General features: G+C 70.8%; 68 protein-coding genes and 4 pseudogenes (1 of these 72 only partly in view). 6 read left to right on the top strand and 66 right to left on the bottom strand.

What is annotated here, in order from left to right:
- The 35 genes from CP973_RS00335 to CP973_RS00170 form a co-directional block, all read right to left on the bottom strand.
- Positions 1-695: the 5' portion of a hypothetical protein gene (locus tag CP973_RS00335; RefSeq protein ID WP_150242905.1), read on the bottom strand. It extends 394 nt beyond the left edge of the window; 695 of the gene's 1089 nt are visible here — the first part of the coding sequence; it begins with the start codon at positions 693-695; its stop codon lies off the left edge, out of view.
- A gap of 33 nt (positions 696-728) precedes the next feature.
- On the bottom strand, positions 729-1730 hold the full coding sequence (locus CP973_RS00330; RefSeq protein ID WP_150236474.1) for a hypothetical protein: 1002 nt from the start codon (positions 1728-1730) through the stop codon (positions 729-731).
- Positions 1731-1743: 13 nt separating this feature from the next.
- Positions 1744-2664 carry a phage distal tail protein gene (locus CP973_RS00325; RefSeq protein ID WP_150236472.1) on the bottom strand — a complete coding sequence of 307 codons (921 nt, stop codon included), beginning with the start codon at positions 2662-2664 and terminating at the stop codon, positions 1744-1746.
- A 1-nt stretch (position 2665) separates the two neighbouring features.
- Positions 2666-5071 (bottom strand): phage tail tape measure protein, encoded by a 2406-nt coding sequence (locus CP973_RS00320; RefSeq protein WP_244409667.1) that lies wholly within the window; start codon positions 5069-5071, stop codon positions 2666-2668.
- 233 nt (positions 5072-5304) lie between these two features.
- Complete coding sequence (locus CP973_RS00310) at positions 5305-5790, bottom strand: DUF7426 family protein (protein ID WP_150236468.1); 486 nt, start codon at positions 5788-5790, stop codon at positions 5305-5307.
- Positions 5790-6314: a phage tail tube protein gene (locus tag CP973_RS00305; protein ID WP_150236466.1), complete on the bottom strand. Its 525-nt coding sequence runs from the start codon at positions 6312-6314 to the stop codon at positions 5790-5792. Before CP973_RS00305 ends, CP973_RS00310 begins: the two co-directional genes overlap by 1 nt.
- A 9-nt stretch (positions 6315-6323) precedes the next feature.
- Complete coding sequence (locus CP973_RS00300; protein ID WP_150236546.1) at positions 6324-6755, bottom strand: minor capsid protein; 432 nt, start codon at positions 6753-6755, stop codon at positions 6324-6326.
- A complete protein-coding gene (locus CP973_RS00295; RefSeq protein WP_150236464.1) occupies positions 6755-7108 on the bottom strand; it encodes a hypothetical protein in 354 nt (117 codons plus the stop codon). Before CP973_RS00295 ends, CP973_RS00300 begins: the two co-directional genes overlap by 1 nt.
- The gene (locus tag CP973_RS00290; RefSeq protein WP_341874779.1) at positions 7105-7416 is read right to left on the bottom strand and encodes a hypothetical protein; all 312 of its coding nucleotides are present in this window, start codon (positions 7414-7416) and stop codon (positions 7105-7107) included. The genes CP973_RS00295 and CP973_RS00290 overlap by 4 nt, the downstream gene beginning before the upstream one ends.
- A 5-nt stretch (positions 7417-7421) precedes the next feature.
- Complete coding sequence (locus CP973_RS00285; RefSeq protein ID WP_150236544.1) at positions 7422-7817, bottom strand: head-tail connector protein; 396 nt, start codon at positions 7815-7817, stop codon at positions 7422-7424.
- A 5-nt stretch (positions 7818-7822) separates the two neighbouring features.
- Entirely contained in the window at positions 7823-8803 is a 981-nt protein-coding gene (locus CP973_RS00280; RefSeq protein WP_150236542.1) for a major capsid protein, read from the bottom strand.
- Positions 8804-8823: 20 nt separating this feature from the next.
- Positions 8824-9435 (bottom strand): hypothetical protein, encoded by a 612-nt coding sequence (locus CP973_RS00275; protein ID WP_150236541.1) that lies wholly within the window; start codon positions 9433-9435, stop codon positions 8824-8826.
- Positions 9436-9533: 98 nt separating this feature from the next.
- Positions 9534-9707, bottom strand: coding sequence for an Rmf/CrpP fold protein (locus tag CP973_RS39790; RefSeq protein ID WP_167538243.1), 174 nt, complete (start codon positions 9705-9707; stop codon positions 9534-9536).
- A 2-nt stretch (positions 9708-9709) separates the two neighbouring features.
- Complete coding sequence (locus CP973_RS00270) at positions 9710-11671, bottom strand: phage minor capsid protein (RefSeq protein WP_150236539.1); 1962 nt, start codon at positions 11669-11671, stop codon at positions 9710-9712.
- Positions 11672-11683: 12 nt separating this feature from the next.
- Positions 11684-13165 carry a phage portal protein gene (locus tag CP973_RS00265; protein ID WP_150236537.1) on the bottom strand — a complete coding sequence of 494 codons (1482 nt, stop codon included), beginning with the start codon at positions 13163-13165 and terminating at the stop codon, positions 11684-11686.
- Positions 13152-13325, bottom strand: coding sequence for a hypothetical protein (locus CP973_RS39785; protein WP_167538244.1), 174 nt, complete (start codon positions 13323-13325; stop codon positions 13152-13154). Before CP973_RS39785 ends, CP973_RS00265 begins: the two co-directional genes overlap by 14 nt.
- Positions 13325-14611, bottom strand: coding sequence for a PBSX family phage terminase large subunit (locus CP973_RS00260; protein WP_150236535.1), 1287 nt, complete (start codon positions 14609-14611; stop codon positions 13325-13327). The genes CP973_RS39785 and CP973_RS00260 overlap by 1 nt, the downstream gene beginning before the upstream one ends.
- A gap of 3 nt (positions 14612-14614) precedes the next feature.
- Positions 14615-15139, bottom strand: a complete 525-nt coding sequence (locus CP973_RS00255; protein WP_150236533.1) for a helix-turn-helix domain-containing protein — start codon at positions 15137-15139, stop codon at positions 14615-14617.
- Between the two features lie 300 nt (positions 15140-15439).
- Positions 15440-16132 (bottom strand): hypothetical protein, encoded by a 693-nt coding sequence (locus tag CP973_RS00250; protein WP_150236531.1) that lies wholly within the window; start codon positions 16130-16132, stop codon positions 15440-15442.
- Positions 16133-16191: 59 nt separating this feature from the next.
- Positions 16192-17583, bottom strand: a complete 1392-nt coding sequence (locus CP973_RS00245) for a hypothetical protein (protein WP_150236529.1) — start codon at positions 17581-17583, stop codon at positions 16192-16194.
- 178 nt (positions 17584-17761) lie between these two features.
- A complete protein-coding gene (locus CP973_RS00240; protein ID WP_150236527.1) occupies positions 17762-18607 on the bottom strand; it encodes a hypothetical protein in 846 nt (281 codons plus the stop codon).
- Positions 18608-18624: 17 nt separating this feature from the next.
- Complete coding sequence (locus CP973_RS00235) at positions 18625-19092, bottom strand: hypothetical protein (protein WP_150236525.1); 468 nt, start codon at positions 19090-19092, stop codon at positions 18625-18627.
- A complete protein-coding gene (locus CP973_RS00230; RefSeq protein ID WP_244409209.1) occupies positions 19089-19424 on the bottom strand; it encodes a hypothetical protein in 336 nt (111 codons plus the stop codon). Before CP973_RS00230 ends, CP973_RS00235 begins: the two co-directional genes overlap by 4 nt.
- A 125-nt stretch (positions 19425-19549) precedes the next feature.
- Positions 19550-20023: a single-stranded DNA-binding protein gene (locus tag CP973_RS00225; RefSeq protein WP_150236522.1), complete on the bottom strand. Its 474-nt coding sequence runs from the start codon at positions 20021-20023 to the stop codon at positions 19550-19552.
- A 2-nt stretch (positions 20024-20025) separates the two neighbouring features.
- Positions 20026-20538: an HNH endonuclease signature motif containing protein gene (locus CP973_RS00220; protein WP_150236520.1), complete on the bottom strand. Its 513-nt coding sequence runs from the start codon at positions 20536-20538 to the stop codon at positions 20026-20028.
- Positions 20539-20665: 127 nt separating this feature from the next.
- Positions 20666-20836, bottom strand: a complete 171-nt coding sequence (locus CP973_RS00215; protein ID WP_150236518.1) for a CinA family protein — start codon at positions 20834-20836, stop codon at positions 20666-20668.
- Complete coding sequence (locus CP973_RS00210; RefSeq protein WP_150236516.1) at positions 20833-21312, bottom strand: hypothetical protein; 480 nt, start codon at positions 21310-21312, stop codon at positions 20833-20835. The genes CP973_RS00215 and CP973_RS00210 overlap by 4 nt, the downstream gene beginning before the upstream one ends.
- Positions 21309-22001, bottom strand: a complete 693-nt coding sequence (locus tag CP973_RS00205) for a zinc finger domain-containing protein (RefSeq protein ID WP_150236514.1) — start codon at positions 21999-22001, stop codon at positions 21309-21311. Before CP973_RS00205 ends, CP973_RS00210 begins: the two co-directional genes overlap by 4 nt.
- Positions 21998-22954: a mucin-2 gene (locus CP973_RS00200; RefSeq protein WP_150236512.1), complete on the bottom strand. Its 957-nt coding sequence runs from the start codon at positions 22952-22954 to the stop codon at positions 21998-22000. The genes CP973_RS00205 and CP973_RS00200 overlap by 4 nt, the downstream gene beginning before the upstream one ends.
- A gap of 68 nt (positions 22955-23022) precedes the next feature.
- On the bottom strand, positions 23023-23640 hold the full coding sequence (locus tag CP973_RS00195) for a hypothetical protein (RefSeq protein WP_244409208.1): 618 nt from the start codon (positions 23638-23640) through the stop codon (positions 23023-23025).
- Positions 23637-24206 carry a hypothetical protein gene (locus tag CP973_RS00190; RefSeq protein ID WP_150236508.1) on the bottom strand — a complete coding sequence of 190 codons (570 nt, stop codon included), beginning with the start codon at positions 24204-24206 and terminating at the stop codon, positions 23637-23639. Before CP973_RS00190 ends, CP973_RS00195 begins: the two co-directional genes overlap by 4 nt.
- Positions 24203-25324, bottom strand: a complete 1122-nt coding sequence (locus tag CP973_RS00185; protein WP_244409207.1) for an ERF family protein — start codon at positions 25322-25324, stop codon at positions 24203-24205. The genes CP973_RS00190 and CP973_RS00185 overlap by 4 nt, the downstream gene beginning before the upstream one ends.
- Positions 25321-25698, bottom strand: coding sequence for a hypothetical protein (locus CP973_RS00180; RefSeq protein ID WP_150236506.1), 378 nt, complete (start codon positions 25696-25698; stop codon positions 25321-25323). The genes CP973_RS00185 and CP973_RS00180 overlap by 4 nt, the downstream gene beginning before the upstream one ends.
- Positions 25695-26096, bottom strand: coding sequence for a hypothetical protein (locus CP973_RS00175; RefSeq protein ID WP_244409206.1), 402 nt, complete (start codon positions 26094-26096; stop codon positions 25695-25697). The genes CP973_RS00180 and CP973_RS00175 overlap by 4 nt, the downstream gene beginning before the upstream one ends.
- 69 nt (positions 26097-26165) lie before the next feature.
- On the bottom strand, positions 26166-26354 hold the full coding sequence (locus CP973_RS00170) for a hypothetical protein (RefSeq protein WP_150236504.1): 189 nt from the start codon (positions 26352-26354) through the stop codon (positions 26166-26168).
- Between the two features lie 427 nt (positions 26355-26781).
- Here CP973_RS00170 and CP973_RS00165 point away from each other — a divergent pair, with 427 nt between their 5' ends.
- The 4 genes and pseudogenes from CP973_RS00165 to CP973_RS00150 form a co-directional block, all read left to right on the top strand.
- Positions 26782-27267 (top strand): helix-turn-helix domain-containing protein, encoded by a 486-nt coding sequence (locus tag CP973_RS00165; RefSeq protein WP_244409205.1) that lies wholly within the window; start codon positions 26782-26784, stop codon positions 27265-27267.
- Positions 27268-27330: 63 nt separating this feature from the next.
- Entirely contained in the window at positions 27331-27660 is a 330-nt protein-coding gene (locus tag CP973_RS00160) for a hypothetical protein (RefSeq protein WP_244409204.1), read from the top strand.
- Positions 27657-29399: a recombinase family protein gene (locus tag CP973_RS00155; RefSeq protein ID WP_150236502.1), complete on the top strand. Its 1743-nt coding sequence runs from the start codon at positions 27657-27659 to the stop codon at positions 29397-29399. The genes CP973_RS00160 and CP973_RS00155 overlap by 4 nt, the downstream gene beginning before the upstream one ends.
- Before the next feature lie 74 nt (positions 29400-29473).
- Positions 29474-30181, top strand: a pseudogene (locus tag CP973_RS00150) (AMP-binding protein); the annotation flags it as partial.
- Between the two features lie 93 nt (positions 30182-30274).
- Here CP973_RS00150 and CP973_RS40600 read toward each other — a convergent pair.
- The 5 genes from CP973_RS40600 to CP973_RS00130 all read right to left on the bottom strand — a co-directional run bounded on the left by CP973_RS40600 (position 30275) and on the right by CP973_RS00130 (position 33273).
- Complete coding sequence (locus tag CP973_RS40600; protein ID WP_244409917.1) at positions 30275-30676, bottom strand: hypothetical protein; 402 nt, start codon at positions 30674-30676, stop codon at positions 30275-30277.
- A gap of 22 nt (positions 30677-30698) precedes the next feature.
- On the bottom strand, positions 30699-31595 hold the full coding sequence (locus CP973_RS00145; protein ID WP_150236498.1) for a JmjC domain-containing protein: 897 nt from the start codon (positions 31593-31595) through the stop codon (positions 30699-30701).
- A gap of 85 nt (positions 31596-31680) precedes the next feature.
- Complete coding sequence (locus CP973_RS00140; RefSeq protein ID WP_150236496.1) at positions 31681-31908, bottom strand: DUF397 domain-containing protein; 228 nt, start codon at positions 31906-31908, stop codon at positions 31681-31683.
- 298 nt (positions 31909-32206) lie between these two features.
- A complete protein-coding gene (locus CP973_RS00135) occupies positions 32207-32407 on the bottom strand; it encodes a DUF397 domain-containing protein (RefSeq protein WP_150236494.1) in 201 nt (66 codons plus the stop codon).
- An 11-nt stretch (positions 32408-32418) separates the two neighbouring features.
- The gene (locus tag CP973_RS00130; protein WP_150236492.1) at positions 32419-33273 is read right to left on the bottom strand and encodes a helix-turn-helix domain-containing protein; all 855 of its coding nucleotides are present in this window, start codon (positions 33271-33273) and stop codon (positions 32419-32421) included.
- Between the two features lie 240 nt (positions 33274-33513).
- On the opposite strand from CP973_RS00130, the gene CP973_RS00125 reads away from it, so the two are divergent.
- Positions 33514-33960 (top strand): ATP-binding protein, encoded by a 447-nt coding sequence (locus CP973_RS00125; protein ID WP_150236490.1) that lies wholly within the window; start codon positions 33514-33516, stop codon positions 33958-33960.
- Entirely contained in the window at positions 33957-34166 is a 210-nt protein-coding gene (locus CP973_RS00120; protein ID WP_150236488.1) for a hypothetical protein, read from the top strand. The genes CP973_RS00125 and CP973_RS00120 overlap by 4 nt, the downstream gene beginning before the upstream one ends.
- A 460-nt stretch (positions 34167-34626) precedes the next feature.
- Here CP973_RS00120 and CP973_RS00115 read toward each other — a convergent pair whose 3' ends face one another.
- From CP973_RS00115 to CP973_RS40560, 26 genes and pseudogenes are all read right to left on the bottom strand, one after another.
- Positions 34627-34758, bottom strand: a complete 132-nt coding sequence (locus tag CP973_RS00115) for a lasso RiPP family leader peptide-containing protein (RefSeq protein ID WP_244409672.1) — start codon at positions 34756-34758, stop codon at positions 34627-34629.
- A gap of 164 nt (positions 34759-34922) precedes the next feature.
- Positions 34923-35180, bottom strand: coding sequence for a hypothetical protein (locus CP973_RS00110; RefSeq protein ID WP_150236484.1), 258 nt, complete (start codon positions 35178-35180; stop codon positions 34923-34925).
- A complete protein-coding gene (locus tag CP973_RS00105; RefSeq protein ID WP_150236482.1) occupies positions 35177-35428 on the bottom strand; it encodes a hypothetical protein in 252 nt (83 codons plus the stop codon). Before CP973_RS00105 ends, CP973_RS00110 begins: the two co-directional genes overlap by 4 nt.
- A gap of 68 nt (positions 35429-35496) precedes the next feature.
- The gene (locus CP973_RS40595; RefSeq protein ID WP_150236480.1) at positions 35497-36321 is read right to left on the bottom strand and encodes a peptidoglycan-binding protein; all 825 of its coding nucleotides are present in this window, start codon (positions 36319-36321) and stop codon (positions 35497-35499) included.
- Positions 36322-36399: 78 nt separating this feature from the next.
- A complete protein-coding gene (locus CP973_RS40590; protein ID WP_150236478.1) occupies positions 36400-37851 on the bottom strand; it encodes a collagen-like triple helix repeat-containing protein in 1452 nt (483 codons plus the stop codon).
- Positions 37852-37864: 13 nt separating this feature from the next.
- On the bottom strand, positions 37865-38608 hold the full coding sequence (locus tag CP973_RS00090; RefSeq protein WP_150236476.1) for a hypothetical protein: 744 nt from the start codon (positions 38606-38608) through the stop codon (positions 37865-37867).
- Entirely contained in the window at positions 38608-39696 is a 1089-nt protein-coding gene (locus CP973_RS00085) for a hypothetical protein (protein WP_150242905.1), read from the bottom strand. Before CP973_RS00085 ends, CP973_RS00090 begins: the two co-directional genes overlap by 1 nt.
- A gap of 33 nt (positions 39697-39729) precedes the next feature.
- Positions 39730-40731: a hypothetical protein gene (locus CP973_RS00080; protein ID WP_150236474.1), complete on the bottom strand. Its 1002-nt coding sequence runs from the start codon at positions 40729-40731 to the stop codon at positions 39730-39732.
- 13 nt (positions 40732-40744) lie between these two features.
- Positions 40745-41665 (bottom strand): phage distal tail protein, encoded by a 921-nt coding sequence (locus tag CP973_RS00075; protein ID WP_150236472.1) that lies wholly within the window; start codon positions 41663-41665, stop codon positions 40745-40747.
- Between the two features lies 1 nt (position 41666).
- Positions 41667-44072 carry a phage tail tape measure protein gene (locus tag CP973_RS00070; protein ID WP_244409667.1) on the bottom strand — a complete coding sequence of 802 codons (2406 nt, stop codon included), beginning with the start codon at positions 44070-44072 and terminating at the stop codon, positions 41667-41669.
- Positions 44073-44305: 233 nt separating this feature from the next.
- Positions 44306-44791, bottom strand: a complete 486-nt coding sequence (locus CP973_RS00060; RefSeq protein WP_150236468.1) for a DUF7426 family protein — start codon at positions 44789-44791, stop codon at positions 44306-44308.
- Positions 44791-45315: a phage tail tube protein gene (locus tag CP973_RS00055; RefSeq protein WP_150236466.1), complete on the bottom strand. Its 525-nt coding sequence runs from the start codon at positions 45313-45315 to the stop codon at positions 44791-44793. Before CP973_RS00055 ends, CP973_RS00060 begins: the two co-directional genes overlap by 1 nt.
- The gene (locus CP973_RS00050; RefSeq protein ID WP_244409203.1) at positions 45312-45755 is read right to left on the bottom strand and encodes a minor capsid protein; all 444 of its coding nucleotides are present in this window, start codon (positions 45753-45755) and stop codon (positions 45312-45314) included. The genes CP973_RS00055 and CP973_RS00050 overlap by 4 nt, the downstream gene beginning before the upstream one ends.
- A complete protein-coding gene (locus tag CP973_RS00045) occupies positions 45755-46108 on the bottom strand; it encodes a hypothetical protein (protein WP_150236464.1) in 354 nt (117 codons plus the stop codon). Before CP973_RS00045 ends, CP973_RS00050 begins: the two co-directional genes overlap by 1 nt.
- Entirely contained in the window at positions 46105-46416 is a 312-nt protein-coding gene (locus tag CP973_RS00040) for a hypothetical protein (protein WP_341874779.1), read from the bottom strand. The genes CP973_RS00045 and CP973_RS00040 overlap by 4 nt, the downstream gene beginning before the upstream one ends.
- 16 nt (positions 46417-46432) lie before the next feature.
- A complete protein-coding gene (locus tag CP973_RS00035; protein ID WP_244409202.1) occupies positions 46433-46693 on the bottom strand; it encodes a hypothetical protein in 261 nt (86 codons plus the stop codon).
- A 127-nt stretch (positions 46694-46820) separates the two neighbouring features.
- Positions 46821-47746: pseudogene (locus tag CP973_RS00030) on the bottom strand (major capsid protein).
- Entirely contained in the window at positions 47736-48428 is a 693-nt protein-coding gene (locus CP973_RS00025; RefSeq protein WP_150236462.1) for a hypothetical protein, read from the bottom strand. Before CP973_RS00025 ends, CP973_RS00030 begins: the two are co-directional and overlap by 11 nt.
- A 97-nt stretch (positions 48429-48525) precedes the next feature.
- On the bottom strand, positions 48526-48699 hold the full coding sequence (locus tag CP973_RS39780) for an Rmf/CrpP fold protein (RefSeq protein ID WP_167538243.1): 174 nt from the start codon (positions 48697-48699) through the stop codon (positions 48526-48528).
- A gap of 2 nt (positions 48700-48701) precedes the next feature.
- The gene (locus CP973_RS40580; protein WP_244409199.1) at positions 48702-48965 is read right to left on the bottom strand and encodes a hypothetical protein; all 264 of its coding nucleotides are present in this window, start codon (positions 48963-48965) and stop codon (positions 48702-48704) included.
- 216 nt (positions 48966-49181) lie between these two features.
- Positions 49182-49616: a hypothetical protein gene (locus CP973_RS41715; RefSeq protein WP_244409916.1), complete on the bottom strand. Its 435-nt coding sequence runs from the start codon at positions 49614-49616 to the stop codon at positions 49182-49184.
- Positions 49617-49658: 42 nt separating this feature from the next.
- Positions 49659-49874: pseudogene (locus CP973_RS41710) on the bottom strand (phage minor capsid protein); the annotation flags it as partial.
- Positions 49771-50208: a phage minor capsid protein gene (locus CP973_RS41325; protein WP_280119011.1), complete on the bottom strand. Its 438-nt coding sequence runs from the start codon at positions 50206-50208 to the stop codon at positions 49771-49773. The pseudogene CP973_RS41710 and the gene CP973_RS41325, both read right to left, overlap by 104 nt.
- The gene (locus CP973_RS41320) at positions 50100-50618 is read right to left on the bottom strand and encodes a phage minor capsid protein (RefSeq protein ID WP_280118993.1); all 519 of its coding nucleotides are present in this window, start codon (positions 50616-50618) and stop codon (positions 50100-50102) included. The genes CP973_RS41325 and CP973_RS41320 overlap by 109 nt, the downstream gene beginning before the upstream one ends.
- Positions 50619-50760: 142 nt before the next feature.
- Positions 50761-51348 (bottom strand): annotated as a pseudogene (locus CP973_RS41915) (phage capsid protein); the annotation flags it as partial.
- 238 nt (positions 51349-51586) lie between these two features.
- Positions 51587-53143, bottom strand: a complete 1557-nt coding sequence (locus tag CP973_RS40560; protein ID WP_244409198.1) for a hypothetical protein — start codon at positions 53141-53143, stop codon at positions 51587-51589.
- Positions 53144-54126: the final 983 nt, after the last annotated feature.

Here is a 54126-nt window from a genome sequence, read left to right as displayed (position 1 = left end):
CAGACGTTCGCCTGCCCGGTCGCGTCCACCGGCCACGAGTAGGTCAGAACCGGGCCCGGGTGGTCGAGGACGATGTCGGCCGTACCACTGCGCAGCGTCGGGGCCCCCAACCGCAGGCGCTTGACGCGCCGGCCGGACTCCGGATCGCGGTACGACGCGATGCGCCACTCAAACCCACCCTCGACCGCGCCCAGCTTGGCGAGCAGATCGCGGATCGTGGGCAGGTCGTACCGGCTGTACGTGCGGTCGCGCAGCATCCCGGAGGTGTGCGTGTCGTACTCAATGCCGATGTCTCCGCCGGCGGCCTGCTGCGCGTAGTCGACCAGCTGCCGCGCGATGTCGAACTGATCGACCCCGGCCGCGGTCATCGTGTCGTACAGCAGCCGGTGATCGAGGTACGAATCCCACGTGGCGGCCTGAATCTGCATGGACAGAAACCCGCGGTTGCTGCTGGACACGTTGGCGGTCCACAGGATGCCGCCCCACCAGATCTCGCGGCCCCGCTCGACCCACACGGCCGTACGGCCGGGCGTCACCGCGCGCCGCACACGGCCCGCAAGAGCGGCGTTAGGTATGGGGATGGTGGCGCCGAGCGACCCGCTCTTGCCGATCCAGTCATCAAGGGACACGCCCTGTATGGGCAGGGCGTCGATGATCTGGTCGGTGCGCAGGTCGCAGAACAGGGCCCGATACATGGGGGCGGACACGGCCACCCCCTGTCACATGGGTCAGTCGGTCCACCAGGAGCAGCCGAACGCCAGCCAAGAACTGGTTGCACGCTGGAAAGCGGCGGTGATCTTGCCTCGGCCGCTGATCTCGCCGCGGACGGTGCCGGCCGGAGAGGTCGCACTGACCTCGCATCCGAACGACACCTCGGCGTACGAGGTGGGGGACTGCGTGGGCCAGTACGTCTGGGGCAGGGTCAGGCCCGGTAGGGGTTGCCCGTCGGCGGGGATGAGTCCGGCGGTGCGTAGGATGCGCCCGCGGAGGTGGACCTGCGTGCCGCACTTCCTGATCTGGAAGGGGTACGCATTGCTGGAGAACCGCTGATAGCCGGTGGGCAGCGGGAGATCGATCCAGCCGGTATCAGCCGGGTACGGCTGCCACGCGGACGCCGCGGCGGACCAGCGTTCCAGTCCGGTGCCCGTGTCACGGTACTGCCCGTCGTAGGCCCCGGGGTAGGACGCGGGCCCGCCGCGGGGGATGATCCCGCCGTACGCCGCGGTGTAGCGGCGCCGGTCGGTCAGCGCAGACGCCCAGTTGATCCCGCCGACGCCGGCGGACGTTCCCGCCGGAACCGTGATGTCCCACAAGGCGAGGCAGGCGGGCGGCAGGGTCGGCGGCGTGGGGGTGTCGGAGCGGTCGCCCTGGATGATCTCGACCGTGGCGAGGGTCTGCTCGCTGGTGTCGTACAGCCCGTCGAGGATGCGGAGCACGACGGTGTCGATACGGCCGTACTGCGCGTCGCCGTCCGCGACCGTCAGCGTCTCCGGGGCCGTCACGGCGACCGGATAGGCGCCCTGCGCGGCGGTGCCCTGCACCACGGCGCGGCCGACACCGATCTGCACCTGCATGGCGCTCACACCGACGGCGGCGAACGGCTGCCCTCCGGCGATCACACCGGCGCGCGAGGTCATTTCGTCCTCCGGCGCCATGGTCCCCACGGGCGCGGTGCGGGTGTCCTGTCGGGTCTGCCCAAGGGGCAGCAGCCAGGCGGCGCGCACGGTCACGGGCGGTTTCTCCTTACCAGTAGGCCGAGCGGTAGCGCACGGTGACGCTCGCGCGGGGGTCGGATGATCCGGGCGCGGCCCGGAACGCAAGCTGTGCGACACCGGGGGCGAGGGTGAATGCCTGCTCCGGGACCGAGCGGGCGGTCGCGGTGTGCAGGCGCGAGGCGCCGCCGTTGAGGGTGACGGTGCCGGCGTTGGTGTCGACGTGCAGCACGTCGTCGGGGGCGAGGTCGATGTCGTACTCGACCGCCTCGCCCGTGCGCAGATTCGTCAGGCTCGGCCGGGCGACCGGGCCCCGGAAGACGATCACGGGGTGTGTGTCGGTGTCCCCCTCGTTGACGGCGATCAGGGCACCGGTCGAGCCCGGGGCGCCGAAGTCGACGCCCTCGGGGCTGGGAACCGTGTTCCAGTCGAGGTGTTCGGGGCCCGGGTCGAGGTGCCAGTCGAGACCGGGTTCGGGGGCGGGCAGGCGGGTCTCGATGCGCTGCTCGGTGAGGGAGTAGAGGCGCGGGTCGGTGGCCTCGAACTGGATCGCGCCGCCGATGCTCGCGCCGATGCGGTACCCGGTGTCGACGGGGATGGAGCGGCGCAGGCACCGGGCCCAGCACATCAGCGGCGGAGCGTCGTCGAGGCGGATCACGAGCGGCAGTTCGTCGTCGCGGAGTGCGAGGTGTGCGGACAGGGTCCGTACGGCGGCCGACATTGCGCCAGGCGCCGTACGGATCACCAGCCCATCCACCGTGATTGTGCGCGGCTGTGCATACAGCGGCCCCGGATAGGCGCCGTGCCCGTCCGAGCGGGCAACGGTGCCCGAATCGAGGCCGGGCGTATCGATCCAGCCTGTGAGGGACTTCCAGCGCACGGCGGTGCCGGGGCCGAGCAACAGGTCGCCGTACTGGATGTGGCCAGGCAGGGTGACCAGGTCGCCGGCCATGTCACCCCCTGCCCTTGGCGTGCCAGGCCAGCGCCGCGGCCGTCTGATCAGCGGACGCCGATCCGGCGTGCCAGTTCTCGATGTGCACCGCGGGCGCCATGCCCCCGCCGAAACCCGGGCCGTACGACGGTCCGCCGGCGGCGGCGAACTGCGGCGCGGGCGGAACACTCACGAGATTGCGCATGGTGCGGTCGATGGCGGGGGCGCCTGCCTTGATGCCCTCGACGACACCGGCCGGAATGAACTTGCCGATCTTGTCGCGCATCAGGCGCGAGGGCGAGTGGATGCCCAGCGCGCGGGCGATCGGCCCGGGGATCATGTCCTTGGCCCAGCTCGTCAGTTTGCGTGCCAGCCACGGGCCCATGTTGCGAATGCCGTTCCACAGGCCGCGGATCAGGTCGAGGCCCTTGTCGTAGAGCATCGATCCGAAGTCGCCGAAGAACCCGACGATCCGGCCCGGCAGTCCGCGTACGAAATCGAGCATTTCCCCGGCCTTGCGCTTCGTGCCCTCCTTGATGGAACTCCAGTGCTTAATGATCAGCCCAACGAGAGTCCAGTTCAGGAAGAAATCGACGATGCGGCCCGGCAGGGCCTTGACCCAATCGACGATGGCCGTCCACACGCGCTGAGTTCCGGCCTTGATGGAATCCCAGTGCTTGATGATGATGCCGACGAGGGTGAAGTTCAGGAACAGGTCGATCAGGAATTGACCAACGGCCTTGATCTTCTCCCAAATCCAGTCCCAGACGGCAGCCGTCTTCGCCTTGATGGAATCCCAGTTGGAGACGATCAGCGCGACCAGGCCGACAACTGCCGCGATGATCAGCGGTATCGGGCCCATGGCCAGCAGCCACGCCGCGGCCATCCGGGCGCCCTGGATCATGGACTGCGCGCCCATGAGCACCCAACCGGCCACCACGCGCGCGGCGTTGACCGTGGCGGCGGCACCCTGCGCCGCCCACCCGGCCAACGTCATAGCGTTCGAGGCGACGAACCGCGCCGCGCCGGTTACCGCGGCGGCGCTCTGCGTGGCCCAGCTCGCGACCACGGCCGCGCCGGTCGTGGTGGCCTGTACGCCGAGGCTGACCAGGGTGGGCAGCATCAGGAGCGTAATCACGCTCGCCGCGATCGTCAGGGCGGTTGAGTTGCGGGATACGAAACCCGTGACGGTGTCCCACTTGGAGCCGAGCGAGAGCACCCACTGACCCAACTTGATCAACGCCGGGACCACGTACGTGCCGATCACCTCGACGGCACCCTGCGTCAACGACCGCTTGAACTTCTCAATCTTGGTGGCGGCGTTGTCGCGCATCGCGTTGCCGGCCGCGTCGGTGGCGCCCTTGACCTTGCCGAGGGCCTGCACCGCGTGCGCAGGATCGAGGGCGTAAATCGCCTGCTGCATGTCCTCGAACTTCGTACCGAACAGTCCGAGGGCGATCTCGCTTTTCTTCGCTGGGTCTTTGACGGCCCGCAGTTTCGTGATGACCTGCTCGAAGGCTTTCCCGGCGGCCGGTCCGCCCTTCTGGAAAACAGCCTGCATCTTCTCGCCGGACAGGCCAAGATCCGCATACGCCTTTTTCGTGGCGTCGTTCATCCCCTGCGCTTGCAGAGTGAACTCTTTCAGCGCGTCGGCGACTACGTCGGCATCGCGCGCGCCGCCCTTGAGTCCCTGCTGAAGCAGGCCCATGGACGTTTTCGCGTCGAGGCCAAGCTGCCGGAATTCGGTTGGATACTCACTGAATGTGTCGAGCAGATCCTCGGCGGTATCGATGCCGTTCTGGGCGCCCTTGACAAGAACGTCCATGGCCTCATCCGCCGATTTGGCGAGGCCGTTTTTCATCATCGTGCCGACGGCACGAGAGACCTTGGAAACGTCCTCGCCCATGACGGCGGCGGTGTCCGCCACCCGTCGGCCCATCGTCTGGACCTGTGCCTGTGTCGCCTCCGGCGGCAGCAGGCCATTCCTGGCGATGCCCTTGATGATCTCGGCGCCGTCCTGCACTGAGTCGACGACCGCGCCCGCGTACAGATCGCCGGCGACCTTGCCGTACTTGGCGGCCACGGGCCCGGTGGTGCCGAGCTGCGCCTGAAGCTGACCAGGGATCTTGCCCTGTTCGAGGGCCGAGCCGATACCCGCGATCAGCGCGCCACCGATGGTGGCGCCGATCGCCGCGGCGGCGATCCCCTTCTTCAGGGCCTCGCCGACCTTGCTTGCCGCGCGGCCTCCGCCGCGCTCGGCCCCGTCGGCGACGCCGTCGCCGAGCTGGCGGCCGGCCTGCTGCCCGCTGCTGCCCGCGTCGGCGGCCATGCGGTCGCCGCCGGCGCGCATGGCGGCCTCGGCGCGGCGGATACCCGCACGGGCCCCGCTGTCATCGACCCGGATGGTTGCGGCGAGTTCGCCGACCATGAGAGCCACGGGCGCTCACCTCCGGGGGGTCGTGCCTCCCGGTGCGGGAGCGTCTTGCGAGGGGGCGAGCGTTCGGGCCAGCCGCGATTCAGCGGAGAGCAGGCCGAGGATGCGCAGGCGCAGCCAGCGCCAGGAACGGGCCCGCAGGATGCCGGGGGCGCCCAGGTCGATGCCGTAGACCTCGTGCAGGTCCGCCTCGACGAGCGGCCACTCGTCGAGGATGCGGCGCCACGTCAGCGCGGCGCGCGGCCCTTGCCCGCGGGGCGGGGCCTGGCCTTCGGGCCACTCGTACCACTCGTAGAGCCCCGATTCGGGGTCGACTTCGCCGCGCCCGACCGGGCCCGACGCTCCGCCCGATTCGGGGCCAAGCGGTTTGGGTCGCCGCCGGAGTTCCAGAACGCTTCGGCGGCGGCCTTGTCCTGCGCGATCCACACCATGGCCGTGATCGCCGAGTGTTTGAGGGCGGGCCACGGCACGCCGTCGGCCACCATCTGACCGTGCGCGGTGCCGAGCACGTCGCGGAACAGGTCGCGCTCGGCCGCGTCGCCGAGTACCTGCTCGTCGACGCGTCCGCCGTCGGCGGCGACCGCCGCCGCGTTGATGATCGCCTGCACCCGCAGGCCGACCTCGGCGGACGGGGCGGGCACGGTGTAGACGGTGCCTGCGACGGGGAGTTGCAGGGTCTCGTCGAGGAGTTCGCCGAGTTCCTTGAACGCCATTACGCGGCCCCCTTCTCAGGGGTCAGCGTCTTGCCGGTTCCAGCGGCGGGGTTGGTGATCTCGGTCAGCGGGCCCGACCCGGTGAGTGTGATCTTGACGGTGTCGAGTTCGTCGGCGCCGCCGCCGTCCGGCTCCCAGGTGACCAGGGCCGTGCCCTGGTAGGCGTCCGGGGCGCCGTTGCGGTCGTAGTACCGCACCCGCACATACGAGCCAGCACCGAACGCCATCGATGCCTTGCGCAAACGTTCCTGCACGGCGTTGAAAACGCCGGTGGTCGGGTGGGCGCGGTGCGCGATGGTCGTCTCGATCGACCAGGCGAGCATGGTCACGGTCTGCTCGACCCACCCCTCGGCGTCGTACGTCGTCGACTCCTGCTGTGTGGGTTCGATCTTCGGCGCGAACTCGGTGATGCCGGGTAGCAGCGTCCAAGCGGGGGTGGTGCCGTCCGTGCTCATGTCGATCTCGCACCGGTACCGGCGCGCAAGCGCGGTGATCGTCTCGGCCGGCGGCGTCGGGGTGCTCACTGGCGCCTCCTATTCCAGATGTCGGGCCGCGCGGTGGGCGCGGGCGTAGTAGTTGCTGCTGCGCTCCGCGCGCCCGGAGCCGTCGGCGCCGATCGGGGCGGCCGAGTTGCGGTAGATGAGCTGCACCCATGCCGCGCCCCAGTGGTGGGGGCCGGAGCCGTGCAGCACGTCGAGCACCTGGTCGTCGAGGGCGTCGACTTCGCGCGGGTCCGGCCCGGCGCGGGTGCGCACCTGTATGCCGGTGGTGGTGTCGGTCAGGGCCGCGGACTCCTCGACCGGGTACGCGGACAGGCAGATGACCCGGTCGGGCACGGGAGGAGTGGCGGCAATGGTGATGGCGGTCTCGCCGGCCGCGTACACGCCGTCGGGCCGGTAGGTGCCGACGCCTGCGGTGTCGAGCAGGCGGGCGAGACCGTCGAGCAGGTCGACGGTGTAGGACATCAGCGCAGCGCCCGCCGGACCTGTGCGGCGATCAACGCCTGCACGGTGTCGGTCGAGCCCGGCAGGACGCGTTCGAGGTACTTGGCGGTGCGGCCGGGGTCGTGCCGGGCGGTCATGTCCTCGTGCACGCGGCGGGCGTACGGGGTGTCGTACGACACCGCGGCCGTACGGCGGCGCGCGTCCACACTGGTCGCGCCGCTTCGTTCGAGGGTGCCCTCCTCGATCGGCACCAGCTGGCGGCTGAGCTGGAGGACGTGTTCGGCGCCGAGCAGGGCGCCGCGGGTGGCGGCCTGCCGCAGTGCCTCGCTGACGGCGGCCCCGTTCCAGTTCAGTTCGGCGCGCGGTCCGCTCATTCGCAGGTCACCTCCGTGCAGGCGGGCACCGGCAGACCGGGCGCGGTGTGGTGGGCGGTGGTGATCGCGGTGGTGGTGCGCCCGTCGGGGAGCGTGATGCGGCTGCCGGGCGGGCAGTCGAGCAGGGGGCCGGCGACGATCGTTGCCGAGGCGGTGACCTGCCGACCGTCCGGGGCTCGCACCATGCGGGCCGTCTCGTCGATCATCGCGGGCACGTTCGGGATGGCGTGGCGGTACTGGGGCCCGTAGGCGCTCTCCCCCGCGTACGGCTCGACCGTGATGCGGTGGCGCAGCAGTACCTCGGGCACGCGGGTCACCACGCGATCACCCGGCCCGGGGTCAGTCCGGCGCGGCGCAGGATGCGGTCGGCGCGCGGCGCCAACTCCACCCCGGTCGCGGCCGGCGGGCGCGCGGTGCGCCCCGACAGGCTGACGGGCCCGATCGATACGGAGTCCCAGTGATCGCCTGCGCCGGTGCCGTCGGTGCCAGCGGAGGCCCAGTATTCGACCTGTGCGCAGGTGGCGCGGGCGAGGACTTCGGCGGTCGTCGGGTCGGTGGGGTCGCCGTCCGCGTCGACCGGATACACGGCGGTCAGCAGGGCCGAATCGATGTCCTCGGACGCGCGGGCGAGCAGCCGCTCGGCGTCGTCCGGTGCAGCGGTCCCGGTCCACGCGGCGAGCTGTTCGGGCGTGGCGTAGGGGCGGCGCATGAACGTTACGCCCCGCCGGTGCCGGTGCCCTGGTTGACCTTGATGCCGCGCCACACAGCGGCGGCCTTCGTCGCCTTGAGCGCGACGGCAACCGGACCGAGTTCCACCTCGCCCTTCTTGACGGCGCCGGCGGTGGCGAAGTCCGGGAGCCACTGCCGTACCAGGTTGCTGCCGACGGTCGAGACACCGTGGAAACCGTCGAGGCCGAGGCGGACGGCGTACAGGTCGGTGGTGCCGGTCTTGGCGTCGATGCCGATCACGGGGTCGGCGCTGCCAGCCTTGGCGCCCAGGTCCACAAACGGGATGCCGTTGTACGCCTCGACGGTCTGCCCGAACGCGTTCTCGCTGCGGGTGTAGTAGCCGGCCCGGCGGGCGAGGCTGCGTACGCGGGCGATGGTCTTCTTGTTGCCGAGCAGCGCGCTCGGGGTGTCGTCCAGCAGGCCGAGGAATTCGTCGAGGGAGTCGAGGGCGTTGTGTGCGGCGGCCTGGTCGGCGGGGGTCGACCAGTCGGCGGCCGGCTTGTATTCGGTGGCGGACCCGGTGAGGATCTTGGAAAGGCCCTCGAATCCTGTGGCGGTCGCTGTGTTGCGGGTGCCGTTGATGACCTGGTCGGAGAAGAACGCCCGCGCGCTCTTGATCGTCTGGTTCATCTGGAAGGTGGTTTCCGCGGTGGCGGCGGGGCCGAGGTTGGACAGGACGCGGTCGATCTCGAACGCGCCGCCAAGTACCGCAAGGTCGACGCTCGCGCGGGTCCGCTTGGCCTGCTCGGTGCTGTACTCCGAGTTCAGCGGGCGGAAGGCGGCGCCGCGCTCAGTGACGAGTCGGGTGTATCCGTAGGTGAGCGTCGCGCCGCCCCCGGCGGGGTTCACGACATCATCGAAGGTCAGGTTGTCGAGCAGCCAACTCGACTTGCGGAACTCATCAATCACCATGAGGTCGATGTCGTCCTGCGTGTTCAGCTTGGCGTCGGCGAGGGTGATAGCCATGGGCGGGTGTCTCCAGTGGTTCAGCCGCCGAGGCGGGCGGCGATGGCGTCATGCAGGGTGGCGGGCCGACGCTCGGGCGTGGTGCCGGTGAAGTCGGCGCCGCCCTTGGCCGGACCGGGAGCGGCGGCGCGCAGGTGCGGGGCGGCTTCAACGGCGGTCTTGATCACCTCGGCGAGCTTGTCGCCGAAAGCCTTGTCGTCGGGGTCGAGGTCGGCGAGCTGCTGCGCGACGGTGCGGGAGTCGAGCAGGCGGGCGGGGTCGGCGCCGGCGGTGTGCGCGGCCTGGTGCGCGGCCAGCTCGACACGGAGCTGCCGCGCCTCGGCGCGGGCCTGGTCGCGCTCGGCGGCGGCCTGCTCGGCCAGACGTGCCGGGTCGGCTTCGCCGTCGGCGCCCTCCGGGTCGAGGACCTTGCGCAGAGCGGCGAGCAGGTCGTCGCGCTCGGTGGCGGCCTGCTGGGCTGCCTGCTCGGCGGCGCTCACGCGCTGCTCGGCGGCCGGGTCGGCGGCCGGGGCCGTGGGGGCGTTGTCGGCCGGCGCGGTCGGAGGGCTGTTCGGCGGTGCCGCGGGCGGGGTGCCCCCGGCGTCGGCGCTGGGCGCGCCCTGCTGTCCGCTGGCGGTGCCGGTCTCGCTCATGCGTGGTGCTCCTGGTGCTGGGCCCGCGCCGGGCGGGCGTGCGGGCATACGAAAGGGGCCCGCGCCTGGCGGGCCCCGGGGTGTGTCGGTGGGTGGTGCTACTGGTCGTCTTCGCGGCCGGGCGCGGGTGGCGCGGCGCGGGTGTATCCGCGAATCCACGCGGAGCGCAGCAGGGAGTCACGCGGGTACGGGCAGGTGGACGGCCGGTCGCCGCGGCGTCGGGCCTCGGCCCCGGCGGTGACGGCCCGGATGACCTGCTCGCGCGTTCCCATGCTCACCTCTTGTTTTGGTGGTCCGACTCGTTCTTACGGGCGCCCTCGGCCCATCGCTGCCGTTCACCGGTCACGGACTCGATGAACTCAGCTTGTGTCAGCCGGCCGTGCTCCGCCCACCATGCCCGCAGCTCGTCGGAGGCGCGGGCGTGCGCGATGCGCGCGGGCCCGGAGAACAGCGACACGGGATCGTGGCCGGCCTGCTCAGCCTGCTTGTTGAGCAGTACGCCGCGTAGGTCTTCCTCGGCCGCGAGGTACTGGCGCATTACGTACTCGTCGTACATCTGCCGTGCGACCCGGCGCGTGACGCGCGGGACCTGCTCCGGCTCGTCCGTCGGAGCGTGGCGTGCCGCGCGCGTGGTCCGCTGGGCGGCGCGCTCCTGCTCGACCAGTGCGGCCCAGGTGTCGTCATCGGCGAGGGCCGCCCACCCGTCCGGATCGGGGGCGGGGGCGAGCAGGTCGTCGAGGGCGGCGCGGTCGGCGATCAGGTCCTCGACGGCGTCGCCGCTGCGCGCGGGCGCGGGCAGGGGCTCGGGCGGGTACCGCCGGTCGAATTCGGCGGCGATCCGGGCGAGGTCGCCGGCCCTCCCGTGGCGCATCGCTTCGGCGAGGTCGTCGTCGGCAACCGCCGACAGATCGCCGGTCCGTACGCGGTCGAGCAGGGCCTCGCGGTCGCGGCGGTCCGCCTCCGTGGCGATTCGGTCGCGGGCGCGGTCGTCGAGCACGCCGGGCCGCATGGCGGCGCCGAGCTGGTCGTCGGACATCTCCCGCAGCGTGCCGTCGTCACCGGCGCGCACGCGGGCGGCCTGCATGAAGTCGTCCGGCGCGGTCTTGGTCCTGGCGGGCAGGTTCGAGGCGCCGGGCTGTTCCCGGTGGCGCAGACGGCGGAGGTCCGGGTGTGCGGCGAGGTGGTCGCGCATGGCGCCTTGCCACTGCCTGACTTTGGCCTCGGCGGCGCGTTTGGCCTCGGGCGTGGTCGCGGCGGCGGCGCGGTTCTTGTGCCGGCGGATGTGCCGCTCGATTGCCCGCTGCCGCTGTCCAGCCTCATACCCGGCCGGGTCCGGCTCCGGCTCCTCAACGCGCGTCAGACCAGGGGTGTAAGAGGAGACGCTGTGGCGGCAGTTGGGGTGCTGAAGTCCGGCGCGGCGGGCCTCGTCGAGCGACCCGGCCACGTCCACACGGATCATGCGGCCGTCGTCGAGGGCGTGCTCGACCTCGACCGTACGGGCCCCGTCCGGCCCGCCAATGGACAGGATGCGGCGCTCCCACGGGCGGCACAGCGGACACTCACGCGGCGAGTTGGAGACGATCACCAGGTCTATGCCCGCGTCGGCGAGGGTGGTCATGTGCGCCTCGGTCGCGGCCCGCGCAACGCTGGTGCGCACCGCCATTTCGGCGTACGCGGTCAGTGACCAGCGGCGCCCGGCCCGGTCCCGGAACGAGGAGATCCCCCGGTCGGCGAACCGCTGCATGGCCTGCTGCGTGGCCTGGCGGCGCGTCTCGGTGCCGAGCAGGGGCGCCGCGGTGACCTCGGCAACAACCTGCCGATACCCATCCTCGACGGCCCGCAGAATGCCGCGGTGGGTCGAGGTGACGGTGTCGATGGTCTCGGCGGCGAGGCGGTCGACGGCCCGCGCGTGCGGGGTCCGCTCGGCCACCGTCCGCCGATCCTCATCCGGCAAGGCGTCGAGTTCTTCGAGGGCGGAGGCGCGGCCGGCGTCGTACGCCTCAGCCACGGCGTGCCGTACCTCGGTGTCGACGGTCCCGGCGAGGGCGCCAAGCAGCACGTCGGCCGCGCGCCGCAAGGGCGACAGGGCGGCGAGTTTGGCGACGGCCCACCCGGGCGCGTCCAGCCCTGCGGCGAGCTGCCGCGCACACAGTTCGAGCAGCTGCCGCTCGACACCGGCGTACAGGTCCGCGGTCACCGCGGCGAGGTATTCGACCTGGTCGGGGGACACGGGCATGTGCACCCCCGATCAGGCGGCGAGCGGAAACGCTCCGACAGGGTCGGGGGCGGCCTGCCCGGTCTCCGCATGGATGCGGGCAACCTCTTCGGCAACGGCGGTGTCGTCCCAGTCCGGATGCAGCGCGCGTACCTTGGTGTCGGTGCTGACGGCCTGCGCCTGCTGGAGCAGGGAGAGCGTCTGTGCGACCGATTGCGGGTCCTCGCTGACAGCGTCCCCGAACACGATGCGGGGCCGGTCGACCACGAGACTCGGAGTGAACAGCGCACGGTCGAGGCGCAGCATGACGAACAGGATGTGCGCGAGCGCGGGGCGCCAGTAGCGCGACTTCTTGTCACGCGTGATCATCGACCGTCGCTCGCGGGCGTTGACCTCGGTCGCGGTGACGGCGCCGCCCTGGTCGCCGAGCCCGAACGACTGGGCGGAGTACCCGGCGGACCGTACGGCCTGCTGCACGAGCGAGTCGGCCGTCGACTGGTGTTCGGTGACCCTGATCGCGAACTGCGACAAGGTGATCCCCGACCCGCCCTCGGTCGGCGGGATCGACAGGGCTTGCCAGATTTCCCGGTCGTCGTCGAAGCTCGCGCCGCGCCCGGGGCCGTGGTCGCGCAGGTATCCGTCGGGGACGATCAGCCGCGCGCGGGCGAGCCGGATGTCGCGCAGCCAGCTCGACCACGTCTCGTCAAGCGCGTCCATGAGGTCATGAAGCGGGGCGGCGTAGTCGGAGCGGCCGAACGGGCTCCTGCGGTGGCGCCGGTTGGGCTTGATGTTGGGGACGTAGGCGGCGGTGAGTTCGTCGATGCCGGTCTCGATCGTGTCGCCCTCGGGGCCGAGAGAGTCGGCGAGGGCGGCGACCTCGGGGTGCTCGGTGAGCGGCACGCGGCGGCCGAGGCGGTCGGCGGTGCCCTCGTACAGGCCGTGCAGAATGCGGCCGGGCTCATGCCGTTCGAGGTGGCGCCACACGGTCGCCTCGGTCGAAGCGAGTTCGCGCCAGAAGGTGACGCCGGTCAGTTGCCCCCAGCGGAATTCGGGCGCGGCCTGGTCGGCGTGCACGACAGTCAGCAGCGGCCGGGGCGCCAGGGAGGCATCCCAGGTGACGCGCAGGTACACGCCGCCGAGGGCGGCGGCGACCTCGGCCGCCTCAAGCAGGGTGTTCTCGATGCCTCCAGCCTCGACAAGGTCCGCAAGCCGATCCTGCGTGCCAGCGTCGTCGACAGTGAACGTGGGCGGTTCGGAGAACAGGAGATCGGCGGACGTGGTGGCGATGTCGCCGGCGAGCGGGATATGCAGGCGGGTATCGCGCTGCCCGGGCTGCTGCTGGCGGTGGCGGGCCCACAGCCGGCGCCGCCCGTCCTCGCGCCTCTGCTGGTGCTGGTAGATGTCGGCGAGGCGCTTGCGGTCCCCGGAGTACCACGCGTCATCGACGCGCATCTCGCGGTACAGCGGGGCGAGCTGCGGCGGCGGCCACGCTGCGCCGTTCTCAGGAAGCGTCATCGTCGCTGCTCCCGTCTCCGGCGAGGTCGAATGCCTCAGCGGCGGCCCGCAGCATGTCGGCGATACAGACACCGATGTTGTCGCGGGGCGTGAGGCTCAGAGTGCCGAGGTTGCCGGTGTGGTCGCCGACGGTGAGCGACACGGGCATGTGGACAGTCATCACGCGGCGGCAGCCTCCTTCGGTGGTGCGGTGAGAAGGTGGCGCCACTCGTGAGCGGTCGAGTGGATGACGTACCGCAACGCGTCGCACGAGTGGTCGTCGACCTTCAAGGGGGCGTCCTCACCACGCGCGGTGGCCTTCGGATCCCAGCTGTAGCCAGGCAGTTCGTCGAGCAGGCCCTCGCACGACTCGTGTACGAGCAGGCGGCCGGCGGCGAGCAGGCTCGACACAGAGCGAATGCCGGATGCGACCTCGTTCGAGGCACGGGCGATGCCGGGGTAGCCGTCCTGCCACAACTGGGTGAGAAACGATTTTGCGGAAGGGTCGATGAACGTCCACTCCGGCGTCACGCCCTGGTCGTCCGGGCCGGCGGACGGGTGGGACCACTCGGCCAGCCATTCCCGTACGGCGGCGCTGTACTGCGCGTCGGTCATGCTGCGGTGCGTGGCGCGGGAGTCATGGCGCCACTCGGCGGCCACGTACAGCCGGCCGTCGACTCCCTCGCCCAACAGGACGGCGGCGAACGGGTTCGTCGTGCCGTAGTCGATGCCGACGTGATACCGGCGCATGTCCGGCAGGTCCGTGACGACGTGGCGCGCCTGGTCCCACATGTCGTAGATGGCGCCCTCAGCGACGCACCACGCCCCGTCGATCATCCGCCGTCGCCACAGACCGACGTATTCGGCGGCGAGGTCGGCGACGTACTCGGCCGACAACGACGGGTTGTCGGACAGGCGGAAGTGCCACGCGCGCAGGTTCAGCTCGCCGACGCGGTCGAGATACTGCGTCTTGAGCCAGTGCCGCGGCGAGTCCGGGTTCGTCGTCGCGTACAGGCGCGCGCCCGGCACGGACAGACGTGCGAGGAGCTGCGTCCAAAAACCCTCGGGGACCAGGGTGGCCTCATCGACGTAGGCGAGCTGCGCGGTCAGGCCGCGGAGCCTGCCCTCGGCGCGGGCGTCGGCGGCACCGATCAGGTGGACGGTGCGCCCGAGAATCGTTGCGGTGGTGGCGCCGCGGGTGTGGACGATGTGCCGGGCGAGGGGCCCGAACAGGGCCCGGTCTTGCAGGGGTTCGAGCACGTTGCGCTCGATCGTCTGGAGGCTGCGCCCACAGACGATGATCAGACCGGACGGGCCCGCGGTAGCAACCGCGATGACGAATGCCAGCAGAGACGCGATCGTCTTGCCGGACCGTACGGACCCATGCCACAGGTTGATCCGGGCCGTGGCCTGCCCGACCGAGCGAAGCTGTTTGCGGGAGAGGGGAAGCGCGTCGAGGTTGAGCAACGCTCACCCCCCGTCGGCGCCTCCATCGTCGTCCGGGTCGCCGGCGGCGCGGGCCAACGCTTCGCCGAGCGTGCCGAGCATCGATCGGACCTGGTCGGCGCCCTCGCCGCCCTCGGCCGGGGCGAGGCGTAGTGACTGCTGGATGGCGGTGCCGGCCGCGGCGATGATGGCGCGCTGATCAGCGAACCTCGGCTTGTCGAGGTACGCCTCGTGCCACTCACCATCGCGGCCCGCGAACTCCCCGTAGGTGGTGGGCTCCCATAGCTGCGCCCGCAGACGCTCGGCGTCGACGTGCAGGGCCTCGGCGAGCTGGGCACGGCGGGCGGCGAGGTCGATGCGACGCGCTTCGGTGGCGGCGACGACCTCGGGCCCCCGCTCGAAGGTGAGGGGCGGTTCGAAGGCGGCGGCGATCTTGGACACGGTCGACGGGCTGCGCCCGATGGCGCGGGCGATCTCGTTGCGGGCCTTGCCCTGTCCATGCAGGCGGCGCACCGCGGCGCGGTCTGTGTCAGTGATGGGGCGCGCCATGGGGTGTCACCTCCTGCACGGGTTGGGCAAGCGAAACGCCCCGCCACCGGGGGGATGGTGGCGGGGCGTTGCGAGGGGCCCCGTGCGTCCGTTTTCGGGCACGCTGGGGACGCCCCGAATTAGATCACAGATTGATAACGGCCTGCAAGCGGGGTCGTGGGTCGGGCGCGCGCGAGGCGCCGCGCGTCCGGTCGCCCGGCGGCTGGGTAGGGTTGGTGCCGGCCGCGGTGGGGCTTGCTCCCATCGTGGTTAGTCGGGCCCGTACGGCGGTGAGGTCGCCAGTACGGGCCCGCGCTGCTGCTACTGCTGATCGCCGGTGGTGCGCTGCTTGGCTTCCCGCTCCTCGATGGCCTTACGAAAGTCGGCGAGGTACTGCTCGACCGCCGCGCGGTCCTTCTCGGGCGTGTTGGCGAGGTCCGCCTCAAGGCGGGCGAGGGATTCGCGCGGGTCAGTATCGCTCGCGGCGTCGTTGTCGAGGCCGCGCTCAATCCAGAAGCGAGCGGCCTTCCGGCGCTCTTCGCGGATGATGCCGTACACGCGGGATTCGGTGAGGCCGATTTCGTCGGCGATCTGGCGCGGGTGCTTGCCGCGGTTGGCCTCGCGCATGATCACACGGGGCGTGGCGGCCTGGGCGGCTTCGCCGGCGAGGCGGAGCGTGCGCACGTCGTCGAGGCTCAGCTCGTCGGCGAGCTGGTTGACGTAGCCGGGGCGCTGGTCGCGCTGGGCGTAGTGCTCGGCGATCTCCTGTACGTATTCGAGGGGGTCGGCGTCGGTCGGGTTGGGGTCGCCTGCGAGGGCGCGTGCGGCTGCCGACTCTCGTTCGTACTGATCCATCACCGCGCGAATCTGCTCATACACCTTCCCGAGGGAAGGTGCGGTTTTCGACGGGTTACGCCGCACGTGACGGCTGATCTCCCCCGAAGTCCTCGGGCGCTCATCAGGGGGCGTTGCAGTCGGCTCGTTGCTCTGCTTGGAGGTCTGGTTGTCGGGCACGTTGCTGCTCCTGTGGGTAAGACGGGGCCCGCCCCTGACCGGGGCGGGCCTGTCGGGGGTTACTCGGTGGGCCGGTAGGCGAAAACGCACTGCGAGGATCGCAACATGCGTTCCGTCTTCCACCCGGCGGCCTTGATCTTGTCGGCGAGGATGTCGAGGCACGGGCCGTGCCACGGGTCGTCACGCCGGATGTTGCGCCCCTCTTCGAGCCAGTAAAGGGCGACGCAGCCATGTCCGCGGGGGTCGATGACGTACCCACGTACGTCGCGCTCGTCGTCGTTGGGCTCGGAGAAGTCGTGTCGGTCGGTGAGCGTGGCGGGGCGAAGCGGCGTCAAGGCTTCGCGTGCGGCGATCACGTCCGGGTTCGCAGCGTCCTTCGGGGCGCTTCCCTTGGCGGTACCAGCGTGCGTCACGACAACACCCTCGATCACACGGAGGTCGGGCGCCTGCTCGGCGGGTTGGCAGTTGCCGGCGATCCACTCGGCGCCTCCCTCGACGACGACGCGGGTCGGTTCGCCGGTGCGCTTGACCGTGTCCTCGATGGTGCGCTCGACGCCGTCGGCGCACACGACGCGGGAACCGGGAGCGAATAGCGCGCCCTGCTCGACGGGCGACTCGATGGTGAACAGGGCATCGTCGGTCGGCTGCTCGCCTATCCACTCCTCACGCCATGTGCCGGCGGCCTCGTCCTCGTCGCTGGCCTGCTCGGCGTCGATAGCCTCGCGGGCGATCGGGTCGGCCTCCCGCCACTGGTCGAGGGCGGTCCCCAGCTCGGCGAGGGCGGCGCGCCATTCGGGGTCGGTCGGGTCGGGGTTCGTGCGTACACGCTCGGCGGCGCGGTTGCTGCGTGCACGGGCGGCCTCGGCCTCACTCCGCCGCGTGCCGTTGCTGCTTGACGGGCGCCGAATCCATGTCCACGGATCGACCAGGAAACCGGGGTTTGGGGTCGCCTCATCGGCCGGGGGTGTGGCCTGCTCGGTGTCGGCCTGCTCGACGGTCTCGGCGAGGTCGACCGCGGCGGCGGCGAGGGGCGAGGCGGCGGCGAGGGCGCGGGCATAGGCGCGCTCCTCGGCGGCCCGGACGCACGGGGCGCACAGTTCGGGGGCCTGGTCGTCGAGGCCGTCGGTGTACTCGGTGACCTCGCGCCCGCACAGGGTCTCGTCGGTCATGGGCGAGTAGTGCACTCGGCGGCCCTTGCCGACAGTGGCGTACCGGACACCGGCGCGCTCACGGAGGGTGGGGCCGTGGATGTCGCGGTCGGCGACGGTCTGCTCGGCGGCGACGCGGTCGCGCTGCTCCGCCTTGGCGCACACCTGGCACACGCCGTTCACGTACCGGTCTTCGGTGGGCTTGGCTTCGAGGGTGCGCCCGCAGTAGCTCGCGGAGGTGCCGGGGCGGCGGTAGTGGCCGGCGCCGCGGCTGCGGGGGTTGGCGGGGCGGTAGATGTCCATGGGGCTTGCTCCCTTGGTCGTGGTGTGCCGGGTGAGGTCCGGCAGGTCGCCGGGTGAGGTCCGGCGAGCCTCACTGTAGCGGCTTGTGTTGCTGCTACACAAGGGGTTTCACAAATGGATACACAAAGGGGCGCCGCTCAACGTCGGCGCCCCGGTGGGTAGTTGTAGGGTGACCGCCCTACGCGGCCTGTCGACTCGCTTCGAGGACAGGCCACAGCGCAGTCAGATCCGGCCCCCACCACGCACGGCGCCGGCGGCTGTCAAGGTCGACGGGCGCCTCACACTCCGGGCCGGTCGAGCATTCGACGACGGCCTCGACGCCGGGCTGGGTATAGCCGATGAGCTGTCCGCCGCACCATGGGCACGGGTCGGGGAGCGGGGTCGTGCGCCGGTCGAGGTTGAGGGCTCGCTCGATGGTGAGGCGCGCGCGGCGCGCGGTGGCGGCGATCTCGTCGAGCAGGCGTGGCGGCGTCGGCGCGAACAGGTCGGCAGCGGGCTCGTTAAGGGCCCGGCCTTCGAGCCATACGGCGGCCCAGTGCAATCCGTGCGCGCGGCTGCCGGAGGATGCGGCGCGGCCGGTGACCGATGCGCTGTGCGTGGGCAGGTGCCAGCGTGCCGGGTCGGTACGGTCCCGCGCGTCCTCGACGCTGCGCACGGGGTGGGCCGGGTGCGGTACGCGGCGTACGGGGCGCTGGACCTGGTCGGCGACGCGGTCGGCGAGGGTGAACAGCGACTCGCGAACCTCAACGGTGGCGTCGAGGGCGGCGAGGTTTAGGGGCGCGGGGTGGGCGCGCGCGGCCAGTGCCAGCCTCTCTACGTGGTGCTCGATCGCTATGTCGTCGCCGGTCGGTCCGTCGTTGTCGGTGGCGAGTTGGTCGAGGAAGCCGCGGGCCTCACGCGGTGGCCACTCGGCGGCCGGGCGGCGCTCGATGGCGGCGAGCAGGTCGCCCCACTGGGTGCGGATCGCTGTCAAGTCCTCTCGGGCGCGGGCGGCGACGGGCGAGGGGGCGAGGCTGGGTGTCACGGTGGTTGCTCCGGTGGTCAGTGCTGGTGTTCGTGGGTGCCGTGCCCGTACACGGCCCGGTACGCCGCGAGTTGTTCCTCGGCGTCCAGCGCGCGTTGGCGGATGTCGGCTACGTCCTCGACGATGCCGCGGCGGGGGCCTCGGACTTCGCCGACGGCGGCGGCGTGCATGGCGGCGATCTGCTGGCACGCGGCGGCGTGGTCGGCCGCATGGCGTGCCGCTTCGGCCTCGGCCTCGACGATGGCGGCCTCGGCGGCGGCGAGGCGCTGCTGTTCGCGGCGTACGGCGGCCTGCTGTCCGCCGGCCTCGGCACGGTAGCGGTCGGCTTCGGTGATCTCGGCCTCGACGTGGGCACGCAGTAGGGCGGCCTCGGCGGGGGTGAGGGTGCCGTGACGCTGGACGCGGGAGAGCAGCACGAGCAGGCTGTCGCGGCGGGCGGTGCGCTCGGCGGTGCGCTGCTTGCGGTCGGCGCGGCGGCGGCTCATCGGGTGACCTGCTCGTCGAGGTCGGCGGCGTGCTGGTCGAGGCGTCGGCGGATGGCCTGCATTCCGGTGAGCAGGCCGCGGGTGCGGCGGGTCACGCCGTGCTCGTCGCGGTAGTCGTCGATGTGCTGGCGGGCGAGGGCGGCAAGTTCGCGGGTGTGAGCGGCGAGCAGGATACGGGCGGTGGCGAGGGCGCGCTCGGGGGTGAGCGAGGTGCAGCCGAGCAGGATGTCGCGGAGCGTGAGCAGGGCTAGCGAGGCGGTGCCGGCGTTGAAGTCGAGGGCGTCGCGTACGTCGTTGACCGTGAACGGCTCGGCGTCGGCGGTGCGGGTCATGGGGCGTGGCTCCTGTCTCGGGGTGGGTGGGGACGACGTGGGTTCGCGGTGTCGACGGTGAACACCACGTCGTGCGCGCGCGGGGCGGCCCGCGACCGGACGTGCGGCCGGCCGCGGGCCGCTGATCAGAACGGGGCTTCGTCCCTGTATCCGCCCGTCGACCACTGGTCGGCCGCGGGCTGCTGGGCGTAGCTCTGGGACTGCTGGCCGTACGGCTGCTGGGCTCCCTGGGCGCTACCGGCCTTGGTCACGACGGCGGTTGCGCGGAGCAGGGACGGGGCGACCTCGTCGGCCTGGATCTCGTACGAGGAACGGGTCTTGCCTTCGCGGTCCTCGTACTGGCGCTGAGTGAGGCGGCCAACGACGATCACGCGGGTGCCGCGCTGAATCGATTCTGCGACGTGCTCGGCCTGCTGGCGCCACACGGCCACGGAGAGGAACAGCGGCTCGCCGTCCTCCCATTCGTTGGCCTGGCGGTTGAACTTCCGGGGGGTGTTGGCCATGCGAAAGTTGCAGACCGGAGCGCCGGACGGGGTAAAACGCAACTCGGGATCGGCAACGACGTTGCCGACCATCGTGATTGTGGTGTCGCCACTCATGGTTACGCGGCCCTTTCGAGGGTGGGGGCGGTCGGTCGAATCGGTGTGACGGAGGCGAGGGGGGCCTCGCGTTTTGCGGCGCGGGCGGCGCGGGCGGACGCGTTCTTGCACGTCCGGCATTTCCGTGTCCCGTTCTTCGCGCGGACGGTGTTCGCCTGGTCATAGGGGTGGCCGGCGGGGCAGTGCGTGACGGCGGCGCGGGCGGCGACGTGGTTCGTCGACCGAAGGATGTTGGTGCGGTGGGTGACGGCGTCGAGGTGGGCGGGGGCGACGCATTCGCGGCGGCGGCACCGGTGGTCAACCTCAAGACCTGTCGGTATGGGCCCGTGGGCCTGCTCGTAGGCGTAGCGGTGGGCCTTGACGGTGTGGCCGTCGACCCAAAAGGACCCGTAGCCCTTCTCGTTGGTGGCTCCGGCCCACAGGTGGCAGGGGCCGGGGCAGTCTCGGCGGAGTGACCAGGGGCCGGCGGTGGTCACCTTGGCGGCGAACCGTGCGGCCGGGGTGGGCCGGTCCATGGATGTACCTCCGTCGGGATGTAGTCGTTCTACATGTTCTTTCCGTGAATGGTTCGCACCATCCATGGATGGACCATAGCGCGTAGGGGGCGGCGCATCCCGCTTCAATTACCGCCCCCGGCGCGGGTTACGCGGCTGCTGGGGGGCCGGTGGGGGATTCGGCGAGCGTGATCGTCCAGCCCTGGGCCGTCAGTTCTTCGACGACCTGCTCGGCCACGTCATCGCAGTGCAGCAGCTCGTCGCGCTGCGCGGTCTCGACGGCGGCGCGCACGACCGCGCGGGCGGCGGCGGGGATCATCGCTGCGCCCCGGTGACGTGCCGGGCGTCACGGCGTCCGCACTGATCGCGGGCGACCGGCGGGCGCACCATCAACCGGGCGAGGGCGTCGCGGTCGCGCGCGGCCTGCTCGGCGGCGGCGACCCGGGCGGCCTCGGCCGCGGCGGCGGCCCGCTGCTCCTCCTCGATGCGCCGGCGCTCCTCGTCGGCGGCCCGGCGACGGTCGGCAAGCAGTGTGGGCCCGTCGACCTCGTACAGCGTGCGCCACTGCCCATGTCCGCGGTGCTCCTCGACGATCACGTATGCGCCCTTGTCGGCCATGTCGCGGGCGATGCGGCGCGCGGCGGCGCGGTCGCTGGTCGGCTTCACCGCGGGATGGTCCGGCCGCTGGTCCCACGATCCCGTGACGAGAAACCCGCGGGTGTTCTTCGTGCGGTCGGGCGTGGTTCCGCGGCGGCGGTGCGGTATGCGGTCGGGGTGCTTCTTGTTGCGGTTCATGCGGCCGACTCCTGGGCGTAGCGGCGGGCGGTGGCGAGGTCGAGACGCGAGGGGTGCGCGGTGCGGCGCGGATGGCGGCGGCGGTTCACACACGGCGTTCCGGCGCGGGCGCGGCACTGCTCGTACGGGCACGTCACGTCGAGCGGGTCGGGCAGATCGGCGGTGGCGAGGCGTTCCCGCTCGGCCTGGCGCGGGCGGTACGGGGCGAGGGCGTCGCGCACGGTCGTGGGCACGTAGTCGCCAAGTGCGGCAAGGCGTTCGGCGGCGGCCTGCTCGCGCTCCTCGCGGGTGCCGCCGGTCAACTCGCGGTACGTCGCGGCCGGGGCGGTGCCGGTGGCGACGGCGTGCCGGGTGGCAACCAGGGCGGCGCGGTACGCCTCGGGGTCGTCCGGGTCGACGGCGGGCACGGGGTCGTGATGCCGGTCGACCACGTCGCGGCGGAAGGCGTGCCACGGGCGCGACACGTCGCTCGGCTTGATCGGATACGGGCTGGTCGCGATGTGGTGGCGTACGACCTGCGCGGCATCCCACGCGCGGCCGGTCGGGTGCGGCGCGGCCGGCGGCACGTCGGCGAGCAGGTCGGCCCACTGATCGAGGGTTTCCGCGGCGGCGGATTCGTCGGTGGGCGCGCTGCGCGGGTCCAACTTGGCGGCGTAGGCGAGCAGGGCAGCGACTTCACGGCGGTTCACTGGGCGTGCTCCTTGGGGTTTTCGAGGGCGGCGGCGAACAGATCGGCGGCGCGGGCGCTGCGGGTGGGGCGGGCGACGGCGAGGGGGATCACGTCGGCCCCGGGCGAGGTCAGGCCCCCAGCGGGCACCGGGGGGAGCGCGGACCAGCCGGGCAGGAAGTACCGGGCGGAGCGCGGGCGGGAACGGGCGCGGCGCCACTGCTCGCGGGCGTGGTCGACCAGGGCCGGGACCGCGGTGCGCTTCACGATCGCTTCGAGGCGGAACCACTCGGGGGAGGTGAGCGACCACTCGACGACGACGCCCGCGGCGGTGAGCGCGTCGCGCAACGGTCGGATGTTCACCGGAACGGCGGGGGTCGAGTAGCTAGCTTGCTGTACCTCCGTAGGAGGTACAGCGGGTCGGGCCGGGTCGGGTCGGGGGGACCGTGACGCCTCCGGCACGTCACGGTGTGACGTAGGCGCCTGACCTGTGATGTCATCCGGAAACGCGATCTGATTCGCGGACGGTTCACCGTTTTCCGGCGCCGGATCGTCATCGATTCGCGGACGATTCGCGCTCGAATCGGAGCGATTACGCTCCTGGTTCCGCTGCTCGGCGGCCCTCTCGCGGGCCCGCTGCTGACGCTCGGCGGAGCGTGCGCGCTCGCCCTCGACCTTGGCGCGGGTGGGGTTGTAGATCAGGAAGTCGTGCATGAAGTAGTCGCCGGGGGCCGGCTGCTTGCACTTCGGGTGCGGGCACGTGTGCCCGTGCTCATGCCACAGACCGGCGGCGACCAGCTTGCGGGCCTGCGGGGCGGTGCCGTAGAGCTGGGCGACGACACCCGGCACGACGCCCTCGGTGAGGTGCTGGGCGGCGTAGGCGCCGGCCTTGACCCACAGACCGACGGCGGCGTTACCGGCCTTGAGCGTCTTCGGGTGGCCGTAAAACGTGTCGTCGACTTTGAACCACGTCACGGGGGTTGTGCTCCTTGGGTGGGCGCCCGGGGCGAGGGGCGCAGCGGCTCGGCCTCGCCCCGGGGCGGTCAGGCGGCGGTGTAGAACGGGCGGGTGTGGGCGGGCTGGTGCTCGTCACACCGCGGGCCGCACGGGTAGGGCCGGGCCGGGCGGGCGCCGCAACCGGGGTTGCCGTGCTCGCATCGCGGCATCTGGTTGCACGCGTCGCAGTACCGGCGGCCGTCGGCACGGTGGCGGCCGTGTACGGCCTGGTCGTGCTCGCACGACGGGGCCTTGTGGGTCATGCCCTTGACGGCGGCGAGGGCCGCGCGGTCGCGCTGCCGGGTGGCCCGGTCGTCGACGTGCTCGGGGGCGCAGCACCGCGGCACGTCGCACGTGGGCCGCACGGTCCCGACGGGGGCGCGGCCGGTCCGCAGGATGAACGCGGCCTGATAGGCGGTGTAGTTCACGCCGCGGTGGCGAAACCTTCCTGCACCGGACGCGGTGCGCGTGCCGGTCCACTCCTGGTGTCCGCCCTCGGTGGCGCGGGTGCGCGCGGCGAACGCCTCGGCGAGACCTGGCGGCACGGGCGCCGGCGCCTTCGCGGAAGCCTCCTCGACGGCGAGCTGTCCGGGCACGGCATCGATGGGGGCGGAGTCGAGCAGACGGCGGGCGGCGTCGAGGCTGACGACGGTGGGGGTGCTCACTGGCCACCCCCCGCGGTGATCGCGGCGAACTGCCGGGCGAGGGCGCCGGTGCGCCATGCCTCGGCCGTCGCGTCCTTGCCGCCCGTGCGCCACGTCAGGGCGTGGGTGCGGGCGCGGGTCGGCTTGATGACCACGCCCGGCACGTCGTGTACCTCACCGGTCGTGCGGTCGGCGATGCGCGCGGCGCCGGCGGCCTGCATTTCGGCGATCAGCTCGGCCAGGCGCCACGGCTTGACGGTGCGCACGATGCGGGTCTCGGTCCACTCCTGATCGGGCCACGTCTGACGCAGCCATCGGGCGAGGGCTTCCTCGTCGGTGACCACGGGCCCGGTCTCGCCCTTGCGCAGAGAGATCGTGGCGACCTGCTCGCCGCCGGGCAGGGTGGCGGCGATCCGCTCGACTCCGTCGCGCGTGGCGGCGTCGTCGAGGGCGCGCTGCATCCGGGTCCGTACGTTCTTCTTGGCGGCGGCGACGCGGGCCGCGAGCAGGTCGAGGGCGGCCTCTTCGAGGGCGAGGTCACGCAGGGACGCGACCGGCTGCTCGGCGGTCTGCTGCTCGGCGGTCATGCGCTCGCCCCCTTCGCGGCGTCGAGCAGGTCGTCGCGCATCTCGCGTATCTGCTCGACGGTGGCGGCCTGCGGGGCGCATTTGTGGCGGGCGCTGAACAGCTCGTCGACCTCGGTACGGTCGGACACCCCCGCCGTGCGGGCGGCGTCGTACAGCTCGCCCAGCGCGGCGGCCTGCTCCTGGTCGACCGGCTGCTCGGCCGGCGTGGCGCCCTGCGTCCACTCCATCGCCTGGCGCGGTGCGTCGGCGATCGGGCCGGGCTGCGGCGCGGCGGGCTGCTGCTGTTGGGCGGTCGCCTGCTTCTGTGCGGCGATCTGGTCGAGGCGGGCGAGGTAGTCGGCCGGGGCGCCTGCCTTGGCGGCGGCGGCGCGTACGGCGGCGAACTGCTCGCGGCTGGTCGCCTGCTCGGCCTCGGCGAGGTAGTCGCGGCGCGGACTGGTCGGCCGCTGCTGGGCGGGCGGCTGCTCCCACGGCCCGGCCTCGGCGCGGGTGCTGCGTCGCGGCTGCTGCTGGCGCTGCTGCCCGCGCTGCTGGCGCCGGTCCTGGTTGCGCTGCTGGCGCTGCGCCTGCTCGGCGCGGTGCTCGGCCGGCGGCTCGGGGTGGTGGCGGTCGCCGTCGTCGATGCTGCGCCCGTCCACCGGCAGCATGAACAGCGTGAACAAGAGGTACTTGAGGGCGGCCGACTGGGCCTTGTTGGTGCTCTTGTCGGCGTAGTCGAACGCTTCGCCCGGCACGTCGGCAACCAGGCAGTCTCCCGCGGGCCCGTACACGCGGTACCGCATCGTGATCAACGTGCGGGTCATCTTCCCGTCGCGCTGCTGCTGGTGCTCTGCGATCGTCGGCAGGATGAACACGCCATGCTCGCGCATCGGGCCGGCCATGGCGGACATCACGTCGTCGATGCCGCGGAAGGAGTAGTTCTGCTGTTCGTTGCGCCGGTCCTTCCCGACCGGCATAGCGGCGCGCATGACGGCGTTGATCGCGGTGAACACGCGCGGTGCGTCCGCCGGGGCGCTCTCGGGGGCGGGCACGTACACCACGTCGGGCGTGCGGGCCGGGACCGAGGGGGCGGTCGTGCGCGGGTCGGTAAGGGCGGTGGGCAGGGTGGTGACGGTCACGTGCGCGGACTCCGGTTCGTGCTGGTGTGGCGGATGTGAGCGGCGAGGCGGGTGATTCGGCCGGCGAGGGTGACGGCCTGGTCAGGGGCGAGCAGGTCGTCGAGGCTGGCGGCGCCCGGCGCCTCGGCGAGCAGGGCCTCACGGCTCCCGTCGGCGGCGGCGGCCCGCATGGCGCGCTCGTACTCGGGCATGTCCTCGCTCACCACGGCGTGATCAAGGCGCACGACGGCGGCGGCATGCGCGGTAAGCAGGCGGCCGACGGCGTCGGCGTCCTCGGCGTAGGCGAGGGCGAGGTCGTCGAGCAACTGCTCGGCGCGGGCGGCGATCGGCAGACGGACGGCGCGGCCGTCGGCGGAAAGCTGGGGTCGGATCATCGGCGCGACTCCGGGGCGTCGAGGCCGAGGTCGGCGGGCGCGGCCGGTTCGTCGAGGGTGAGGTCGCCGGTGCGGGCGTCGTAGGTGTACGGCCGGGTCCAGTCGGCGCCAGGAAACATCCGACGCAGCAGGCCGCGGGCGGCGCGGTGCGCGGCATGGTCGGCGGTGGCCGACTGGCCGAGGGCGTTGTCGAGGGCAACCCACGTCGCGAGACGGGGCCGGCCGTCGCGGTCGGTCCGTACGGGCACGGTCCGCACGTGGACCGTGCCGGGCGCGATGGCGTCGAGCTGCCGGGCGATCACGTCGCGGCGGGCGAGGCGGCGGCGCGCGGCCCGTGCGCCCTGAACGGCGAGGGCGGCGCGGGGCAAACGGGGGCGGGTACGGTGGGCGGTGTTCACGATCGGTGCCTTTCTGGGCGGTCGTGACGCGGGCCGTTCGGCGGCATCCGGGCGGCCCGCTCGGGGATCTCAGGCGGCGATGCGGTGCGCGTCGGCAGATCGCTTGCGCTGCTCGCGTTCGAGGCGACGCATGATCAGCTCGACCTCGGCGGGCAGGCGCCCGGCGGCGCGGTCCATGTCGCGGCGGCGGCGTGCGGCGTCGAGCACGCGGCGCGCGTTGGCGATGGCCTGCTCGCGGGGGATCACAGCGGCACTCATGCGGCCACCCGCTTAAGCAGGTGACCGGCGCTCACGCCGTAGTGCTCCTGAACTGCCGCGGCTACAGCGGCACTTGGCGCGGTGTGCCCGCGCCACAGGCGCCACGCCGTATTCCGCGCAACCTTCAACCTCTTTGCCGTGTCAGACGGGGTGAGGTCGCCAGCCTGCCGGGCAGCGGTGATCAACAGAGTCCGGTCATACACGAGTCTGCTCCCTCCATGGTCGGAAACCTCCGTCCATGGATGGAACGTAGCACAGGAGTGCGACACCGTGCAGTCGTCGGGATCATGAAAAACAAACCGGGCGGTTCGCTTCATATGCCATTGACAAGTGCTTGCCGTCCCCATCAGAATCGGTCGCACGTTCGATCGAGATAGGGGGGAACCGGCATGTATCGGACACCGGCCACCCCTGGCCGAAAGCGCCCATGCGCACGACCATCCATGCGCGGTATGTTCCATCCATGGAACATAGGTCCGTGCGCGGTAGCGAGCGCACATCTCCCGAACAGTTCGCCGCCTGGCTGCGGAAGCAACTGGAACGCCGCGGCTACGACCTGCGGCCCAGAGGCGGCGGGCAGACCCGATTCATCAAGGACAGCGGCCTAAGCGCCGGCACCGTAAGCCGAATGCTCAGCGGGCAGACCACCACCGAAACCCGCACCCTGCAACAACTCGCCGACGCCCTCGACCTCCCACTCGGCGAAGTCCTCGTTGCGGCAGGAATCCTCAGCGCCGGCGAACTGGAAAACGTCCGATCACCTCAACCGCGCCACACCCCCATGACGCCCGAACAGGCCGCTGACGAACTGGGCATCGTCGACCCCCACAAACGCGAGCTATTCATCAACATGACCGAGACCCTGCAACGTCAACGAGCCACCAACGGCGGCACACACACCGCCGAGAACTAGCAGCACAACCGCACGGAGGCACCCCCAGTGAAGAACCGAATCCCGGCCGCAACCGCCCCCGCCTTGCTCGCAATCGGGCTCGCATTGGGCGTCGTCGGGCTGCTCGTCGACAATGACGACGCGTGGCAGGTCGGGCTGTTCATCGTCATCACTGCCGTGCCCCTGCTCATCACCCGCGCTGTACGCGACTCCCAGCGCGTCACCGCCGACCAACTCGCGGAAGCGGACAACGCCGGATACCGCCGCGCCCTCGAACACGTCGCGCGCGGCCTCCTCGACCAGCACACCGCGCCCCCGAAAGGCGGGCGACCCTGCCACGTCGAGCAGGTCGCGGGCAACGTGATCACACTGCGCCCGCACCACACCGACCGACCCGAACGGAAGGCACAGTGAGCGACCTGCACATACCACCCACATTCCGGAGCGCACCGGGCACCGGCGACGCCTGGATCGGGTACATCCGCGTCTCCACGTGGAAAGAGGAGAAGATCAGCCCCGAACTGCAAGAGGCAGCAATCAGGGCATGGGCGGCGCGCACCGGCCGCCGCCTGCTCGAACCGATGGTCGTTGACCTCGACGCGACCGGCCGGAACTTCAAGCGCAAGATTATGAGCGCCATCGAGCGCGTTGAATCCGGCGAGGCGCGCGGCATTGCCGTGTGGCGATACTCCCGATTCGGGCGCAACCGAACGGGCAACTCCGCCGCCCTCGCGCGTCTTGAAGCCGTCGGCGGCGAGCTGGAATCGGCGACAGAACCCGTCGACGCCCGAACTGCCGTGGGCGAGCTGCAACGAGAAATGATCTTCGCGTTCGGCAACTTCGAGAGCAACCGCGCCGGCGAACAGTGGCGCGAGACCCACGAATTCCGCATCAAGAACCAGCTACCGGCGACCGGGCGCCCGCGCTTCGGGTACACCTGGCATCCGCGCCGCGTACCCGACCCGTCCATGCCGGGCGGATGGCGCCTGCAAGAAGAGCGGTACACCCTTCACCCCGACTTCGCGCCCATCGCCGAAGAAATGTACGAGCGGAAGCTCGCCGCCCCAGTCCCTCAAGGGCTTAACACCATCGCCCATTGGCTCAACGAAGAACTGGCCATCCCAACGACCCGCGGCGGCCTGTGGCACACCAGCACAATCGCCCGATACATGGACAGTGGATTTGCGGCGGGACTGCTCCGTATGCACGACCCGGAATGCCGGTGCGGATACGGCACAAACCCGAACATGAGCAAGTGCCCCAATGGGCGAATCCTGTTCGTGCCCGGGGCACAGCCGAAGATCATCGAGCCGGACGTATGGGAGGAGTACAAAGCCCACCGCGCCCAATCCAAGAAGATACCGCCCCGCGCCCGCAAGGCCACCTACACGCTTAGCGGCCTGACCGCTCACGGACGATGCCGATACCACATGAGCCACGCCTCAGACACCGTGAAAGGCGTGCAGATACGCGGGCACTGGCTCGTGTGCAGCCGACACAAGAACGTGTCGAAACTGGCCTGCCCGGGCGGCATCAACGTGAAGCGGGAACAGGCGGAAGACGAGGTTTTCGACTGGCTCGGACGGGAACAGCTCGCCGCCGACATCGACGCCGCCCCCGCGACACCGAGCGACACCGCGCCACCCGTCGACCCGCGCATCGCACACCAGCGCGAACGTGACTGGATCAACCGGGAGTTGAAAAAGGTCGACGACGCCCTCGACCGGTTGGTTGAGGACAACGCACTGAACCCGGAAAAGTACCCGTCCGACTCCTTCGCGCGCGTACGCGACAAATGGCTCGGGAAGAAAGGAGCGTTGACCAAGCAACTAGCGGAGCTGGGCGCGGTCGAGGCACTGCCGGCGCGCTCCGACTTCCGCGAAATGATCGTCGGCCTGCTTGAAGAGTGGGAGACGTTCAAGCCGATCGAGCGGAATGCGATGCTGCGGCAGCTCGTACGCCGGGTCGTCTTCCACGACATCCGAGACGATGAGGGCAAGCTGAAGTCCGTACGTGCCGAGATCCATCCTGTCTGGGAACCCGACCCATGGGCCCCCAAGAGGATCTGCCGCGGGCCGTTCGGCACGCGCCCCGACTGGTCCCCCGCCGACCTGTGGAGCCGCGCCGCCGACCGCGAAGCCGTAGCGGGGTAGTGACATACCGCGAGGAACACCAGCACAATCGCCAGGAACTTACCCGCGCGTAGCAAGGCGCAAGGAGGCTCCCGGTGCAAAGCACGATGCAAGACGTACCCCTGCTGGTCTCACGGATCTTGACCCACGGGTCAACGGTCCATGGCCAAGCTCAGGTAACCACTTGGACAGGCGAGGGTGATCCCCGCCGCCGCACCTACGCCGAAGTGGGCGCCCGGGCCGCACAGCTCGCGCACGCACTCCATGACGAACTGGGAGTGCGAGAGTCGAGCGTGGTGGGAACGCTCATGTGGAACAACGCCGAGCACCTGGAAACGTACTTTGCCGTTCCCTCCATGGGGGCGGTACTGCACACCCTCAACCTGCGGGTACCTGCCGAACAACTGGTGTGGATCGCCAACCACGCCGCAGACCCCATCATCATCGTGGATGGCAGCCTGCTGCCACTCCTCGCGCCGTTGCTGCCGCACCTGCCGGCCGTACGGCATGTGGTGGTCAGCGGCCCCGGGGACCGCTCAGCCCTCGACGGTGTCACTGCCACCGTGCACGACTACGAGCAACTGATCGCCGACCGACCAACCTCGTACGACTGGCCCAAGCTGGACGAACGAGCAGCCGCCGGCATCTGCTACACCTCCGGGACCACCGGAAACCCAAAGGGCGTGGCCTACAGCCATCGCTCGATCTACCTGCACTCCATGCAGGTCAACTGCGGTGATGCTTTCGGCCTCACCGCGCGGGATGTCTGTTTCCCTTTGACACCCATGTTCCACGTCAGTGCGCGCAAAGGGGGGCCACCGGGGGGTGATACCGCGCCCAGCGAAACGCGGCGCCCCCGTCGGGGAAGTCTCCGGCGGGGGCGTCGTCGTACGCCCTCACGGTGTTGGGCAGGGGGGCGGGGAGTCGTCGGCGTACATGTGCCGTTTCGGGCGGGGGCAGGCGATCAGCGCGCGGGACGCGAAGTCTTGGCGCGTCGTGTACCAGCCCCACACCACGTCCTTCTGTACCTGCTCGCCGAGGCGGGCGCGGGCAGCTCTTAGCCGCTCAGGGATTGGGATTCCCTCGGCGTCAACTGGCTGGTTCTGTTTCAGTTGCGTCTCCAACCACCCCACGGCCTGGTCGATGTCGAAGAACGTCGCTTCGATGCTGCGGGGCGGCCGACGTAGCCAGTCCTCGACCAGGAACGGGGGGAAGTCCGCGGGGGCCTGCCCTTGGCGGACTGCACCGTCGGGGTAGGCGCGGCCGGTGTAGGTATAGGCGTGCCAGTGCTGCGTCACGTGGGCTCCCTGGGCGAGCGGGTCAGGGTCGGAGGGCGGCGCCTCGGACGTACTTAACCGCGTCTTCCGGGTCCATGAGCAGCAAAGCCCCAATGAGGTACTCGCGTGCCTGCTTGATGGCGGACAGGGTGTCACCCATGAGGGTGGTGGGCGGCAGTTCCTCGCGCATCTGTGGGTCTTGGAGGGCTCGCTGAACGAGGTCTTCGGCGATCTGCTGTGTGAGCCACTGGTGCGTCCGCTCTTTGAACGCGACGGTGATGTGTAGCGAAGTCTCGTCTCCCTCGGTGTAGGGCGAGTGCACGTATCCGCGGGGGAGCCACAGCACGTCACCGGGGGCGAGGGTGAAGCTCAGGGCCGGCGGAGTGGTGGCGAGGTAGCGGAGCTGTTCGGCCGTGAACCCGGTGAGGTGGAACGATCCGTACTCCTGTACAGGGGCCTTGATGAATGGACGATGGCAGGGCCACGTCTTACGGCCGGCGAGTTGCAGAACGAGCGTGACGTAGGGGTCGAAGTGGTATTTGAGGCCCTGGGCGCCGGGCGGGGTGAGGTAGGCGTTGATGTGTACCCCGTAGCCGGTCTCGTGGCGCAGTTCCTCGTAGAGCCTCGCTACGGCCGGTTTGAACTGCTCCAGCTCGCGTAGGGAGATTGAGCCGCCATCGGTGATGTGCCTACGCACGGTGTTGCGGCGAGGCATCCCCGGGTCGTTGGGGTCGTGGTACTCCCACGCCTCGAAGATCCGCCCCTGTTTGAGGAGAACCACGTTCCGCATGGCGAGGCAGTTGGAATCGATCAGCTCGTCTACCTCGTCGAGCGTCAGTAGATGCTGGAACGTGTCGGGGGCGCGGTGGAAGGTGAGCGGTTCGTGCGGCCAGTGGGCCAGGACTTCGGCGGGGTTGTCGATCAAGTCGCTTAGCGGCATGGGCCTGCTCTTTCTCGTCTGTGCGGACGAGGTGGGGCACCCCCGAAACTTTCGGGGGTGCCCCCGGGGAGCGTTGAGGCTGGTGTTAGCCGTGCTGCTCCATCCACTTTCGAGCGAATGCGGTGATTTCGTCACGGCTCATGCGCAGTTCGCGGCCGGCGCCCTCGGGCTTGGAGTCGCGGAGGGCGTATCCGCCGCCGTGCAGCTCGGATACGGTGATGCAGCTTTCCATCGAATCGTCACCCTCGTCCCCGCCGCCACACAGGGCGGCGAAGGGGCCGACGGCCTGCCTCTCGTACAGATTGTCGCTCATTGGGTCCTCCTAATGCACTGCTCGTTCAGTGCCAGGACTTGCAATGCGTGTAGCCCCTTCCCCCAACCTGCTAGGACAAAAGGGAAGGGGCCTTCACGGGCCCTCATGCCATGCGGCATTGAGAGACGCACGCCGAACCCTGCATTGCGGGATGCGGTCTCGGAACGGCGACGCACGACGAACGTAGCGCGACTATCTTCGTCGGACAACCCTGCTCCGGGGCAGAATTGTTTCCCTACTCATGATGAATGCTCCCCGCCGACTGGCGAGGAGCTGCCTACCTTGACGTTTGCGGGATTCAGTGGGCGCGGTGATCCAGGGCGCCCAACTTGACGTGCCGGATGAGAGCGCCAAGGTTGTCCCGAGTTAGGGTCGCAATGACGTTCGGGTCGTCACTCTCTCGGAGGAAGATCGAACCGGTTGCCTCGGCGATCTCAACGCACTGCTCACCCCCGCCACCAGAAAAGGAAGACTTCTGCCATATCAATTTCGAGTCCATTCTCGGTGTTCTCACAGTTCTCTTGCGATGTGGTGGATGAAACTGCGCGAGTCGTCCGGGTTAAGTGACGCACGCTCGGCTGTATCGAGCAACAGGCGGTACCGGTCCAGATCGGCGGCCGCATCCAAGAATCGACCGCCGAAAGGGGTGTCGAGGTGGATCGTGTCCAACTGCGGGACTGGGCCACCGGCGTACATCACCGTCTGAGTGACCTCAACGAAATCATCGCTGCTAAACGGAATCACGCGCAGGGTGATCTCTGGCCGGTGGGACACCTCAAGCAGTCGTTCCAACTGCTCCTTGGCTACCTTGCGCCCACCAATGCGCATACGCAACGCAGCCTCATGCACGATGGTCTGAAACGGTGGCGGCGTTTCGCGGGCGAAGATCACCTGGCGGCGCATCCGGTGTTCGGTGCGGGCGTTGACCTCGTCAGCCGGCAGTTCGGGCAGTACACCGGCGAACAGGGCGCGTACGTAGTTCTCGGTCTGTAGGACGCCAGGGATGGTCACCGGCTGCAAGCAGCGGAGGCTCGTGGCGTGGTGCTCCAACTCGGCGATGTCGAGGAAGCCGGGCGCCAGGATGCCGCGGTACTCGTCCCACCAGTGTTGGCCGCGATGCTCGCGCGCTATGGCGCAAAGCGCGTCGACGAGCGCGGTGTCGGTGCAGGCGTAGAGCACGGCAAGCCGCCTGATGCGGTCCTCGCTGATGCCGACCCTGCCCGCTTCGATGTGGCTGATCTTCGCTTGGTCTGTCGAGATGAGGCCAGCAGCCTCCCGGGCTGTCTTGCCTGCGAGGTCGCGCATCTTTCGCAGCTCGGCACCAAGACGCGTTTGGCGTGCGGTCGGGTTGTCCCTTGGCGGCATGGCACCTCTTTCGGCTCGCCCACAGTGTCCCGCGTAATCGTGCACCTGGTCCACGGGGCGAACCAACCTGGGGGCCAATATTGTCCCGGGGCATTTTTGGCCCTATGGTCCGTGGTAGTACCGCGCAGCACGCCGGTAAACCCGCAGTGCGGTCGCTCGCGCACGCCTTCAGACGTGCCCCGGGGAGCGGCAGGGCCACGGTGGCGCGCAGCGCGTAAGACCGCGTTGGGAGACGTAGTGATGACTCTCGCACCCCCGGCACCACCGCCCGCACCCCCCGAAGCGCACCGCTCGTTCCGGTTCGATCTGCCCAGCGGAGACACCGCGCCCAGGATCGCCCGGACCGTGGTGGAAGACCTGCTGACCCTGACCGACGCCGACGAACTCGCCGCCGACGCAAAGGCGCTGGTTAGTGAGCTGGTCACGAATGTGTATCAGCACACCCGAACGGCCGTCGTACGGCTCGACGTTGCCGTGCATCCGAACTCTGTGCGCGTGGTCGTGTGGGACGACGCCCCCGGTAGCCGACTCCTCAGCCTGCGCCCCCTGCACGACGACGTAACCGGGCGCGGCCTGCTGCTCGTTGACGCGTTCGCGTCGCGCTGGGGCGTCTACCAGCCCAATGTCGAGGAACGCCGACGCAAGGGCGTGTGGTTCGCGATCGACCGAAAGGACGCTGCCTTATGAGGCGCCTTGCCGAGGCGGTCGCAGAACCGCCGGTGTACGTGACCTATGTGGAGGGCGACCCGCGGCCGGTGTGGCTCCACATCAACGACATGCAGCACCACGCCGAGTTAAGCGTCGAGCGCGCGGTCGAGCTGCTGCAAGAACTCGCCGAAGTGCTCGGACAGACCATCTTCGACCCGTCGGTGCACCAGGTGATACGGCCGTGAATGGCACACACCTGGTCTGGGGCCTGTTCATCATCGGCGTGTGCTGCGCGGCGGCTGTCCTGCTCATCCACTGGGCAACGTGGCCGGCCCCACTGCGCGGCGTCACGCCCCCGCCGCCTGATCGGCGCGGGTACCTCTACACCTGCCATTGCAGCGCGTACGACGGACCCGTGCGGATCTTCATCGACGTGGACGACGAACCACGCCGCGGCCGGGACCGGCCGCCCACACGCCACCGCGTCCGCTCGTCCCATGCCTTCCCAACGCGGCGGCGGGTGGACAGCGGCGGAGAGGGGAGCGAGTGTGCCCCCTCGCCGGTAGCCGAACAGGCATACCCGCGAGGTGATGAAACCCCCTCTGACGGGCCCGCCGGCCACAAGTCGGCGGGCCCGCCGCATGTCTGGGAACGCAAAGAGCGCCCCCGCTCCGGCGCATGGCCGGAGCGGGGGCGTGAAGTTGATCAGAAGTTCAGGAACATCCCGCCGAAGTTGTCGTAGCTGTTACCGACGAACCCGCGCGTCAGTTCTGTGAAGTCGCCAACTTCCGCCAGTTCGGGCTTCTCGTACTCGATCTCTTCGTGAATGTCCGGCATGGTCACGCTCCTTCCGTCAGCCACGCCACTTTGCGTGTTCCGTTAGATGCTGACGTTGCCTGGGCCGCGTGTGGATACCTCGCAAGGGTGGGTGTGCAGTACGCGGGCGTGACGGCTCGCGGAGCGCGTGCGCGGCGCTTGCGCGCGTCGGCTCGGGCGCGGAGTCAGCGGGTGGCGGTGGCCTGCCACAGGGTGACCAGAACGCTGACGGTGGCGACCAGGGCAGCGATGCTGGGCAGGGGCCACCGGCGGCCCTCGACGGCGTCGAGGCGCTTGTCGAGGTCGGCGAGGGCCCGGTCGGTCTGGTCGGACCGCTGTACGAGCAGGGACAGAGCCCCGTCGACGTGGGCGAACCGCGTCTCGATCGTGCCGCGGAGCCGTTCCAGTTCGAGGGCGACCGCGGGCGCGTCGGGGTCGGTCACACGCCGCCCCCGTCCTTACGGGCCGGGTCCTGGTCGTCGACCAGGCCGAGGCCGACGCGGTCGAGCTGGGCCTCGACCTGCGGCAGGGCCATCACGCGCGTGAGGCCACCGGCGACGGCGAGGGCGCCGGCCACCCACGGCAGCGTGTCGGGGATGCCGGATGCGTCGATGATTGCGGGCAGGGCCAGGGCGAACGCAATGATCGTCTGGAGGATCGTGCGGGTGGTGCGCTTGTTCTCGGGGGACAAGAGGGGTCCTCTCGGGGAAGGTGGGCGGGCCCGCGCGGCGGCGCGGGCCTGTACGGGTGGGGTGAGGGTCAGACCTTGGGGACCTTTAGGGCGTCCCACTGACGGCGGCCGGGCCACCCGTCGCAGTACTGCGGGGCGTCGCCGAGGCGCTTCTGCCACTTGCGGAACGACTCGCGATCAGCGTTGGTCCACTGCGGGCCGGGCCCGTCGGAGTACGCCGAGCAGCCTTCTTCGACCAGGCGGCGGCCCATCGCGGTCACGATCGGGGAGCGGGGCGACCGCTTGAACCAGTCGGCGCCCGGGAACGGCTCGTACTCGGTAGGGGCCGGACGGTCGTTGCCGGCGGGCAGGTCGTCGGCGGACGCCTGGTGACCGAAGAATGTCACGCCGCGGCGGCCCTTCCATGCCGGATCGGCCAGCACGACACCCTCGGGGTAGTCCGGGATGCCGTACCCGTAGACGTAACTCGACTTGCGCGGGCGGGACTTCAGGTACACCCCGTCGCCTTCCGAGCTGCCGTTCGCGTTCGTATTGGCTTCCACGGTGGTGATCGTCGAATCGGTGTACGCGATGCAGATACCGACGTGGCTACCGCCGCCGGGCCCGAAGTACACGGGTCCGGCGATCACGGGGTACTCGGTGAACCGACCGCGGCGGCGGAACCAGTCGACGCCGACCGCACAGGACGCGGTGACCGGGGCAAGGTGGGCGCATCCGGCCTGCCGGAAGACCCACGAAACGAAGGTCGAGCACCACGGCTGACCCTGCGACCACTCCAGCCCTGGTACGGAAGGGCTGTACTTCTGGACGTTGTTCCAGCGCCCGCCGGAGCGGCCCTCATGGGTGCCGACCTCGGCGCGGGCGGTAGTGATGACGCGACGTGCGTAGGACAAGAGGGGGAAACCTTTCTGCGGGCACACGAAAGCCCCGGCGCGGTGCGCCGGGGCGTGGTGGTGCGAAGCGGGGCGGGGTTAGCCGAGGGCGGCCCAGTAGCACGTGTTCGCCTCGGCCATGTCGGCGAGGCGGAGCGTGGCGGGCAGGCTCGTAAGGGTGGTGCTGGAGGTCTGGAGCCAGCGGTAGACGCCGCTGGTCGTGACCTGCCGCGGGCCGGACACGGTGCCGGTGCTGGGGGCCCAGTTGGCGGCGGCGAGGTACGGCACGCTGGTGCCGCTGCCCTTGATCAGGATCGCGACGTAGTACCCGCCCGCGTCGAGCTGCACCGGGGCCGTGAGGTTGTAGGGGGTGAGCGATCCGCCGATGCGGTGTTCCTCGACCCACGTCGAGGCTAGGTTCGCGGTAGTGGCTATCCGGTTGAGGGCGGTGTCGTAGATGCCCATGTACGCCGCTGTGACGCCGCTGCTGGGCTTGTTGAACCCCATGGTGTGGCAGGCAACGCGGCTGATCTTGGCGGCCTGGCGGAGCGGCACGCCGACCAGGTACAGGCGTCCGGCCTGCGAGGGCGCATCCCCCGGGGTCGGGGAGGACGGCGCGAGGTCGTACGCCCACGCGGCGAGGCCGTAGTCGGCCGGCCCCCACGTCCCGGCGAGGTACGGCGGCAGCTGCGCGGTCGGCACATCGCCGGCCCCGTCGAGGGTCGCGACGCCTCCGGCAGTGCCGGCCGCGGCGGCGGGGATCGCTCCGACGCGCGCGGCGTCGAGCTGCACGTCGGGCCCCTTGTCGCCGTTCACGGACATCACGCCGCCCGCGGTGATCGGGGGGAGCTGGGCGGCGGGTACGCGTCCGTCGGCGTCGAGCTGCGCGACGCCGCCCGGTGCGCCCGGCGCGGTGTCCGGGACGGCGTGCACGTCGGCGGCGTCGAGGGTGACCTCGGCCGCGCGGTGGCCGTTGACGGACTGGACGACGCCGGGGGCGCCGTCCTTGCCCGGTGCTCCGTCGGCTCCGGGCGGGCCCTGCTCGCCGCGGTCGCCGCGGGGGCCCTGTTCGCCGCGTGGGCCGGTCGCACCCTCCGGCCCGCGCGGTCCGACCAGGGAAGCGAGCCAGTCGGCGACGGTGCCGGAGAAGCCGTTCGCGAGGGCCACCTCGTAGGCGCTCTTGCCGCGTACGGCGACGTAGTTGGGCTTGCTGGGGTCGGTGGGCGCGATGTCGGCGAGGTCGACCTGCGGTGTCTCCGCGGGCAAGAGGACCTGATAGCTGCGGCCGTTGGGGATTCCGGCGAGCTGTTCGGCGACGGTGTACGACCAGCCGGACGGGTCCATGTGCGGGGCATCGGTCGCGGGCAGGCGCGCGGTGATGCGGCCCTGCGCGTCGAGCGTCGCCACGACCGGCCCGCCGAGGATCACGTCGGACTCAGGAAAGGTCACCTGCCCGGGGGCGCGGAAGGTGACGGATCCGGACAGGGGTTGCCCGTCGGGGGAGAGGAAACGGCCGGTCACGGTGACGACGGGGATGTTCTCGGGCAGCACGAAAAGGGCGCTCCTAGTTCGCTTCGTTGGCGGTGGTGGTGTTCACGCCCCAGATGCCTTGGCACCACGCCTCACCGGTCCCGGTGCCGCTGGCGCGGCGAGCCTGAAGAACAAGGCCGGCGGCCTCGGTGTGCTTCAGCCGGTGATCGCTGGGGGTGAACCGTTGGGTGGTGAAGACTTCTTTGCCGCTGGACGTGATCGCCTCGCCGAGCTGCGACAGCTCCCCACCGTGGTTGATCATCAGGCGCGCCTCCGCGGTCGTGCCGCTCGGCGCGTAGACCGACCAGGACGCGGTGAGTACGGCGTGTTGGGCTTGGAACCGCCCGGCGTGTGTGGTGCGCCATTCGGACCCGGTGACCAGGGCGGCCGGGGACATGGGGATGGGCACCCACGGGCGGCCGAGGTAGCCGTCGGCGTAGTAGTCGTCCATCACGAGCACGTCGCCGCCGCGCGACCACAGCCGGATCATTTGCCGGATGTCGTCCCCGTCGAAGTTGTTGTTGCCGACCTGTACGGCGGGGGTGCCATCCTCGCGGGCCAGCAGCACGTACCAGTCTCCTCGCGGGCCCTGCCCGGTGCCGAAAGTGGTGTGCCCACTGGGGGCCTTGACCCGCAGTTGTCCGCCCTCGCCGATCGTCACGGTGCCGTGGTTGATCGTGTTCAGCGCGGGCCGTGTCTGCGCTCGGCCGGACAGTTCCCGCACCTGCCGTTCGAGGTTGCGAATGCGGTCGAGCAGGTCGAGGGGGATGGCAGCCATCAGGCGGTCTCCAGATAGAGCTTGGCGGTCTCGGGGGTGCCGCGGGAGGGCGGAGTGATCGCGATGCCGACGACGCGGTACCGCGCGTCGAGCCCGTCGGGGAACCACAGATCGCGGATGCGCAACCTCACAGCGGCGCCGAGCAGTGCGGGCGAAATCGCGTCGGTCACGCGCACGGTGATCTCAGGAATGGTGAGCGGTCGGCGGGCGGCGGCCCAGTCCGCACGGGCGTGCGCGTCGAGCGTGGCCTGCTGCTCGACGGTCGAGTGATCGCTGCTCCCGTCCAGCCGCGGCCAGCCGGCCGCGATGTCATCCTCGGCGACCAGGAGCTGCGACAGCATGGGTACGGAGTCGACGGCCTGGTTGCTGTTGTCGGACGCGCCGCGCGACTGCCAGACGTTCGCCTGCCCGGTCGCGTCCACCGGCCACGAGTAGGTCAGAACCGGGCCCGGGTGGTCGAGGACGATGTCGGCCGTACCACTGCGCAGCGTCGGGGCCCCCAACCGCAGGCGCTTGACGCGCCGGCCGGACTCCGGATCGCGGTACGACGCGATGCGCCACTCAAACCCACCCTCGACCGCGCCCAGCTTGGCGAGCAGATCGCGGATCGTGGGCAGGTCGTACCGGCTGTACGTGCGGTCGCGCAGCATCCCGGAGGTGTGCGTGTCGTACTCAATGCCGATGTCTCCGCCGGCGGCCTGCTGCGCGTAGTCGACCAGCTGCCGCGCGATGTCGAACTGATCGACCCCGGCCGCGGTCATCGTGTCGTACAGCAGCCGGTGATCGAGGTACGAATCCCACGTGGCGGCCTGAATCTGCATGGACAGAAACCCGCGGTTGCTGCTGGACACGTTGGCGGTCCACAGGATGCCGCCCCACCAGATCTCGCGGCCCCGCTCGACCCACACGGCCGTACGGCCGGGCGTCACCGCGCGCCGCACACGGCCCGCAAGAGCGGCGTTAGGTATGGGGATGGTGGCGCCGAGCGACCCGCTCTTGCCGATCCAGTCATCAAGGGACACGCCCTGTATGGGCAGGGCGTCGATGATCTGGTCGGTGCGCAGGTCGCAGAACAGGGCCCGATACATGGGGGCGGACACGGCCACCCCCTGTCACATGGGTCAGTCGGTCCACCAGGAGCAGCCGAACGCCAGCCAAGAACTGGTTGCACGCTGGAAAGCGGCGGTGATCTTGCCTCGGCCGCTGATCTCGCCGCGGACGGTGCCGGCCGGAGAGGTCGCACTGACCTCGCATCCGAACGACACCTCGGCGTACGAGGTGGGGGACTGCGTGGGCCAGTACGTCTGGGGCAGGGTCAGGCCCGGTAGGGGTTGCCCGTCGGCGGGGATGAGTCCGGCGGTGCGTAGGATGCGCCCGCGGAGGTGGACCTGCGTGCCGCACTTCCTGATCTGGAAGGGGTACGCATTGCTGGAGAACCGCTGATAGCCGGTGGGCAGCGGGAGATCGATCCAGCCGGTATCAGCCGGGTACGGCTGCCACGCGGACGCCGCGGCGGACCAGCGTTCCAGTCCGGTGCCCGTGTCACGGTACTGCCCGTCGTAGGCCCCGGGGTAGGACGCGGGCCCGCCGCGGGGGATGATCCCGCCGTACGCCGCGGTGTAGCGGCGCCGGTCGGTCAGCGCAGACGCCCAGTTGATCCCGCCGACGCCGGCGGACGTTCCCGCCGGAACCGTGATGTCCCACAAGGCGAGGCAGGCGGGCGGCAGGGTCGGCGGCGTGGGGGTGTCGGAGCGGTCGCCCTGGATGATCTCGACCGTGGCGAGGGTCTGCTCGCTGGTGTCGTACAGCCCGTCGAGGATGCGGAGCACGACGGTGTCGATACGGCCGTACTGCGCGTCGCCGTCCGCGACCGTCAGCGTCTCCGGGGCCGTCACGGCGACCGGATAGGCGCCCTGCGCGGCGGTGCCCTGCACCACGGCGCGGCCGACACCGATCTGCACCTGCATGGCGCTCACACCGACGGCGGCGAACGGCTGCCCTCCGGCGATCACACCGGCGCGCGAGGTCATTTCGTCCTCCGGCGCCATGGTCCCCACGGGCGCGGTGCGGGTGTCCTGTCGGGTCTGCCCAAGGGGCAGCAGCCAGGCGGCGCGCACGGTCACGGGCGGTTTCTCCTTACCAGTAGGCCGAGCGGTAGCGCACGGTGACGCTCGCGCGGGGGTCGGATGATCCGGGCGCGGCCCGGAACGCAAGCTGTGCGACACCGGGGGCGAGGGTGAATGCCTGCTCCGGGACCGAGCGGGCGGTCGCGGTGTGCAGGCGCGAGGCGCCGCCGTTGAGGGTGACGGTGCCGGCGTTGGTGTCGACGTGCAGCACGTCGTCGGGGGCGAGGTCGATGTCGTACTCGACCGCCTCGCCCGTGCGCAGATTCGTCAGGCTCGGCCGGGCGACCGGGCCCCGGAAGACGATCACGGGGTGTGTGTCGGTGTCCCCCTCGTTGACGGCGATCAGGGCACCGGTCGAGCCCGGGGCGCCGAAGTCGACGCCCTCGGGGCTGGGAACCGTGTTCCAGTCGAGGTGTTCGGGGCCCGGGTCGAGGTGCCAGTCGAGACCGGGTTCGGGGGCGGGCAGGCGGGTCTCGATGCGCTGCTCGGTGAGGGAGTAGAGGCGCGGGTCGGTGGCCTCGAACTGGATCGCGCCGCCGATGCTCGCGCCGATGCGGTACCCGGTGTCGACGGGGATGGAGCGGCGCAGGCACCGGGCCCAGCACATCAGCGGCGGAGCGTCGTCGAGGCGGATCACGAGCGGCAGTTCGTCGTCGCGGAGTGCGAGGTGTGCGGACAGGGTCCGTACGGCGGCCGACATTGCGCCAGGCGCCGTACGGATCACCAGCCCATCCACCGTGATTGTGCGCGGCTGTGCATACAGCGGCCCCGGATAGGCGCCGTGCCCGTCCGAGCGGGCAACGGTGCCCGAATCGAGGCCGGGCGTATCGATCCAGCCTGTGAGGGACTTCCAGCGCACGGCGGTGCCGGGGCCGAGCAACAGGTCGCCGTACTGGATGTGGCCAGGCAGGGTGACCAGGTCGCCGGCCATGTCACCCCCTGCCCTTGGCGTGCCAGGCCAGCGCCGCGGCCGTCTGATCAGCGGACGCCGATCCGGCGTGCCAGTTCTCGATGTGCACCGCGGGCGCCATGCCCCCGCCGAAACCCGGGCCGTACGACGGTCCGCCGGCGGCGGCGAACTGCGGCGCGGGCGGAACACTCACGAGATTGCGCATGGTGCGGTCGATGGCGGGGGCGCCTGCCTTGATGCCCTCGACGACACCGGCCGGAATGAACTTGCCGATCTTGTCGCGCATCAGGCGCGAGGGCGAGTGGATGCCCAGCGCGCGGGCGATCGGCCCGGGGATCATGTCCTTGGCCCAGCTCGTCAGTTTGCGTGCCAGCCACGGGCCCATGTTGCGAATGCCGTTCCACAGGCCGCGGATCAGGTCGAGGCCCTTGTCGTAGAGCATCGATCCGAAGTCGCCGAAGAACCCGACGATCCGGCCCGGCAGTCCGCGTACGAAATCGAGCATTTCCCCGGCCTTGCGCTTCGTGCCCTCCTTGATGGAACTCCAGTGCTTAATGATCAGCCCAACGAGAGTCCAGTTCAGGAAGAAATCGACGATGCGGCCCGGCAGGGCCTTGACCCAATCGACGATGGCCGTCCACACGCGCTGAGTTCCGGCCTTGATGGAATCCCAGTGCTTGATGATGATGCCGACGAGGGTGAAGTTCAGGAACAGGTCGATCAGGAATTGACCAACGGCCTTGATCTTCTCCCAAATCCAGTCCCAGACGGCAGCCGTCTTCGCCTTGATGGAATCCCAGTTGGAGACGATCAGCGCGACCAGGCCGACAACTGCCGCGATGATCAGCGGTATCGGGCCCATGGCCAGCAGCCACGCCGCGGCCATCCGGGCGCCCTGGATCATGGACTGCGCGCCCATGAGCACCCAACCGGCCACCACGCGCGCGGCGTTGACCGTGGCGGCGGCACCCTGCGCCGCCCACCCGGCCAACGTCATAGCGTTCGAGGCGACGAACCGCGCCGCGCCGGTTACCGCGGCGGCGCTCTGCGTGGCCCAGCTCGCGACCACGGCCGCGCCGGTCGTGGTGGCCTGTACGCCGAGGCTGACCAGGGTGGGCAGCATCAGGAGCGTAATCACGCTCGCCGCGATCGTCAGGGCGGTTGAGTTGCGGGATACGAAACCCGTGACGGTGTCCCACTTGGAGCCGAGCGAGAGCACCCACTGACCCAACTTGATCAACGCCGGGACCACGTACGTGCCGATCACCTCGACGGCACCCTGCGTCAACGACCGCTTGAACTTCTCAATCTTGGTGGCGGCGTTGTCGCGCATCGCGTTGCCGGCCGCGTCGGTGGCGCCCTTGACCTTGCCGAGGGCCTGCACCGCGTGCGCAGGATCGAGGGCGTAAATCGCCTGCTGCATGTCCTCGAACTTCGTACCGAACAGTCCGAGGGCGATCTCGCTTTTCTTCGCTGGGTCTTTGACGGCCCGCAGTTTCGTGATGACCTGCTCGAAGGCTTTCCCGGCGGCCGGTCCGCCCTTCTGGAAAACAGCCTGCATCTTCTCGCCGGACAGGCCAAGATCCGCATACGCCTTTTTCGTGGCGTCGTTCATCCCCTGCGCTTGCAGAGTGAACTCTTTCAGCGCGTCGGCGACTACGTCGGCATCGCGCGCGCCGCCCTTGAGTCCCTGCTGAAGCAGGCCCATGGACGTTTTCGCGTCGAGGCCAAGCTGCCGGAATTCGGTTGGATACTCACTGAATGTGTCGAGCAGATCCTCGGCGGTATCGATGCCGTTCTGGGCGCCCTTGACAAGAACGTCCATGGCCTCATCCGCCGATTTGGCGAGGCCGTTTTTCATCATCGTGCCGACGGCACGAGAGACCTTGGAAACGTCCTCGCCCATGACGGCGGCGGTGTCCGCCACCCGTCGGCCCATCGTCTGGACCTGTGCCTGTGTCGCCTCCGGCGGCAGCAGGCCATTCCTGGCGATGCCCTTGATGATCTCGGCGCCGTCCTGCACTGAGTCGACGACCGCGCCCGCGTACAGATCGCCGGCGACCTTGCCGTACTTGGCGGCCACGGGCCCGGTGGTGCCGAGCTGCGCCTGAAGCTGACCAGGGATCTTGCCCTGTTCGAGGGCCGAGCCGATACCCGCGATCAGCGCGCCACCGATGGTGGCGCCGATCGCCGCGGCGGCGATCCCCTTCTTCAGGGCCTCGCCGACCTTGCTTGCCGCGCGGCCTCCGCCGCGCTCGGCCCCGTCGGCGACGCCGTCGCCGAGCTGGCGGCCGGCCTGCTGCCCGCTGCTGCCCGCGTCGGCGGCCATGCGGTCGCCGCCGGCGCGCATGGCGGCCTCGGCGCGGCGGATACCCGCACGGGCCCCGCTGTCATCGACCCGGATGGTTGCGGCGAGTTCGCCGACCATGAGAGCCACGGGCGCTCACCTCCGGGGGGTCGTGCCTCCCGGTGCGGGAGCGTCTTGCGAGGGGGCGAGCGTTCGGGCCAGCCGCGATTCAGCGGAGAGCAGGCCGAGGATGCGCAGGCGCAGCCAGCGCCAGGAACGGGCCCGCAGGATGCCGGGGGCGCCCAGGTCGATGCCGTAGACCTCGTGCAGGTCCGCCTCGACGAGCGGCCACTCGTCGAGGATGCGGCGCCACGTCAGCGCGGCGCGCGGCCCTTGCCCGCGGGGCGGGGCCTGGCCTTCGGGCCACTCGTACCACTCGTAGAGCCCCGATTCGGGGTCGACTTCGCCGCGCCCGACCGGGCCCGACGCTCCGCCCGATTCGGGGCCAAGCGGTTTGGGTCGCCGCCGGAGTTCCAGAACGCTTCGGCGGCGGCCTTGTCCTGCGCGATCCACACCATGGCCGTGATCGCCGAGTGTTTGAGGGCGGGCCACGGCACGCCGTCGGCCACCATCTGACCGTGCGCGGTGCCGAGCACGTCGCGGAACAGGTCGCGCTCGGCCGCGTCGCCGAGTACCTGCTCGTCGACGCGTCCGCCGTCGGCGGCGACCGCCGCCGCGTTGATGATCGCCTGCACCCGCAGGCCGACCTCGGCGGACGGGGCGGGCACGGTGTAGACGGTGCCTGCGACGGGGAGTTGCAGGGTCTCGTCGAGGAGTTCGCCGAGTTCCTTGAACGCCATTACGCGGCCCCCTTCTCAGGGGTCAGCGTCTTGCCGGTTCCAGCGGCGGGGTTGGTGATCTCGGTCAGCGGGCCCGACCCGGTGAGTGTGATCTTGACGGTGTCGAGTTCGTCGGCGCCGCCGCCGTCCGGCTCCCAGGTGACCAGGGCCGTGCCCTGGTAGGCGTCCGGGGCGCCGTTGCGGTCGTAGTACCGCACCCGCACATACGAGCCAGCACCGAACGCCATCGATGCCTTGCGCAAACGTTCCTGCACGGCGTTGAAAACGCCGGTGGTCGGGTGGGCGCGGTGCGCGATGGTCGTCTCGATCGACCAGGCGAGCATGGTCACGGTCTGCTCGACCCACCCCTCGGCGTCGTACGTCGTCGACTCCTGCTGTGTGGGTTCGATCTTCGGCGCGAACTCGGTGATGCCGGGTAGCAGCGTCCAAGCGGGGGTGGTGCCGTCCGTGCTCATGTCGATCTCGCACCGGTACCGGCGCGCAAGCGCGGTGATCGTCTCGGCCGGCGGCGTCGGGGTGCTCACTGGCGCCTCCTATTCCAGATGTCGGGCCGCGCGGTGGGCGCGGGCGTAGTAGTTGCTGCTGCGCTCCGCGCGCCCGGAGCCGTCGGCGCCGATCGGGGCGGCCGAGTTGCGGTAGATGAGCTGCACCCATGCCGCGCCCCAGTGGTGGGGCCGGAGCCGTGCAGCACGTCGAGCACCTGGTCGTCGAGGGCGTCGACTTCGCGCGGGTCCGGCCCGGCGCGGGTGCGCACCTGTATGCCGGTGGTGGTGTCGGTCAGGGCCGCGGACTCCTCGACCGGGTACGCGGACAGGCAGATGACCCGGTCGGGCACGGGAGGAGTGGCGGCAATGGTGATGGCGGTCTCGCCGGCCGCGTACACGCCGTCGGGCCGGTAGGTGCCGACGCCTGCGGTGTCGAGCAGGCGGGCGAGACCGTCGAGCAGGTCGACGGTGTAGGACATCAGCGCAGCGCCCGCCGGACCTGTGCGGCGATCAACGCCTGCACGGTGTCGGTCGAGCCCGGCAGGACGCGTTCGAGGTACTTGGCGGTGCGGCCGGGGTCGTGCCGGGCGGTCATGTCCTCGTGCACGCGGCGGGCGTACGGGGTGTCGTACGACACCGCGGCCGTACGGCGGCGCGCGTCCACACTGGTCGCGCCGCTTCGTTCGAGGGTGCCCTCCTCGATCGGCACCAGCTGGCGGCTGAGCTGGAGGACGTGTTCGGCGCCGAGCAGGGCGCCGCGGGTGGCGGCCTGCCGCAGTGCCTCGCTGACGGCGGCCCCGTTCCAGTTCAGTTCGGCGCGCGGTCCGCTCATTCGCAGGTCACCTCCGTGCAGGCGGGCACCGGCAGACCGGGCGCGGTGTGGTGGGCGGTGGTGATCGCGGTGGTGGTGCGCCCGTCGGGGAGCGTGATGCGGCTGCCGGGCGGGCAGTCGAGCAGGGGGCCGGCGACGATCGTTGCCGAGGCGGTGACCTGCCGACCGTCCGGGGCTCGCACCATGCGGGCCGTCTCGTCGATCATCGCGGGCACGTTCGGGATGGCGTGGCGGTACTGGGGCCCGTAGGCGCTCTCCCCCGCGTACGGCTCGACCGTGATGCGGTGGCGCAGCAGTACCTCGGGCACGCGGGTCACCACGCGATCACCCGGCCCGGGTCAGTCCGGCGCGGCGCAGGATGCGGTCGGCGCGCGGCGCCAACTCCACCCCGGTCGCGGCCGGCGGGCGCGCGGTGCGCCCCGACAGGCTGACGGGCCCGATCGATACGGAGTCCCAGTGATCGCCTGCGCCGGTGCCGTCGGTGCCAGCGGAGGCCCAGTATTCGACCTGTGCGCAGGTGGCGCGGGCGAGGACTTCGGCGGTCGTCGGGTCGGTGGGGTCGCCGTCCGCGTCGACCGGATACACGGCGGTCAGCAGGGCCGAATCGATGTCCTCGGACGCGCGGGCGAGCAGCCGCTCGGCGTCGTCCGGTGCAGCGGTCCCGGTCCACGCGGCGAGCTGTTCGGGCGTGGCGTAGGGCGGCGCATGAACGTTACGCCCCGCCGGTGCCGGTGCCCTGGTTGACCTTGATGCCGCGCCACACAGCGGCGGCCTTCGTCGCCTTGAGCGCGACGGCAACCGGACCGAGTTCCACCTCGCCCTTCTTGACGGCGCCGGCGGTGGCGAAGTCCGGGAGCCACTGCCGTACCAGGTTGCTGCCGACGGTCGAGACACCGTGGAAACCGTCGAGGCCGAGGCGGACGGCGTACAGGTCGGTGGTGCCGGTCTTGGCGTCGATGCCGATCACGGGGTCGGCGCTGCCAGCCTTGGCGCCCAGGTCCACAAACGGGATGCCGTTGTACGCCTCGACGGTCTGCCCGAACGCGTTCTCGCTGCGGGTGTAGTAGCCGGCCCGGCGGGCGAGGCTGCGTACGCGGGCGATGGTCTTCTTGTTGCCGAGCAGCGCGCTCGGGGTGTCGTCCAGCAGGCCGAGGAATTCGTCGAGGGAGTCGAGGGCGTTGTGTGCGGCGGCCTGGTCGGCGGGGGTCGACCAGTCGGCGGCCGGCTTGTATTCGGTGGCGGACCCGGTGAGGATCTTGGAAAGGCCCTCGAATCCTGTGGCGGTCGCTGTGTTGCGGGTGCCGTTGATGACCTGGTCGGAGAAGAACGCCCGCGCGCTCTTGATCGTCTGGTTCATCTGGAAGGTGGTTTCCGCGGTGGCGGCGGGCCGAGGTTGGACAGGACGCGGTCGATCTCGAACGCGCCGCCAAGTACCGCAAGGTCGACGCTCGCGCGGGTCCGCTTGGCCTGCTCGGTGCTGTACTCCGAGTTCAGCGGGCGGAAGGCGGCGCCGCGCTCAGTGACGAGTCGGGTGTATCCGTAGGTGAGCGTCGCGCCGCCCCCGGCGGGGTTCACGACATCATCGAAGGTCAGGTTGTCGAGCAGCCAACTCGACTTGCGGAACTCATCAATCACCATGAGGTCGATGTCGTCCTGCGTGTTCAGCTTGGCGTCGGCGAGGGTGATAGCCATGGGCGGGTGTCTCCAGTGGTTCAGCCGCCGAGGCGGGCGGCGATGGCGTCATGCAGGGTGGCGGGCCGACGCTCGGGCGTGGTGCCGGTGAAGTCGGCGCCGCCCTTGGCCGGACCGGGAGCGGCGGCGCGCAGGTGCGGGCGGCTTCAACGGCGGTCTTGATCACCTCGGCGAGCTTGTCGCCGAAAGCCTTGTCGTCGGGTCGAGGTCGGCGAGCTGCTGCGCGACGGTGCGGGAGTCGAGCAGGCGGGCGGGTCGGCGCCGGCGGTGTGCGCGGCCTGGTGCGCGGCCAGCTCGACACGGAGCTGCCGCGCCTCGGCGCGGCCTGGTCGCGCTCGGCGGCGGCCTGCTCGGCCAGACGTGCCGGGTCGGCTTCGCCGTCGGCGCCCTCCGGGTCGAGGACCTTGCGCAGAGCGGCGAGCAGGTCGTCGCGCTCGGTGGCGGCCTGCTGGGCTGCCTGCTCGGCGGCGCTCACGCGCTGCTCGGCGGCCGGGTCGGCGGCCGGGGCCGTGGGGGCGTTGTCGGCCGGCGCGGTCGGAGGGCTGTTCGGCGGTGCCGCGGGCGGGGTGCCCCCGGCGTCGGCGCTGGGCGCGCCCTGCTGTCCGCTGGCGGTGCCGGTCTCGCTCATGCGTGGTGCTCCTGGTGCTGGGCCCGCGCCGGGCGGGCGTGCGGGCATACGAAAGGGCCCGCGCCTGGCGGGCCCCGGGGTGTGTCGGTGGGTGGTGCTACTGGTCGTCTTCGCGGCCGGGCGCGGGTGGCGCGGCGCGGGTGTATCCGCGAATCCACGCGGAGCGCAGCAGGGAGTCACGCGGGTACGGGCAGGTGGACGGCCGGTCGCCGCGGCGTCGGGCCTCGGCCCCGGCGGTGACGGCCCGGATGACCTGCTCGCGCGTTCCCATGCTCACCTCTTGTTTTGGTGGTCCGACTCGTTCTTACGGGCGCCCTCGGCCCATCGCTGCCGTTCACCGGTCACGGACTCGATGAACTCAGCTTGTGTCAGCCGGCCGTGCTCCGCCCACCATGCCCGCAGCTCGTCGGAGGCGCGGGCGTGCGCGATGCGCGCGGGCCCGGAGAACAGCGACACGGGATCGTGGCCGGCCTGCTCAGCCTGCTTGTTGAGCAGTACGCCGCGTAGGTCTTCCTCGGCCGCGAGGTACTGGCGCATTACGTACTCGTCGTACATCTGCCGTGCGACCCGGCGCGTGACGCGCGGGACCTGCTCCGGCTCGTCCGTCGGAGCGTGGCGTGCCGCGCGCGTGGTCCGCTGGGCGGCGCGCTCCTGCTCGACCAGTGCGGCCCAGGTGTCGTCATCGGCGAGGGCCGCCCACCCGTCCGGATCGGGGCGGGGCGAGCAGGTCGTCGAGGGCGGCGCGGTCGGCGATCAGGTCCTCGACGGCGTCGCCGCTGCGCGCGGGCGCGGGCAGGGGCTCGGCGGGTACCGCCGGTCGAATTCGGCGGCGATCCGGGCGAGGTCGCCGGCCCTCCCGTGGCGCATCGCTTCGGCGAGGTCGTCGTCGGCAACCGCCGACAGATCGCCGGTCCGTACGCGGTCGAGCAGGGCCTCGCGGTCGCGGCGGTCCGCCTCCGTGGCGATTCGGTCGCGGGCGCGGTCGTCGAGCACGCCGGGCCGCATGGCGGCGCCGAGCTGGTCGTCGGACATCTCCCGCAGCGTGCCGTCGTCACCGGCGCGCACGCGGGCGGCCTGCATGAAGTCGTCCGGCGCGGTCTTGGTCCTGGCGGGCAGGTTCGAGGCGCCGGGCTGTTCCCGGTGGCGCAGACGGCGGAGGTCCGGGTGTGCGGCGAGGTGGTCGCGCATGGCGCCTTGCCACTGCCTGACTTTGGCCTCGGCGGCGCGTTTGGCCTCGGGCGTGGTCGCGGCGGCGGCGCGGTTCTTGTGCCGGCGGATGTGCCGCTCGATTGCCCGCTGCCGCTGTCCAGCCTCATACCCGGCCGGGTCCGGCTCCGGCTCCTCAACGCGCGTCAGACCAGGGTGTAAGAGGAGACGCTGTGGCGGCAGTTGGGTGCTGAAGTCCGGCGCGGCGGGCCTCGTCGAGCGACCCGGCCACGTCCACACGGATCATGCGGCCGTCGTCGAGGGCGTGCTCGACCTCGACCGTACGGGCCCCGTCCGGCCCGCCAATGGACAGGATGCGGCGCTCCCACGGGCGGCACAGCGGACACTCACGCGGCGAGTTGGAGACGATCACCAGGTCTATGCCCGCGTCGGCGAGGGTGGTCATGTGCGCCTCGGTCGCGGCCCGCGCAACGCTGGTGCGCACCGCCATTTCGGCGTACGCGGTCAGTGACCAGCGGCGCCCGGCCCGGTCCCGGAACGAGGAGATCCCCCGGTCGGCGAACCGCTGCATGGCCTGCTGCGTGGCCTGGCGGCGCGTCTCGGTGCCGAGCAGGGGCGCCGCGGTGACCTCGGCAACAACCTGCCGATACCCATCCTCGACGGCCCGCAGAATGCCGCGGTGGTCGAGGTGACGGTGTCGATGGTCTCGGCGGCGAGGCGGTCGACGGCCCGCGCGTGCGGGGTCCGCTCGGCCACCGTCCGCCGATCCTCATCCGGCAAGGCGTCGAGTTCTTCGAGGGCGGAGGCGCGGCCGGCGTCGTACGCCTCAGCCACGGCGTGCCGTACCTCGGTGTCGACGGTCCCGGCGAGGGCGCCAAGCAGCACGTCGGCCGCGCGCCGCAAGGGCGACAGGGCGGCGAGTTTGGCGACGGCCCACCCGGGCGCGTCCAGCCCTGCGGCGAGCTGCCGCGCACACAGTTCGAGCAGCTGCCGCTCGACACCGGCGTACAGGTCCGCGGTCACCGCGGCGAGGTATTCGACCTGGTCGGGGACACGGGCATGTGCACCCCCGATCAGGCGGCGAGCGGAAACGCTCCGACAGGGTCGGGGCGGCCTGCCCGGTCTCCGCATGGATGCGGGCAACCTCTTCGGCAACGGCGGTGTCGTCCCAGTCCGGATGCAGCGCGCGTACCTTGGTGTCGGTGCTGACGGCCTGCGCCTGCTGGAGCAGGGAGAGCGTCTGTGCGACCGATTGCGGGTCCTCGCTGACAGCGTCCCCGAACACGATGCGGGGCCGGTCGACCACGAGACTCGGAGTGAACAGCGCACGGTCGAGGCGCAGCATGACGAACAGGATGTGCGCGAGCGCGGGGCGCCAGTAGCGCGACTTCTTGTCACGCGTGATCATCGACCGTCGCTCGCGGGCGTTGACCTCGGTCGCGGTGACGGCGCCGCCCTGGTCGCCGAGCCCGAACGACTGGGCGGAGTACCCGGCGGACCGTACGGCCTGCTGCACGAGCGAGTCGGCCGTCGACTGGTGTTCGGTGACCCTGATCGCGAACTGCGACAAGGTGATCCCCGACCCGCCCTCGGTCGGCGGATCGACAGGGCTTGCCAGATTTCCCGGTCGTCGTCGAAGCTCGCGCCGCGCCCGGGCCGTGGTCGCGCAGGTATCCGTCGGGACGATCAGCCGCGCGCGGGCGAGCCGGATGTCGCGCAGCCAGCTCGACCACGTCTCGTCAAGCGCGTCCATGAGGTCATGAAGCGGGCGGCGTAGTCGGAGCGGCCGAACGGGCTCCTGCGGTGGCGCCGGTTGGGCTTGATGTTGGGACGTAGGCGGCGGTGAGTTCGTCGATGCCGGTCTCGATCGTGTCGCCCTCGGGCCGAGAGAGTCGGCGAGGGCGGCGACCTCGGGGTGCTCGGTGAGCGGCACGCGGCGGCCGAGGCGGTCGGCGGTGCCCTCGTACAGGCCGTGCAGAATGCGGCCGGGCTCATGCCGTTCGAGGTGGCGCCACACGGTCGCCTCGGTCGAAGCGAGTTCGCGCCAGAAGGTGACGCCGGTCAGTTGCCCCCAGCGGAATTCGGGCGCGGCCTGGTCGGCGTGCACGACAGTCAGCAGCGGCCGGGCGCCAGGGAGGCATCCCAGGTGACGCGCAGGTACACGCCGCCGAGGCGGCGGCGACCTCGGCCGCCTCAAGCAGGGTGTTCTCGATGCCTCCAGCCTCGACAAGGTCCGCAAGCCGATCCTGCGTGCCAGCGTCGTCGACAGTGAACGTGGGCGGTTCGGAGAACAGGAGATCGGCGGACGTGTGGCGATGTCGCCGGCGAGCGGATATGCAGGCGGGTATCGCGCTGCCCGGGCTGCTGCTGGCGGTGGCGGCCCACAGCCGGCGCCGCCCGTCCTCGCGCCTCTGCTGGTGCTGGTAGATGTCGGCGAGGCGCTTGCGGTCCCCGGAGTACCACGCGTCATCGACGCGCATCTCGCGGTACAGCGGGGCGAGCTGCGGCGGCGGCCACGCTGCGCCGTTCTCAGGAAGCGTCATCGTCGCTGCTCCCGTCTCCGGCGAGGTCGAATGCCTCAGCGCGGCCCGCAGCATGTCGGCGATACAGACACCGATGTTGTCGCGGGGCGTGAGGCTCAGAGTGCCGAGGTTGCCGGTGTGGTCGCCGACGGTGAGCGACACGGGCATGTGGACAGTCATCACGCGGCGGCAGCCTCCTTCGGTGGTGCGGTGAGAAGGTGGCGCCACTCGTGAGCGGTCGAGTGGATGACGTACCGCAACGCGTCGCACGAGTGGTCGTCGACCTTCAAGGGGCGTCCTCACCACGCGCGGTGGCCTTCGGATCCCAGCTGTAGCCAGGCAGTTCGTCGAGCAGCCCTCGCACGACTCGTGTACGAGCAGGCGGCCGGCGGCGAGCAGGCTCGACACAGAGCGAATGCCGGATGCGACCTCGTTCGAGGCACGGGCGATGCCGGGGTAGCCGTCCTGCCACAACTGGGTGAGAAACGATTTTGCGGAAGGGTCGATGAACGTCCACTCCGGCGTCACGCCCTGGTCGTCCGGGCCGGCGGACGGGTGGGACCACTCGGCCAGCCATTCCCGTACGGCGGCGCTGTACTGCGCGTCGGTCATGCTGCGGTGCGTGGCGCGGGAGTCATGGCGCCACTCGGCGGCCACGTACAGCCGGCCGTCGACTCCCTCGCCCAACAGGACGGCGGCGAACGGGTTCGTCGTGCCGTAGTCGATGCCGACGTGATACCGGCGCATGTCCGGCAGGTCCGTGACGACGTGGCGCGCCTGGTCCCACATGTCGTAGATGGCGCCCTCAGCGACGCACCACGCCCCGTCGATCATCCGCCGTCGCCACAGACCGACGTATTCGGCGGCGAGGTCGGCGACGTACTCGGCCGACAACGACGGGTTGTCGGACAGGCGGAAGTGCCACGCGCGCAGGTTCAGCTCGCCGACGCGGTCGAGATACTGCGTCTTGAGCCAGTGCCGCGGCGAGTCCGGGTTCGTCGTCGCGTACAGGCGCGCGCCCGGCACGGACAGACGTGCGAGGAGCTGCGTCCAAAAACCCTCGGGACCAGGGTGGCCTCATCGACGTAGCGAGCTGCGCGGTCAGGCCGCGGAGCCTGCCCTCGGCGCGGGCGTCGGCGGCACCGATCAGGTGGACGGTGCGCCCGAGAATCGTTGCGGTGGTGGCGCCGCGGTGTGGACGATGTGCCGGCGAGGGCCCGAACAGGGCCCGGTCTTGCAGGGTTCGAGCACGTTGCGCTCGATCGTCTGGAGGCTGCGCCCACAGACGATGATCAGACCGGACGGGCCCGCGGTAGCAACCGCGATGACGAATGCAGCAGAGACGCGATCGTCTTGCCGGACCGTACGGACCCATGCCACAGGTTGATCCGGGCCGTGGCCTGCCCGACCGAGCGAAGCTGTTTGCGGAGAGGGGAAGCGCGTCGAGGTTGAGCAACGCTCACCCCCCGTCGGCGCCTCCATCGTCGTCCGGGTCGCCGGCGGCGCGGCCAACGCTTCGCCGAGCGTGCCGAGCATCGATCGGACTGGTCGGCGCCCTCGCCGCCCTCGGCCGGGGCGAGGCGTAGTGACTGCTGGATGCGGTGCCGGCCGCGGCGATGATGGCGCGCTGATCAGCGAACCTCGGCTTGTCGAGGTACGCCTCGTGCCACTCACCATCGCGGCCCGCGAACTCCCCGTAGGTGGTGGCTCCCATAGCTGCGCCCGCAGACGCTCGGCGTCGACGTGCAGGGCCTCGGCGAGCTGGGCACGGCGGGCGGCGAGGTCGATGCGACGCGCTTCGGTGGCGGCGACGACCTCGGCCCCGCTCGAAGGTGAGGCCGTTCGAAGCGGCGGCGATCTTGGACACGGGTCACGGGCTGCGCCGATGGCGCGGGCGATCTCGTTGCGGGCCTTGCCCTGTCCATGCAGCGGCGCACCGCCGGCGCGGTCTGTGTCAGTGATGGGGCGCGCCATGGGGTGTCACCTCCTGCACGGGTTGGGCAAGCGAA

Source organism: Streptomyces albofaciens JCM 4342, from assembly GCF_008634025.1.
Taxonomy (GTDB): domain Bacteria; phylum Actinomycetota; class Actinomycetes; order Streptomycetales; family Streptomycetaceae; genus Streptomyces; species Streptomyces albofaciens.
This window is presented reverse-complemented; position numbering and strand designations above follow the sequence as displayed.

Bases quoted from the DNA above. Each gene is read 5' to 3' on its own strand.
- CP973_RS00125 (WP_150236490.1), top strand. From the start codon at position 33,514: ATGACTCTCGCACCCCCGGCACCACCGCCCGCACCCCCCGAAGCGCAC.
- CP973_RS00320 (WP_244409667.1), bottom strand. From the start codon at position 5,071: ATGGTCGGCGAACTCGCCGCAACCATCCGGGTCGATGACAGCGGGGCC.
- CP973_RS41715 (WP_244409916.1), bottom strand. From the start codon at position 49,616: ATGCGCGACCACCTCGCCGCACACCCGGACCTCCGCCGTCTGCGCCAC.
- CP973_RS00050 (WP_244409203.1), bottom strand. From the start codon at position 45,755: ATGTCCTACACCGTCGACCTGCTCGACGGTCTCGCCCGCCTGCTCGAC.
- CP973_RS00230 (WP_244409209.1), bottom strand. From the start codon at position 19,424: ATGACCCGCACCGCCGACGCCGAGCCGTTCACGGTCAACGACGTACGC.
- CP973_RS40580 (WP_244409199.1), bottom strand. From the start codon at position 48,965: ATGCGCCAGTACCTCGCGGCCGAGGAAGACCTACGCGGCGTACTGCTC.
- CP973_RS00165 (WP_244409205.1), top strand. From the start codon at position 26,782: ATGCGCACGACCATCCATGCGCGGTATGTTCCATCCATGGAACATAGG.
- CP973_RS00130 (WP_150236492.1), bottom strand. From the start codon at position 33,273: ATGCCGCCAAGGGACAACCCGACCGCACGCCAAACGCGTCTTGGTGCC.
- CP973_RS00170 (WP_150236504.1), bottom strand. From the start codon at position 26,354: ATGAGTGCCGCTGTGATCCCCCGCGAGCAGGCCATCGCCAACGCGCGC.
- CP973_RS00090 (WP_150236476.1), bottom strand. From the start codon at position 38,608: ATGGCTGCCATCCCCCTCGACCTGCTCGACCGCATTCGCAACCTCGAA.
- CP973_RS00225 (WP_150236522.1), bottom strand. From the start codon at position 20,023: ATGAGTGGCGACACCACAATCACGATGGTCGGCAACGTCGTTGCCGAT.
- CP973_RS00270 (WP_150236539.1), bottom strand. From the start codon at position 11,671: ATGCCCGTGTCCCCCGACCAGGTCGAATACCTCGCCGCGGTGACCGCG.
- CP973_RS00295 (WP_150236464.1), bottom strand. From the start codon at position 7,108: ATGAGCGGACCGCGCGCCGAACTGAACTGGAACGGGGCCGCCGTCAGC.
- CP973_RS00245 (WP_150236529.1), bottom strand. From the start codon at position 17,583: ATGGACATCTACCGCCCCGCCAACCCCCGCAGCCGCGGCGCCGGCCAC.
- CP973_RS39780 (WP_167538243.1), bottom strand. From the start codon at position 48,699: ATGGGAACGCGCGAGCAGGTCATCCGGGCCGTCACCGCCGGGGCCGAG.
- CP973_RS00280 (WP_150236542.1), bottom strand. From the start codon at position 8,803: ATGGCTATCACCCTCGCCGACGCCAAGCTGAACACGCAGGACGACATC.
- CP973_RS00255 (WP_150236533.1), bottom strand. From the start codon at position 15,139: ATGGCGCGCCCCATCACTGACACAGACCGCGCCGCGGTGCGCCGCCTG.
- CP973_RS00285 (WP_150236544.1), bottom strand. From the start codon at position 7,817: ATGCGCCGCCCCTACGCCACGCCCGAACAGCTCGCCGCGTGGACCGGG.
- CP973_RS39785 (WP_167538244.1), bottom strand. From the start codon at position 13,325: ATGACTGTCCACATGCCCGTGTCGCTCACCGTCGGCGACCACACCGGC.
- CP973_RS00025 (WP_150236462.1), bottom strand. From the start codon at position 48,428: ATGAGCGAGACCGGCACCGCCAGCGGACAGCAGGGCGCGCCCAGCGCC.
- CP973_RS00085 (WP_150242905.1), bottom strand. From the start codon at position 39,696: ATGTATCGGGCCCTGTTCTGCGACCTGCGCACCGACCAGATCATCGAC.
- CP973_RS00190 (WP_150236508.1), bottom strand. From the start codon at position 24,206: ATGACCGCCGAGCAGCAGACCGCCGAGCAGCCGGTCGCGTCCCTGCGT.
- CP973_RS00045 (WP_150236464.1), bottom strand. From the start codon at position 46,108: ATGAGCGGACCGCGCGCCGAACTGAACTGGAACGGGGCCGCCGTCAGC.
- CP973_RS00180 (WP_150236506.1), bottom strand. From the start codon at position 25,698: ATGATCCGACCCCAGCTTTCCGCCGACGGCCGCGCCGTCCGTCTGCCG.
- CP973_RS00275 (WP_150236541.1), bottom strand. From the start codon at position 9,435: ATGAGCGAGACCGGCACCGCCAGCGGACAGCAGGGCGCGCCCAGCGCC.
- CP973_RS00135 (WP_150236494.1), bottom strand. From the start codon at position 32,407: ATGGACTCGAAATTGATATGGCAGAAGTCTTCCTTTTCTGGTGGCGGG.
- CP973_RS00060 (WP_150236468.1), bottom strand. From the start codon at position 44,791: ATGGCGTTCAAGGAACTCGGCGAACTCCTCGACGAGACCCTGCAACTC.
- CP973_RS00215 (WP_150236518.1), bottom strand. From the start codon at position 20,836: ATGATCCCCGCCGCCGCCCGCGCGGTCGTGCGCGCCGCCGTCGAGACC.
- CP973_RS00075 (WP_150236472.1), bottom strand. From the start codon at position 41,665: ATGGCCGGCGACCTGGTCACCCTGCCTGGCCACATCCAGTACGGCGAC.
- CP973_RS00210 (WP_150236516.1), bottom strand. From the start codon at position 21,312: ATGAACCGCAACAAGAAGCACCCCGACCGCATACCGCACCGCCGCCGC.
- CP973_RS00310 (WP_150236468.1), bottom strand. From the start codon at position 5,790: ATGGCGTTCAAGGAACTCGGCGAACTCCTCGACGAGACCCTGCAACTC.
- CP973_RS00120 (WP_150236488.1), top strand. From the start codon at position 33,957: ATGAGGCGCCTTGCCGAGGCGGTCGCAGAACCGCCGGTGTACGTGACC.
- CP973_RS00265 (WP_150236537.1), bottom strand. From the start codon at position 13,165: ATGACGCTTCCTGAGAACGGCGCAGCGTGGCCGCCGCCGCAGCTCGCC.
- CP973_RS00140 (WP_150236496.1), bottom strand. From the start codon at position 31,908: ATGAGCGACAATCTGTACGAGAGGCAGGCCGTCGGCCCCTTCGCCGCC.
- CP973_RS00300 (WP_150236546.1), bottom strand. From the start codon at position 6,755: ATGTCCTACACCGTCGACCTGCTCGACGGTCTCGCCCGCCTGCTCGAC.
- CP973_RS00070 (WP_244409667.1), bottom strand. From the start codon at position 44,072: ATGGTCGGCGAACTCGCCGCAACCATCCGGGTCGATGACAGCGGGGCC.
- CP973_RS00235 (WP_150236525.1), bottom strand. From the start codon at position 19,092: ATGAGCCGCCGCCGCGCCGACCGCAAGCAGCGCACCGCCGAGCGCACC.
- CP973_RS00220 (WP_150236520.1), bottom strand. From the start codon at position 20,538: ATGGACCGGCCCACCCCGGCCGCACGGTTCGCCGCCAAGGTGACCACC.
- CP973_RS39790 (WP_167538243.1), bottom strand. From the start codon at position 9,707: ATGGGAACGCGCGAGCAGGTCATCCGGGCCGTCACCGCCGGGGCCGAG.
- CP973_RS00145 (WP_150236498.1), bottom strand. From the start codon at position 31,595: ATGCCGCTAAGCGACTTGATCGACAACCCCGCCGAAGTCCTGGCCCAC.
- CP973_RS00115 (WP_244409672.1), bottom strand. From the start codon at position 34,758: ATGCCGGACATTCACGAAGAGATCGAGTACGAGAAGCCCGAACTGGCG.
- CP973_RS00325 (WP_150236472.1), bottom strand. From the start codon at position 2,664: ATGGCCGGCGACCTGGTCACCCTGCCTGGCCACATCCAGTACGGCGAC.